Below are 54,588 nucleotides of genomic sequence, written 5' to 3'. Positions count from 1 at the left end.
CTACATCCATTGGTTCCCCTCGGCATCTCGCGGCGTGGCTTCCCGAACGACGGTAGGGCGGCTTCGCGTCAACTCCCAAGAAAGTTGCGCGAGTTTGCGCCAGCCTGATTGACGGGCTCGAACGACTCGCCGACCATCGAGACATCGCGCAAACCTGAGCAAGGATGCGGACGGGAGAACCACCATGAAGCTACGGTTCCTTGGTAAGAACTCCACCCCGGGAGACAGCCCCACCCTGTACGCCACCGACCAGGACAGCTATGTCGTACAGGGCTGGAAGGTCCTCGCGAACGATCTGCTCATGCGGCTCGACGTGCCGGACGGCCACACGGTCGTCGAGGTCCCGACCGAGCTGTTCGAGCATCTGACCAAGGACGGCCTGCCGACCGGCGAGATCAAGACCTACGCGCCCCCGATCATGTTGGTGACCGAACAGGGCACATGCGTCGTCCAGGGGCCGCAGATGCACGACCCAGAGGCCCTGAGCCAGATGCGGACGCCCGACTACGAGACCTGCGTCGAGGTCTCCAAGTCCTCGATCACGGCCCTACTGGAGGAGAACGGTGGAGCTGATCACCAGCGCCCAGCGTGACGAACTGTTCGACAGCTTCGAGCGTGACGCGTTCCATCTGGAGCTGAGGGACGACTACGGCTCACCCATCGAGGACACGCCGTATGCCCGCTGGCAGCGGGGAGAGCCCGACGACTACGCATGGCTCGACCCGTGGATGACGCTCATGAAGCGCGTCACGGGGGAGGGCAAGACCGTGCGCCGGGTCCGCGTCGTCACCGAGCCGCACTCCCGGTACGTCGGGTGGGAGCACTCTCTGACGTGCCTCAACATGGAGGCTGGCGAGGACATCCGATGGCTGCCCCGGCACCGCCTGCCCGAAGACAGCACCTTCCCCGTGGCGGGCAACGACTGGTGGCTGTTCGACGACCGCCTCCTCGCCGTGGGCCACTTCGACGCCGACGGCCGCGTCCTGGGCTCCGAGCTGGTCGAGGACCCCGAGACCGTGGCAGAGTGCGTTCGCGTACGGGATCAGCTCTGGTCCCTCGCCATCCCCCACCCCGAGTACAAGCCCTGACCCATCAGTGAGCACCGAAGCACAGGCACAGCGAGAAGCGTTGGGTGCCCGACTGCGCGGATTCCGCAAGGACGCGGGATACTCCAGCGGTCGGGCATTCGCCGCCGCGACAGGCTGGCAAGAATCGAAGGTCTCCCGGATTGAGAACGGGCGGCAGAACGCCAGCGAGGACGACATCCGCGTCTGGTGCGAGCTGACCCACACCCAGGACCAGATCGGCGACCTGATCGCCACCGTCCGGCACATCGAGGAACTGTGGCTGGAGTGGCGCCGTCAGCTCCAGTCCGGGGCGGAGCCCCGGCAGCGCAAGGCACTTCCGGTCTACGCGAAGACCAAGGTCTTCCGCATCTGGCACCCCACCGTGGTCTGGGGCACCCTCCAGACAGCCGAGTACGCCGCCGAGACGTTCCGCCAGGTCGTCGACTACTACGAGATCCCCGATGACGTGGACGCGGCCGTGGCGAAGCGGATGGAGCGTCAGCAGTATCTCTACAGAGGGGACCGGATGTTCAACGTCCTGCTCGCCGAACAGGTCCTCTACACCAACTTCGGCGGACCGGACGTGATGCGAGGCCAGCTCGACCGTCTCCTCGCCGTCATGTCCCTTCCCCGCATGAGCCTCGGTCTCATCCCAGCGCGGGCGCCGATGCACATCTGGCCCGGCAACTCCTTCTCCATGTTCGACAGCAAGCTCGTCCTCGTGGAGACCTACTCGGCCGAGTTCTCCGTCACGCAGCCCCGTGAGATCGCGCTCTACGCGAAGGCGTTCGACCTGCTGAAGCGGTCCGCCGTGTACGGGCAGCCAGCGAGAGCGCTGATTGCCAAGGCGCTCGCGCGGCTGGACGTCTGACCACGGGCCGTACGGCGTCGCTCAGGCCGCGCCCTCCACTTCCTCGTAGCCGTCTACGTGGTCGTCCCCGTTCAGATGGGCGGCGATCTTCCCCACACCACGCTCGCACCGGTACCGGGTTGCCCTGCCCGTCACTCCTTGCAACGCGCCCGCCTCGTCGTCCGGCAGGTCCGCGCCGTAGCGGAGGACGAGGGCTTGGCGCTCGGCGGGGCGAGCGGGGCGGTCGCCCAGCCCCGCCGGATGTCGGCGAGGTGGGCGAACAGAAAGCCCGCGGCCTTCGGGTCGACGGTGCCCGAGCAGTCCACGACGACCGTCAGCTCGTCGGTGTCCGGGACGAAGCATTCGACGTGCCCGAGCAGCTCGAAGTTGAGCTTCAGCGCGTCGCGTACGAAGTCAGACGTCCTTGGTTTGTACGCGGTCGCCGCACAGTTTCGACCAGTCGTCGCGGTCTGAGGTCAGTACGAGGACGGGTGCCGGGGAGCGGAGCGCCATCGCGGCGACGAGGGCGTCGATGGCGTACTTGTGCCCGTGCAGGCCGCCGGCGTCGCTCAGCAGCTGAACCGCGGTGAGACTGTCCGCCTGGGTGACGTCCTGGACCTGAAGGCGGGAGAGCAGCCAGTGCAGCCGGGCGGTGTCCGTCTTCCCGTAGACGGCCTCCACCACCGTCAGGGCAGATACGAGGACGGGCACGCCCACGCGCCGAGCGGCCTCTATCCGGGTGATCGTCTGGCGGTCGTTGCGCAGCAGCAGCGACAGCGCCTGGGAGTCGAGCACCAGGGACTTGGCCGCGGGCTCTTTCATGCGGCGCTGTCGTTCGACGCGTAGGGGGCCGGTGCGTCACCGAACAGTTCGCTCTGTGCGGCCTGGACTTCGGCCTCGCTCAGCGGCTCGTGCTCGGCTTCGTAGGCGGCCACGATCTCGGCGAGGCCGTCCATGGCGAGCTGATGCCGGACCGCCGCTGTCACGTACGCGGACAGGCCGCGCTTACCGGTACGGGTGCGCAGAGCACCGAGGAGTTCCGAGGGCATCGACACGGAGATGTTCTCCGTGCCGCCGGGGCGGGGTGACTTCATGGCCACAAGTCTAGTACAGGAACTATTACAGCGTCTGGAGTGCCGCGCAGCCTGTATCCAGGCGGGCCTTGGCGCGTAGTCCTGGCGCTTCTGGATTTTCTTTTACTGCGCATGGGGGGCGATCCTGTCCCACGCCGGGCGTCGGCGCTGCCGCCGGAGGGGCTCACGTCCCACGCCATGCTGCCGCCCGTTTCCGACGCCTCGGCGTGGGCGTCCGCGGCGCCGAGTGGTCCGACGCCGACCAGCAGGCCGGCACGGATCACGCGGACGGACGGCTTCGGCGTGGTCGCGACGCCCGTGGGGTGGGTCTGCTCCGGCCGGGCGGCCGTCCGTACGGCGTCGGGTGGCGGGGTGGTGTGTGGGGGCGGTCAGGTGGCCGGTTTCCTCACGGGGAGGGGGGTCGTTCTCGCGGTGGCGGGTCGGCGTCGTCGTACCGGAGGAGGCCGTCACCGAGCAGACGCGCGCCGGGTGTCGGACGGTGCGCGGTGAGGCGGCCGTCGTGCATCAGGTGGTGGGCGCTCATGCCGAGCGCCAGGACGGCGAAGTCGGCGATCAGGCGCCGGTGGCACCGCCACCACACCGCCTCGCCGCACATCACCGCGGTGCGCTGCCGACCCGCTTGCTCCCTGAGGGCGTCCATGGCGGAGAGGAAGTCCGGGCTGCGGGTGTGAGCGGCGTATCCGCGGAAGGAGGCGTTGCGCCATACGGTGTCGGGCGAGTCGGAGGGGGGTTTGCGGAAGCCGCCCAGGCGCGGTTCCCACCGGTAGGCGATGCCTTCTTCGGGCATCCACTGGGCCAGCCGCTGCCGTGACAGGTCCGGGTCGCGTCGGCTGCCGGGGGCGGTCCGGACGTCGATGACGGCGGTGACGCCGGCTCCCCGGAGGAGCCGGGCCAGCTCGGCCCGGCCCGCGGTGCTGTGACCGAAGGTGATCAGCTCCGGTCGGGGCGTCTCGGGCCCGGCTGCGGGGCCGTTCCGGTCGAGGTCCATACCCTGAGTTCAGCATGCCGGGGCCGCTTCGGCCGGTTGCAGGATCTGCGGGGCGCCGGGGCTTCGCCTCGGCGCCCCGCGGACGGGGCGCGCGGTGCCGGTGTGGGGCGCGCCTCAGCGGCATCTCGTCATTCCCGGCGTCTCCGCCCCGGATGCCGGAGGACGGCGGGCCGGTCCGGCGGCACCGCCGGGACCGGTGCGACGGACGGATGGCGATGCGCTGATTCCAGCGTCTTCGCCGCGCCGCGCAGGGCGGCTTGGTGCGGCCCGGGAACCGGTCGCACGGGCGTGCGGAGTTCCTCGGCGAGCTGAGGGGTGAACTCGGGTCGCAGAGCGCCACCGCCGGCCAGGAGGACGCCGTTGCCCAGGGCGTCGAGGGTCTGGGACGTGCGGTCCGACGTGAGCATGTCGCGCACCGTGCCGGTCACGGCCTCGGTGATGTCGTGGTGGGTGGTGACGTGGTCGAGGTCGTCGGTGCCGAGGGCGATGCTGTGGGCATCGGCGACGGCGCCGTCGGTGAGGAGGAAGATCTCGGTGAGGTGGGCGCCGATGTCCACGATGAGCAGGGGGCGGGTCGTGTCCTCGCCCGCGCCCAGTGCGACCGCCGTGGCCCTGGGGATGGTCAGAACCGTATGCGGTCGGAGCACGTCCAGCGCGGTGCGCGCCGCCTTGCGGTAGGCGACGCCGCCGAGGACGGGTGTGGTCAGGACGATCAGTGGACGCGTGGAGCGGGGGATGCGGCCGGCCAGGAGGCGCTCCAGCATGAGGGCGGTGCCCTCCGGATCGACGATGGCGCCGCGCTGGACGGGACGGGAGGCGTCGTCCCGCGGATCGGTCACGGTCGGCGTGTCGAGAATGATCCCCCGGCCCTGTGCCCAGGCCCTGGTGCGGGCGCTGCCCAGGTCGAGCGCGATTCCCGGGCACGGCCCGCACACCGGCCGGGACGTGGGCGGGGCGGGGCGGGAGCACGGGGGATCAGGGCGTACGGCGGTCACCGTCCAGCCTCCTTGACCATCTGGCAGCGGGTGCAGTAACGGGCTTGCGGCACGATCTCCAAGCGGTCCAGCGAGATGGGACGCGTGCACAGCCGGCACCTGCCGTAGCGACCCTGGTCCATGCGTTCCAGGGCTTCTTCCACGTCCGCCAGGACCATGCGGGCGCACGCGGCGAGCGCGGTGTGGACCTCGGTCTGCGAGGCCGCGAGCTGCCCGGGCGCCCGGTCCGCGCGGCTTTGCGCGGCCGCTTTGATCTGCCGTAGCTGCTCCTGGCGGAAGACTCGCTGCTCGTGCAGGCTCACGCGCAGCGCGGCGAGGTCGGCGGGGCGAACGCCGGGGTTGCTGACGTCGGTGACCTGGTTGTTCATTCCTTCACGCTTCCGAGAGCGGAACACCCGGGCGGTCCATGGCGCGGCTGACGTGCCCTTGTCAGCCGGAACGTTGCTGACAGCCGACGCAGCAGTGCGCGTACGGCAGGATCTCCAGCCGTTCGACCGGGATGGACCGGCCGCAGTCCCGGCACGTTCCGTAGGTGCCGTCCTCGATGCGGCCGAATGCGGCGTCGATGTCCTTCAGGACGCGCCGCAGGGAGTCCCGCTGCGCCACCGCGAGGTGATCGTCCGCCTCACCCCCGGCCTCTTCGATCGCCTTGAGCTGCTCCAGCCGCGCGTGGCGCTCGTGCTCAAGTCGCTGACGCGCCTCGCCTCCAGCGAGGCGTTCCGGACGGCTTTCGGGTCGGGCGGTATCGGGGGGCATGGGATGCGGTCCTTGTCGACGAGGGTGGTGTCCGTGGGACGGTTCCGTGGCCGGGCGGTCGTACCGGCGGGGCGTGTGCCACGGCCGGGCACGGCCGTGGCGCCGGAGCGGTCGCGGGCTGCACGGCCTACTCTGGTCGGCACGCCTGTCGGGGGCCATCGGTCGTGGTACCCATTCGCGTGGGACAGGAGGATGTATTCGGCGCCGGGTGACGCCCCTGGTCGCCGGCCTCAGATGGCTGCCGCGTCCTCTCGACCCGGGTCCCGTACCGCGGGCAGGCTGGTGCCCGGGAGGCGGCAGGAGGCCGCCTGCCTTCAGCGGCTCGGGGTGAGGCCACGACGAGCCGCGACCGGCGAGGGTGGGAAACGGTGTGGAAGAGGAGGCTCGACCGGCGGTGTCCCTGTTCTGGCGGATCTTCGGACTCAACGCCCTGGTCCTGGGTGCGGCGACGGCGCTGTTGCTGTGGGCGCCGGTGACCGTCTCGGTTCCGGTGCTGCTCACCGAGGCCGTGATCCTGGTCGGGGGCCTGGGCGTCATGCTGGTCGCCAACGCCGCGCTCCTGCGGATCGGGCTCACCCCGCTGGACCGGCTCACCCGGCTGATGACCAGTGTGGACCTGTTGCGTCCGGGGCAGCGGTTGCCGGTGACCGGACACGGTGGGGTGGCCGAGCTGATCCGGACCTTCAACGACATGCTGGACCGGCTGGAGACCGAGCGGGCCACGAGCAGCGCACGCGCTCTGTCGGCCCAGGAGGCCGAGCGACGGCGCATCGCCCGGGAACTGCATGACGAGGTCGGGCAGAGCATGACCGCCGTCCTGCTCGGCCTGAAGCGGACAGCGGACCGAGCCCCCGAGGCGCTGCGCCTGGAGTTGCAGCAGGCGCAGGAGATCACGCGCGAGAGCCTGGACGAAGTACGCCGGCTCGCGCGCAGGCTGCGCCCCGGAGTCCTTGAGGACCTCGGCCTGGTCAGCGCACTGACGGCCCTGGCCACGGACTTCACGACCCACACCGGGCTGGCGGTCACCCGTCGCTTCGACGCAAAGCTGCCGCCGCTGGACCCGCAGGCCGAGTTGGTGCTCTACCGGGTCGCGCAGGAGGGGCTGACGAACGTCGCCCGGCACGCCGAGGCCGGACGGGTCGACCTGAGCCTGCGGAGCGGCGCCAGGTCGGTGACGCTGCGCATCCGTGACGACGGACACGGCGGCGCGACCTTCCGCGAGGGCGCCGGAATCCGGGGCATGCGCGAACGCGCCCTGTTCGTCGGCGCCACACTCGACATCGTCTCGGGTCCCGGGGAGGGCACCAGCGTGGCCCTGTCCGTGCCCGCCATCGCGACGAAGGACGCAGACCATGCCTGAGGAGAAGGCACCGACCCGGATCCTGCTCGCCGACGACCACGCCCTGGTCCGACGCGGGGTGCGGCTCATCCTCGACGGCGAACCCGACCTGGAGGTCGTCGCCGAGGCGGGCGACGGCGCGGAGGCCATCGCCATGGCCCGCGACCACACCGTCGACCTGGCCGTCCTCGACGTCGCCATGCCCCGCCTGACGGGGTTGCAGGCCGCGCGGGAGCTGTCGGCTCTCCAGCCGCACCTGCGCATCCTCATGCTGACGATGTACGACAACGAGCAGTACTTCTTCGAGGCGCTGAAGGCCGGAGCCTGTGGCTACGTCCTGAAGTCCGTCGCCGACCGTGACCTGCTCGACGCGTGCCGCGCGGCGATGCGCGGGGAGTCGTTCCTCTACCCCGGCGCCGTCACCGCCCTCATCCGCAACTACCTCGACCGCACCCGCAGCGGCGAGGAGATCCCGGGGCGGATCCTCACGGCCCGCGAGGAGGAGGTCCTCAAGCTCGTCGCGGAGGGCCACTCCTCGAAGGAGATCGCCGAAACGCTCTTCATCAGCGTCAAGACCGTCCAGCGCCACCGGGCCAACCTGTTGCACAAGCTCGGCCTCAAAGACCGGCTGGAACTGACGCGCTACGCCATCCGGGCCGGTCTCATCGAACCCTGACGCTGCCCCCGTCCCCTGCCCCCGTAACCGTCCCCTGCTCCTGGCCCCTGGGCCCTGCCCCTGGCCGCTGTCCCGCCCCCTCCCCGCCCGCTGGCCGGGCGGGGAGGGGCACGCGCCGCTCGCCCCCGGGGATACGGGCACCGCCGCCCTCCCACCGGCCGGTGGCGCCCGGGCGCCACCGGGGTGAGCGTGCAGTGGCCCGTGCAGCCGCAGGACACGGCCTCAGCGAAGGGCCCTGGAGGGGGATCAGGTCCCGGGTGGAGGGCGGGCCCGGTCAGGGTGAGGGCTTCCGCGGCGGGCGCGTACGCGGTGGGCCCGGGCCGACCCGGGCCCACCGCGTACGCACCGGGTCCTCCGGCGCGCTTTCGCCCTTGTTTGCCGGTCGGCACGGCCGCGGTGACGGTGCGTAGGCGCACGGCGCCGGACCACTGCGCACGGTGCGCCCACGGGGCTGATGTTGCCGATCCCTTGCGAGCCGGTGCCGCCTCGGTTGTCCGGCTGCTCCGGCCCCTGCCACGGTCCTGCCCAGCACCGACCGGGTGATCGGTCGGTGACCGGCACTGTCCACAGGCGAGGGCGGTCTCATGCGAAAACATGGCTTGATCGGTGTTGTTGTCGCGCTGACGGTGCTCCTGGGGGGCGCCGCACCGGGTTCCGCGAGCGCGGCGTCGGAGCGCGCGCCGCGGGAGGATCCCGCGTCAGCCTACGTGCAGCGGGCGGAGGCCGAGCGGGGCGGGGAGGAGTACGTCCGCGTCGGGGTCACGGCGGGGGCGAACGGGATCTCCTACCACGCCTACGAGCGCGACTACCGGGGGCTGCGCGTGGTGGGAGGTGACTTCGTCGTGGTCACCGACGCCTCCGGCGCCCTGCTGAGCACCCCGCTGGCCGGCCAGGAGCCCCTGGAGGTCGACGTGCGTGCCCGGGTGTCCGCGCAGCGGGCCGCCCGGGTCGCCCGGGCGCGGCTCGACGAGGTCAGGGAGGCGGGGAAGCCGGAGAAGGTGGTGTTCTCCCCCGAGGGCCAGCAGGCGCTCGCCTACGAGGTGGTGGTCGAGGGGCGGTCGGCGGAGGGGCGTCCGAGCACGCTGCACGTCGTCGTGGACGCCCGGACCGGCGGCGTGCTGGCCGAGTGGGACGAGGTCATGGCGGGCAGCGTGGACGGCTACTACTACGACGACGTCTCCATCGACACCAGGAGGACGTCGTCGGGTTACGCGCTGTCGGACCCCGAACGCAGCGGTATGTTCTGCGGGATCCGGGGCAACGGCGCCGTGTCCGGTCCGGACGACCGCTGGGGCAACGGCAGTGGGACCGACCTGGAGACCGCCTGCGCGGAGGCCTACTGGGCCGCGCAGCAGCAGTGGGACATGATGCGTGACTGGCTGGGCCGCGACGGCTTCGACGGCAACGGCCGTGGCTTCCCCGTGTTCGTCGGTCTCAACGCCGTCAACGCGTACTGGAACGGGCACACGGTCAACATCGGCCGCACCAAGGACAGCCGCCGGCAGCTCTCGACGCTGGACATCGTCGCGCACGAGCACGGGCACGCGGTGTTCCAGTACACGCCGGGCGGGTTCGACGGCTATACCGAGACGTACGCGCTCAACGAGGCGAACGGGGACATCTTCGGCGCGCTGACCGAGCACTACGCCAACCACCCCGACGACCGGCCGGACTACCTGTTCGCGGAGGAGGCCGACGCTCTCGGGCGCGGGGCGGAGCGCGTGATGTACGACCCCTCGGCCGGGCCCCGCGACGAGCCGAACTGCTGGTCTCCGAAGATCCCGGAGACGGAGGTCCATGACGCCGCAGGGCCCGCCAACCACTGGTTCTACCTGATCGCCGAGGGCTCCGAGCCGGGGGGCGGCAAGCCGTCGAGCCCGATCTGCGCGGGCGGGCCCGAGTCGGTGACCGGCCTGGGCATCGAGAACGCGGGCCGGATCTGGATGACCGCGCTGCTGCAGAAGACGTCCTTCTGGGAGTACGCGGACGCGCGCGTGGCCACCATGAACGCCGCGTTGCAGCTCCACCCGGAGGACTGCGCGGTCTTCGACACGGTCAGGGGCGCCTGGGACGCGGTCTCGGTACCTGCGCAGCCGGGGGAACCCCGTCGTCCCGCCCCGTGCGGGGAGCCCGAGCAGGGCTTCTCGATCTCCCTCTCACCCTCCTCCGACGGGGTCGACGCGGGGGAGTCGGTGACGGCGACGGTGTCGACGTCCACCACCTCGGGCAGCCCCCAGCGGCTGTCCCTGGCCGCCGGCGGGCTGCCCAGCGGCGCCGACGCCGCGCTCGGCCCGCGGTCGCTGACCTCGGGGGAGTCCGCCACGCTGACCGTGACCACCGCGGAGTCGACCCCCGCGGGTACCTACCCGATCGCGGTCACCGCCACCGGCGCGGAGGTGACGCGCCGGGCCGTCCTCGAACTGACCGTGCGTGCCACGACGCCCCCGGACCGGTGCGAGGACCTGGAGAACGTCGGCACCGGTCGGCTGGACCCGGGCGGTTCCGCCTACCAGCCGGACGGGAGCTACTTCCACACGGGCGCGTCCGGCACCCACGAGGCGTGCCTGACCGCACCCGAGGGCGCCGACTTCGACGTCCACCTCCTCAAGTGGAACGGCAGAGCCTGGGAGCAGGTCGCCGCGGGCGACCCGGACGCTTCCCCGGAGCAGCTGAGCTACGCGGGGACGGCCGGCCTCTACCGCTACCGCGTCCACGCGGCGAGCGGCTCCGGCGACTACACCCTCGGCTACGCCATCCCGTAGCCGGCGGCACTGTGCCCTGCCTCCGAGGTCCGCGTCCGCGGACCGCACGAGGGGCAGTTCAGGCCGTGCGCCGCCCCCGGCCCCCGTCAGGCGGGTGGGCGGCGCACGGAACACATCGAAACCGAGGGAGACACGCATGCACCTCCAATCACGGTGGTGGCGTCTGGGAACCGCCGGTGTGGCATCCGCCGCCCTGGCCTTCGCCCTGACGCCCGCCGTCTCCGCCGCCGAGCCCCGGGCCGGCGTGATCCAGGCCGAGGGCGGCGCCACCGCGATCGACGACTCCTACATCGTCGTCCTCAAGGACAGCCAGGTGTCGGCCGCCGGTGTGCAGGCCCGGGCCGCGTCCCTGGCCGAAACGTACGGCGGCACGGTCGGACACACCTACAGCGACGCCATCCGCGGCTTCGCCGCCACCCTGTCCAAGGCCGACGCCCGCCGCCTGGCGGCCGACCCCTCCGTCGCCTACGTGGAGCAGGACCACACCGTGCGCGCGGTGGGCACCCAGTCGCCGACCGCATCGTGGGGCCTGGACCGGGTCGACCAGCGGAACCTGCCGCTGGACGACTCCTACACCTACCCCAACGACGGAGCCGGGGTGCGGGCCTACGTCCTGGACACCGGTGTGCGCACCACGCACCAGGACTTCGGGGGACGGGCGGTCTCCGGGCGTGACACCGTGGACAACGACAACGACGCCTCCGACTGCAACGGCCACGGCACGCACGTGGCCGGCACCATCGGCGGGGACACCTACGGCATCGCCAAGGGCGTGACCGTCGTCGGCGTGCGGATCATGAACTGCGCGGGCACCGGCTCCTGGAGCGATGTCATCGAGGGCATCGACTGGGTGGCGTCCGACCACGACCCCGGTGAGCCCGCCGTGGCGAACATGAGCATCGGTGGCGGCCGCTCGCAGGCCGTCAACGGAGCCGTCGAAGGGGCCATCGCGGACGGTGTGAGCTTCGCCGTGGCCGCGGGCAACGAGAACGCCGACGCCTGCGGGGTCTCGCCCGCCAGCGTCCCGGACGCGATCACCGCCGGCGCCACCGACAGTGGCGACCGGCGCGCCTCCTTCTCCAACCACGGCAGGTGCCTGGACCTCTTCGCCCCCGGGGTCTCGATCACCTCGGCGTGGTACAACAGCGACACGGCCACCAGGACCGCGAGCGGCACGTCGATGGCCTCACCGCACGTGGCGGGCGTCGCGGCCCTCATCACCGCGGCCAACCCCGCCTTCACGCCGAAGCAGGTCCACGACAAGCTGGTCGCCGACGCCACCCCCGGGGTGGTCACCGACCCGCGCACCGGCTCGCCGAACAAGCTCCTCTACGTCAGCAACGAGGACCCGGCCGAGAACGACTTCTCGGTGTCGGTGACGCCGTCGTCCGGTTCGGTGGAGCCGGGTGAGAAGGTGACGACGACGGTGGCCACGCGGACGACGGCGGGTGAGGACCAGGAGGTGTCGCTGTCGGCGGAGGGTCTGCCCGCGGGTGCGTCGGCCGTGTTCTCCCCGGAGTCGGTGGTGTCGGGCGAGTCGGCGTCGTTGACGGTCCGTGCGGGTGCGGACACGGCGCCGGGTACGTATCCGGTGACGGTCAGGGGCGTGGGTGAGGAGGTCACCCGGTCGGCGACGTACACGTTGACGGTCAAGGGTGAGGTGCCCGAGGAGTGTGGCACGTTCGAGGTCAGGAAGTCCGGTTCGCTGCGGGCGGGTGGCAGTGCGTACCAGCCGGACGGCGCGTTCTTCCTGGCGCTGCGGCCGGGTGTGCACGAGGCGTGCCTGGAGGCGCCGCAGGGTGCCACCTTCGGGCTGGAGTTGCAGAAGTGGGCCGGCTCCGGTTGGGCCACGGTCGCCAGTGGCGAGCCGGGGGCGCGTGCGGAGCTGACGTACTCGGGTGAGAGCGGCTACTACCGCTACCGCGTCGAGGCCGCCGGCGGCTCCGGCACCTACACCCTCGGATACGACATCCCCTGACACCACCCCAGGGGCTGAGCGCTCTCGCGCTCCGTCCACCGCCGGTCCGGTCGCCGCCGCGGCCGGACCGGCGGCCACCGGCGTGGCTCGCGTCGGCGGCACGCGGGGGCCTTCCCGCGCGCGCCGCCGCGCGCCACGCCACTCACGTACTCATCACAGGAGGTGTCCGTGCGACGAAGAGTCGCGTTGTTCTCCGCCCTGGCCATCGCGGCGACGAGCCTGGTCGGGATCACCGGCGGTGCCGCCGCCGACCCCAGCCCCGTCGTGCTCGGCCAGTCCGGCCAGTCCGGCCAGTATCAAGTCTCCGGCCCCCGGACGCAGGAGGACAAGACCGCCATCGCGCGTACCGGCGCGGTCGTGGACCACGTCGAACACGGCAGGGTCTACGTCACCGCCACCGGCGCCGAAGCCGAGCGCATCCGGGAACTGGGCTTCACCGTCGAGGTGATGCCCGATCCCCCGAAGCGCGGAGGGAACCCCCAGGTGTCGGGCTTCCCTCCGCAGGACTCCGGGTACCACGACTACGCCGAGACGCTCGCGGAGCTCGACCGCATCGCCGAGAAGTTCCCCGAACTGGCGCAGAAGACGGTCATCGGCAAGTCCTACGAGGGCCGCGACATCGCGGCACTCAAGATCTCCGACAACGTCACCGCCGACGAGGACGAACCGGAGGTCCTGTTCAACGCGAACATCCACGCCCGCGAACACCTCACCACCGAACAGGCGTTGTACCTGGCCAACCTGTTCACCGGTGACTACGGCAGCAACAGCCGCGTCACCGAGGTGGTCGACTCCCGGGAGATCTGGATCATCCCGATGCTCAACCCGGACGGCAGCGAGTACGACCACGCCACCGGGTCCTACCGCTCCTGGCGCAAGAACCGTCAGCCCAACGCGGGTTCCTCGTACGTGGGGACCGACCTGAACCGCAACTTCGGCTACAAGTGGGGTTGCTGCGGCGGCTCCAGCGGGTCCCCCTCCAGCGACACCTACCGCGGCACCGGACCGTTCTCCGCGACCGAGCTCGACGTCCTGCGGGACTTCGTGCTCTCCCGCCGCGTGGACGGGGAGCAGCAGATCAAGGCGCACATCGACATCCATTCCTATTCGGAACTCATTCTGTGGCCCTACGGCTACACCTATTCCGATCTCGACACCGGCCTGTCGGCCGACCAGGAGGCCACCTTCCGCACCATCGGCCGCGAAATGGCGGCCACCAACGGCTACACGCCGCAGCAGAGCAGCGACCTGTACATCACCGACGGCGCTTCCCTGGACTGGATGTGGGGGGACCAGGGAATCTGGTCCTACGTCTTCGAGCTGTACCCCGACTCGCCCTATCCGGGTTTCTACCCGCCGGACGAGGTGATTCCCACTGAAACGGCCCGCAACAAGGAGGCCGCACTCATCCTGGCCGAGTACGCCGACTGTCCGTACCGGGCTATCGGTAAACAGCAGCAGTACTGCTCGCAGGACCCGGCCGAGGACGACTTCTCGGTGTCGGTGTCGCCGTCGGCCGGTTCGGTGGAGCCGGGTGAGAAGGTGACGGCGACGGTGGCCACGCGGACGACGGCGGGTGAGGACCAGGAGGTGTCGCTGTCGGCGGAGGGTCTGCCCGCGGGTGCGTCGGCCGTGTTCTCCCCGGAGTCGGTGGTGTCGGGTGAGTCGGCGTCGTTGACGGTCCGTGCGGGTGCGGACACGGCGCCGGGTACGTACCCGGTGACGGTCAAGGGCGCGGGTGAGGAGGTCACCCGGTCGGCGACGTACACGTTGACGGTCAAGGGCGAGGTGCCAAAGGAGTGTGGCACGTTCGAGGTGTCGAGGTCCGGTTCGCTGCGGGCGGGTGGCAGTGCGTACCAGCCGGACGGCGCGTTCTTCCTGGCGCTGCGGCCGGGTGTGCACGAGGCGTGCCTGGAGGCGCCGCAGGGTGCCACCTTCGGGCTGGAGTTGCAGAAGTGGGCCGGCTCCGGTTGGGCCACGGTCGCCAGTGGCGAGCCGGGGGCGCGTGCGGAGCTGACGTACTCGGGTGAGAGCGGCTACTACCGCTACCGCGTCGAGGCCGCCGGCGGCTCCGGCACCTACACCCTCGGATACGACGTCCCCTGACGCTCACTGACATCCCCTGACCCGCACGTCTCACATGGGGGTGGGACTGCGGAGGCGGGGTGGCCCGGCAAGCTGCCGGCCGGGCCACCCCGCGCTCGCGTCTGTACCGGAGGTGCACGTGACGGCACACTGACAACGCCGAGAATTCCCTCCCCGCCACAGACACCGCATGGGAGCAACGGGTGAGTGCTGGAGCCGACGACGCGGGCACACCGACCGCGCGGGACCAATTCCGCGTCTCCCTGAAGTACTGGCGCAGACACGCCGGGATGACGCAGACCCGGTTAGCCGAGCGACTCGGCTACCACAACAGCGTGGTCAGCCGGTGGGAGTCGGGGGACCGGCTCCCCGCCCCGGACCACGTCCGTCGTCTCGACGCGATCCTGAACACCGGCGGGCAGCTCACCCAGCTCCGCTCGGAGGCCGCCGCCGCCACGTCCGGACTCGGCACGCTGCCCGGTCTCGGCCCGCAGACCCCCCTGCCCAGCGTCCCCGCTCCCGCGCACGAGGCCACGGTGGGGTGGGACCCGGCCCACTGGCCCGCGGTGCTGCCGCACCAGGGCGTCAGGTGTCCGCTCCACCCGGAGAGCCAGTGCACGACACCCTCCGCCGACCACGCTGCCGCACTCTACGCGGCCTTCGCCCAGCAGCCCGGCCGGCGGGTCGACGAGGACACCCTGCACGTGCTCACGGCACAGCACGCGCTCTACGCCGGTATGGCCGAGACACACGGGCCCAGCGGGCTCCAGAACGCGGTCGAGCACGCCCTGCACCTGATCGCGCGGTCCCTGTGTCCGGCCAACGCACGCCTCACCCAGCCGCTCCTGCACCTGGCCGCGGCCCACGCCAGCCTCGCCGGGCAGCTCCGCACGCTGCGGGGCCAGCGGGCCGCCGCGATGGCGCTGTACGGCAGGGCGCTCCACTGGGCGATGCTCTGCGACGACGTGTCCCTGCGCGCCTCGCTCATGTGCGACATGAGCAGTCTGGCCAGGCTGGAGGACGACGCGGGCAGCGCGCGCGCCTATGCCCAGGCCCTCTCCGCCATCGGCCCCGGACGGACGTGGACCACCGCGCTCTCCCACCTCTACCTGGCGCGCAGCAACAGCATCGTGGGCGATCTGGGGGAGACCACACGGCAGATCGCCGGGGCCCGGGACGCGCTGGAGCGCCTGGACGAGCACGACGCGCGGGAGGCTCCCTGGCTGGCGGGAGTGCGGGGACAGATACTCGTCGAGGCGGGTATAGGCGGTGCCCTGCGGGACGCGGCGGCGGCCACCGCCGACCGCGCGCTCGCGCAGCGCGCGGTCCACGCGACCCAGCACTCCCTCACCTTCGTACCCGCCAGGGAACGCCCGGCCGTCGTCCTGCTCGCGCTGCGGCTGGCGGACTGCTACGCGTGCGACGGCCAGCCGGACGCCGCGATCGCCATCGCCAGCCCCGTGCTGACCGACGCCAGGGCCCTGCCCATGGCGACCGTCGCCCGTGAGCTGCACGGCCTGCGCACGCGCCTCGCCGCGCGTTGGCCCACGCTGGCGCCCGTGCGGGAGTTCCTGGACAGAGCCCGCTGAGGCGGGTGCGCGTTCTCGACGTTCGGCACCGCCGGTGCTCGCCGGCGGCACCGCCGCGGCCCGGGCCGCCCCGCTCCGCCGAGCGGGCGGTGCCGTGACCTGTGACCTGTGGTCTGTGGTCTGTGGCCGGGAGCCCGGTGAGGCCGGTGCCGTCCGTGTTTCCGTGCCGTCCGTGCCTCCGTGCCCGTCGGCCTTCCGGGGCCGCTCGCACGAGCAGCACGCCTTGCTGCGCGCTGCCGGGGTGAGCCCTGCCGTGTCCACCCGCCATGCGCGGTAGGCCCGCCGTGCGGGTGTGCACCGCGGAAGTGAGCGTCCACTCCCCTTACTCCCCTTTTCCGGGATGAACAATGGGGCGCGGTACACCGTGCAAGAAACGGCAAATGCGTCGCTCGACAGCTCACCCCGGGTAGCCTCCCCCGCTTATCCGGCCAACGCACGGTCATCGCAGTGGCGGAGTTCCGGAAAGACCCGCGTCTTGACTCGGTGTCGCCGCCCGTGCTGACCCGGGCCGTTTCTCTCCGACAGGTAAATCGCCCGTCGCGCGGCGGACATGAGAACGACGCGGTGCAAGGGTTTTCCCTCTTCCCGTTCCTTTGGCCTTCCCCCATTCTCTGGGCGGGGCCACGGCGGTCCGCCTTCTGCCGACGGTCCGGTGCAGGAAGACGGAAGGGAGGACGGACCGGCACACCCGGACGCATGGTCGCAGCCTTCGCGGTCGCCGCTCTCCCGGCATCCGGCACGGCGTATGCCGGGACCTCCGCGCCACCCCACCCCCCACGGGGCCGCGCCACCCCGGCGGCCCCATGAGTCGAGGAGCCCACACGTGAGTACCGTCTCTCCACGCCGCGTCGGCAGACGCGTCCGCACCGCCGCCGCCCTGGCGGCCACCGCGGCCCTGGTGGCCGTGGGCCTCCAGGCGGGCACGGCCACCGCCGTTGCCGCCGACGACGGCCGGCTCGATCCCGGAGCCCTGACAGCCGAGGTCAGCCCCGCCGAACGCGCCGAACTGATAGCCCACGCCGAGAGCCGCGAGGCGGAGACGGCCCGGGCCCTCGAACTCGGCGACCGCGTCGAGCTCAGGGTGAAGGACGTCGTCAAGAACCGCGACGGCTCCACGCACACCCGCTACGAGCGCACCTACGCCGGACTGCCCGTCCTCGGCGGGCAGATCATCGTGCACCGGGGCCCCGACGGCGCCATCGAGGTCGTCGACAAGGCCACCGACGCACGGATCACGGTACCGACCACCAAGGCGCCCGAGAGCCGGAAGCCCGCCAGGGCCGAGGCGAAGGGCAGCACCGCCCCGCGCAAGGTGGTCTGGGCCGCCGAGGGAGACCCCACGCTCGCCTGGGAGCGGGTGATCGGCGGTGTGCAGAAGGACGGCACCCCCAACGAACTGCACGTCATCACCGACGCGGAGACCGGCGAGAAGCTGTACGAGTACCAGGGCGTGCATACCGGCAGCGGCCACAGCATGTACGCCGGCGAGGTGACCATCGACACCAGCGGCTCCCGTGGCAACTACCGCATGGAGGACACCCGGCGCGGCGGCCACACCACCCGTGACGCCGACAACGGCAACCGGGTCCTCACCGACGCCGACGACGTCTGGGGCAACGGCTCACCGACCCACACCCAGACCGCGGCCGTCGACGCCCACTACGGCGCCGCTCTCACCTGGGACTACTTCCTGGACGTGCACGGCCGTGAGGGCATCCGCGGCGACGGCGTCGCCGCCTCCAGCCGCGTCCACTACGGCAACGCCTACTCCAACGCCTTCTGGCAGGACTCCTGCTTCTGCATGACCTACGGCGACGGCGCGGGCGACCGCAAGCCGCTGACCTCCATCGACGTCGCCGCCCACGAGATGACGCACGGCGTCACCTCGCACACGGCGGGCCTGGTCTACAGCAACGAGTCCGGCGGGCTGAACGAGGCCACCTCCGACATCTTCGCCGCCGCCGTCGAGTTCCACGCCGACAACCCCGAGGACGTGGCCGACTACCTGGTCGGCGAGAAGATCGACATCCGCGGGAACGGCACGCCGCTGCGCTACATGGACCGGCCCAGCAAGGACGGCAGGTCGCTGGACTACTGGTACCCCGGCGCCGGCAACGTGGACGTGCACCACAGCTCGGGCATCGCCAACCACTTCTTCTACCTGCTGGCCGAGGGCAGCGGCGAGAAGGTCGTCAACGGCGTCACCTACGACAGCCCGACCTACGACGACGAACCGGTGACCGGCATCGGCATCGGCAAGGCCGAGCAGATCTGGTTCAAGGCGCTGGTCGAGAAGATGCTGCCGAACGAGACGTTCGCGCAGGCCCGCGCCCACACCCTGCAGGCGGCCGGCGAGCTGTACGGCGCCGGCAGCCCCGAGCAGCTCGCGGTCGCACACGCCTGGGCGGCGGTCAACGTCGGCGAGCGCCCCGGCGACACGGACCCCGACCCCGACAACTGCACCGAGTTCGAGCACACCGTGAGCGGTTCGCTGCGCGGTGGTGGCAGTGACGTCCAGCCCGGTGGCAGCTGGTTCCAGTCGGGTGCGGGTGCGCACCGGGCCTGTCTGGACGGCCCGGACGGCGCGGACTTCGACCTCTACCTGCAGAAGTGGGGCGGCGCGGGCTGGAGTGAGGTGGCGCGTGCCACGACCAGCGGGCCGGACGAGGAGCTGTCCTACGACGGGACGGCCGGCTACTACCGCTACCGCGTCCACGCCTACTCCGGCAGCGGCGACTACACCCTGGGCTACACCACACCCTGACCGCTGACCCGAGCGCCGTCCGACGCGGGGCGCCGGCCCGCGGGCACCACCGCGGGCCGACGCCCCGCCCCTCCCGACCACCTGTGCGCCACCGGAGAACCGGAAGGGACGCCCCATGCGTCTGCGCCACACCCGACAACCCACCCGACGGCGGCGGCGAGCCGCCGCGACCGCGCTGCTCGCCGCACTCACCGCCACGCTGCCCCCGCTGCTCGGCGCCCCCGCGCACGCGGACACCGACGCGGCCCAGGCGGTCCAGGAGCGGGTCTACGTCGAGACCGGGACCGACACCGACCACGACGGCCGACCCGACCGCGTGGCCCTCGACATCGCCCGCCCGGCCGGCGGCGGCCCGGTGCCCGTCGTCTTCGAGCAGAGCCCGTACCGGTACGGCACCAACCCCGCCGAGTTCCACGGCGTGGACGTCGACCACCTGCCGCAGGAGGACATCTTCGACGGCGCCGGCCACGGGCCGAGCGCGTCCGCCGACGGCCCCGCCCGGACCAAGCGGATGCCCGGGCTCCCCGGCTGGTACGACGACTACTTCCTCCCCCGCGGCTACGCCGTCGTCCTCGGCCACAGCATCGGCACGGGCGACTCCACCGGCTGCCCGACCACCGGGGACATGAACGAGACGCTCGGCACCACCGCCGTCGTCGACTGGCTGAACGGCCGCGCCACCGCGTACGACGAGAGCGGCCGGCCGGTGCAGGCGGACTGGAGCACGGGAGACGTCGGCATGCTGGGCGTCTCCTACAACGGCACGCTCGCCAACATGGCGGCCACCACGGGTGTGGCGGGCCTCAAGGCCATCGTGCCGATCGCCGCGATATCCGACTGGTACGACTACTACCGGGCGAACGGGCTGGTCGTCGCGCCCGGTGGGTACCAGGGCGAGGACGCCGACGTGCTCGCCGAGGCCGTGGTCGGCAACAGCGGCTGCGCCGACGAGATCGACGACCTGACCGCGCGCCAGGACCGCGCCACCGGCGACTACACGGACTTCTGGCAGGCGCGCGACTACGTGCGACGGGTGAGCGAGGCGACCCCGGCCGTCCTGGTGATGCACGGCCACTCCGACTGGAACGTCAAGGGGGAGCACTACGCCCGCTGGTGGGAGGCGCTGCGCGCGCACGACGTGCCGCGCAAGATCTGGCTGCACCGGGGCGGCCACGCGACGCCGAGCCGCCCCGACTACCGGGAGACGGTCGGGCGCTGGTTCGACGAGCACGTCAAGGGCCTGGACACCGGCATCATGGACGAGCCGACGGCCGACGTCCAACTGGCCGACGGCTCCTGGCACCAGTACGCGGACTGGCCCGACCCGCAGGCGCAGCGGGCCGTCTACCACCTCTCGGCGGACTCCGCGACCGCACCCGGGACGCTCGGCGCCGAGCCGACCGGCAGCCAGGTGCGGCAGTCCTTCACCGACCAGGGCCGCACCCGGGACGCGGCCTCCCTCGTGGCCCGTCCGGACGGCGCGGACGGCGCCCGGCTGGTGTACCGCACCCCGCCGCTGGAGACGGACCTGCGGCTCTCCGGCGTCCCCGAGGTGACGCTGCGCGCGGCGGTGGACAACCGTGACGCGGCCAACCTGACGGCACTGCTGGTCGACTACGGCCCGCCCGGCGGCTCCGCGGACCCGACCGTCGTCACCCGGGGCTGGATCGACCCGCACAACCGCGACGGCCGCGCGACGGGCCGACCGATCGTCCGCGGCCGGGAGTACGACCTCACCTTCCGCATGCAGCCCAAGGACCACCTCTTCGAGGAGGGTCGCCGGATCGGTCTCGTCGTCATCTCCACCGACCGCGACTTCACCCTGCGACCGCGCCCCGGCACCACGCTGCACCTCGCCCCCGCGGGGAGCACCCTCGCCCTTCCGCTGGTCGCGGGGGACGGCGACGGCGGGGAGGGCTGTGACGGGCTGGAGCACACCGTGAGCGGTTCGCTGCGCGGTGGTGGCAGTGACGTCCAGCCCGGTGGCAGCTGGTTCCGCTCGGGTGCGGGTGCGCACCGGGCCTGTCTGGACGGCCCGGACGGCGCGGACTTCGACCTCTACCTGCAGAAGTGGGGCGGCGCGGGCTGGAGCGAGGTGGCGCGTGCCACGACCAGCGGGCCGGACGAGGAGCTGTCCTACGACGGGACGGCCGGCTACTACCGCTACCGCGTCCACGCCTACTCCGGCAGCGGCGACTACACCCTCGGCTACACCACACCCTGACAACCCACACAGGAGCAGAACCCATGAGACGACGACCCCTGTCCATACTCGTCGGAGCGCTGACGCTCTCGGTGGGCCTCCTGGGCGCCGCCCCGGCGACCGCCGACACCGCGGCGCCCACGGCGGCACTCCACAGCGCCCACACCACCGCCGCGGCGCCGGGTTCCGCGGCCACCACCGCCGACCCCCCGCACATCCCGGCCGCGGACGCGATGGCCCACCTGGAGAAGTTCCAGGACATCGCGGACGCGCACGGCGGCAACCGCGCCCACGGGACGCCCGGCTACCGCGCGTCGGCCGACTACGTGCGAAGCACCCTGGACGCCGCCGGTTTCGACACCACGCTCCAGTCGTTCACCTACCGTGGCGCGACCGGCTACAACGTGATCGCCGAGTGGCCGCACGGCGACCCCGACCAGGTGGTGATGGCCGGGGCGCACCTGGACAGCGTGACCCGCGGGCCCGGCATCAACGACAACGGCAGCGGTTCCGCGGCCGTCCTGGAGGTGGCGCTGGAGGTGTCCAGCGCCGACCTGCGACCGGAGAAGCGGCTGCGGTTCGGCTGGTGGGGGGCCGAGGAGCTCGGCCTCGTCGGCTCCCAGCACTACGCGCAGAACCTCGGAAGCGGCCAGCGCGCGAAGATCGACGCGTACCTCAACTTCGACATGGTCGGCCAGAAGGACGTGCGGCGCTGGGGCGTCTACTCCCACGACGCGACCATCAGCGGGCTGTTCAAGGAGTACTTCGCCGACCAGTCCATCCCCACGTTCGACATCCGCTGGGACGGAAGCTCCGACCACTCCTCCTTCTCCCGGTACGGCATCACCGTCGGCGGCATCGGCAACTCCGACGACCCCTGCTACCACAGCGGGTGCGACGACCTCTCGAACGTCGGCGCCTACGCGATGGGCCAGAGCACCAACGCCATCGCGCACACCGTCTGGGCGCTGGCGGGCACCGACAACGCCGCGAACGACTTCTCGGTGTCGGTGTCGCCGTCCTCCGGCACGCTGGAGGCCGGGGAGTCGGTGACGACGACCGTCTCGACCGCCACCACGAGGGGCGACGCGCAGACGGTGCGGTTCTCCGCGCAGGGGCTGCCGTCCGGGGTGAGCGCGCGTTTCGACCCGGTGTCGGTGACCTCCGGCGAGTCCTCGACCCTGACCCTGACCGCGGACGCGGGCGCGCCGTCGTCGAACACCTCGGTGACCGTCACCGGCGAGGGCACCGAGACCACCAACTCGGCGGCCTACGCCCTCACCGTCAACGGCACGTCGTCCTGTGACGGGCTGGAGCACACCGTGAGCGGTTCGCTGCGCGGTGGTGGCAGTGACGTCCAGCCCGGTGGCAGCTGGTTCCAGTCGGGTGCGGGTGCGCACCGGGCCTGTCTGGACGGCCCGGACGGCGCGGACTTCGACCTCTACCTGCAGAAGTGGGGCGGCGCGGGCTGGAGTGAGGTGGCGCGTGCCACGAGCAGCGGGCCGGACGAGGAGCTGTCCTACGACGGGACGGCCGGCTACTACCGCTACCGCGTCCACGCCTACTCCGGCAGCGGCGACTACACCCTGGGCTACACCACACCCTGACCGCTGACCGCTGACCCGAGCACCCCGCCGACGGCCCGCGGTTCCGGTGGTCGCCGCGACACGCCCGCACACAGGGCGGCCGAAGCGATCCCACGGGCCGTCGGCGGGCCCGGTCGGCCGTGAGGGGGAGACGCGCGCGGCGCGCACGTACTTCTCCGCACGTCTCCGGGAGGCCGTCGACGCGGGGAAGTGGGCGCTTCCGGAGGTGTTTACGACGGTGCCCCGCGCCGGACGGCTCCGGCGCGGGGCGGTGCGTGTGGTCAGGCCTGGGCGGCGTACGTGACGAAGTCGTTCCACGCGGCGGGGGAGACGGCGAGTTCGGGGCTCCGCTGGTCCTTGGAGTCCCGGACGTGGACCGCCCGCGCGTCCATCGCCACCTCGACGCAGGCGTCACCGTCGGAACCGCTGTAGCTGCTCTTGAACCAGGCCAGTTCACCGATGCTGCTCATAGCGCTCCTCGTAGTCGCTTCAGCAGGCTCCTTGAGTCTTCGGAGGTGAGAGCCTGCGAGCGCAGTCTTGCATACCGCTGGAGCGTGATGCTGACCTCCTTCGGGTCTGAGATCAACATGCCGCCACGCTGGCCTTCCGCGTACCCGGACCACTTGTGGTTCGGAGACTCCAAGAGCATCAGCGGGCCGTCGAATCCAGCGTGGTCCGGCTGGTAGCGGGGCATGATCTGCAACTCGACGTTGAACTGTAGGGACCGGTCCAAGAGGCTGTCGAGCAACTCCCTCGTCACGTCGGGGCTTCCCGTGCCGCGCTCCACCAGAGCCTGCTCGATGATGAAACTGAACGCGATCGGCGGCCTGCGGTCGAACAGCCGCTGGCGTTCCAGTCGAGCGGTGACCTGCTTGGCCACCTGCTCCTCGTCCTTCACCGGCGGGACGCTCTCCGTGACCGCACGCGCGTACCGCTCGGTCTGGAGCAGTCCGGGGATCACCCGGCACTCGTAGGTCCACAGGCTGATCGCCGTCGCCTCCAGCCGTGCCCACTGGCGGAACCAGCTCGCCAGTCCCGCCTGGCGCGACAGGTGCGGTGCCGCCTTCCGCAAGGCGCCCGTGTTGCCGAGCACCGGTTCGGCGCGGTCCACGAAGTCCTGGTCGGGCATCCGCCGGCCCTGCTCGACCGAGGCGACCGTGTGCTTGGAGTAGCCGACCAGGGCCGCGAACTCCTCGCGGCTGAGGCCCTTGTGCTCGCGTAAGGCCTGGACGACCGCGCCGAAGGTGCGCAGGCTGTCCGACGTACCCGGCTCCGTGCCGCCCGTCGCCCCCGTACCGCCGTCCGTGTTCTCGTAGGCCACCGCCGGACACCTCCCGTGCCACCCGCTGCCGTACCGCTTCCGACTGCCACCCATGGTCACGCACGGTGACGCGTACTGTCCACCGAACGTGCGCGTACGCTGACCCGGCGTACGCGCGGCGGCGCTGGTCAACCCCTCCCGCCCGGCGGCACCTTGGGCCCATGACAGCACCGTCCACCCCCGCCGCGGGCGCGGCGCCCGTCACCGTACGTGTGTTCGCCCAGCGCTTCAGCTCCACCCCGCGCGGTGCCCGGCTCGCCCGTCGGCTCGCGCTGCACCAGCTCGACACCTGGGGCGTTCCGCACGGCACCCCGGCGTCCGAGACCGCCGCCCTGCTCGTCGCCGAACTGGCGAGCAACGCCGTCACGCACGGCCGGGTTCCCGGCCGGGACTTCGAGCTCGTCGTCAGGCTCCTCGGCCCGACCCTGCGGATCGAGGTCTCCGACGTCCGGGGCGAGCGCCGCCCTCCCGGCCCCGGCGTGCCCTGCCCGCCGCCCCTCGCCGAGAGCGGCCGGGGCCTGCTCGTGGTGGAGGCGCTCGCCGACCGGTGGAGCGTCCTCGACCGCGTCCCCGTCGGCAAGACCGTCGCCGCCGAGCTGGACCTGCCGTGCTGACCGGCGGCTCCGCGGTCCACCGGCGGGAACCGCACCGGGCGCGGTCGCTGCTGTTCGTCGCGGCGACCCGGGCCAGGGACGCGCTCGCCCTCACCCGGCACGGCGAGCCGAGCCGCTTCCTCGCGCCGCTGCTCCCGCGCCCGTGAGTTCGCCCCGGCGGAAGGGGCGAGGGGGCCCTCCCTCACCCCTTCCGCCGGCATGACCCCCGCCGCCGTCGTCGTGGCGGTGCGGGGGCGGGGCCGGGGCGTCCGGCGGCCCCGCCCCCTGGGGATCTCCGGTCAGGAGGCGGTCAGTTCGCCGCGGACGGTGCGGGCGGCGGCGACCAGGTTCTCCAGGGACGCCCGGGTCTCGGGCCAGCCGCGGGTCTTCAGGCCGCAGTCGGGGTTGACCCACAGCCGTTCGGCGGGGATGGCCCGCAGCCCGGTCCGCAGGAGGTCCGCGGCCTCGGCGGCGCTCGGCACGCGCGGGGAGTGGATGTCGTACACCCCCGGTCCGGCCTCGCGCGGGTAGCCGTGCGAGGCGAGTTCGCGGGCGACCTGCATGTGGGAGCGGGCGGCCTCCAGGCTGATGACGTCGGCGTCGAGGTCGTCGATGGCCTGGACGATGTCGCCGAACTCGGCGTAGCACATGTGGGTGTGGACCTGGGTGTCCGGCCGTACGCCCGCGGTGGTGAGCCGGAACGCCTCGGTCGCCCACGCCAGGTACGCGGCGCGGTCGGCGGCCCGCAGCGGCAGGGTCTCGCGCAGCGCGGGTTCGTCGACCTGGATGACCGAGGTCCCGGCCGCCTCCAGATCGCCCACCTCGTCGCGCAGGGCGAGCGCGACCTGGCGTGCGGTCTCGCCCAGCGGCTGGTCGTCGCGGACGAAGGACCAGGCGAGCATGGTGACGGGGCCGGTGAGCATGCCCTTGACGGGCCGGTCGCTCAGCGACTGCGCGTAGGAGGTCCAGCGCACGGTCATCGGCTCGGGCCGGGAGACGTCGCCGACCAGGATCGGCGGACGCACGTACCGGGTGCCGTACGACTGCACCCAGCCGTGCCGCGTCGCCAGGTAGCCGGTGAGCTGCTCGGCGAAGTACTGCACCATGTCGTTGCGCTCGGCCTCGCCGTGCACCAGGACGTCGACACCGGTCCGCTCCTGGAAGGAGACGACCTCCCGGATCTCCGCCCTGACGCGCTCCTCGTACCCGGCCGTGTCGATGCGGCCGGCGCGCAGATCGGCGCGGGCGGCGCGCAGGTCGGCGGTCTGCGGGAACGAGCCGACGGTCGTCGTGGGCAGCAGCGGCAGGCCGAGGTGGGCGCGCTGGGCCGCGGCCCGCTCGGCGTACGGCTGGGAGCGGCGGGTGTCGGCGTCCGTCACGCCCGCGCAGCGGGCCCGCACGGCCGGATCACGGGTGACCGGCGAGCCCGCCCGGGAGTCGAGGTCGGCGCGGTTGGTGAGGAGTGCGGCGCCGATGGCGCCGGTGCCGTGGGCGAGGCCGTGGGCGAGGGTGACGATCTCGGCGGTCTTCTGCCGGGCGAAGGCCAGCCAGCGCAGGACCTCCGGTTCGATGTCCGGCTCCACGGCGGCGTCCAGCGGCACGTGCAGCAGGGAGCAGGAGGCGGCGACGTCGACGCGGTCGGCGAGCCCGAGCAGGGTGCCGAGCGTGGACAGCGACCTCTGCATGTCGTTGATCCAGATGTTGCGGCCGTTGACGACGCCGGCGACCAGCCGCTTGCCGGGCAGGCCGCCGACGGCGGCGAGCGCCTCCAGGTTGGCGGCGGCGGCCTCGGTGAAGTCCAGCGCGAGGCCCTCGACCGGGGCCTTGGCCAGTACGGGCAGGGCGTCGCCGAGCCGGTCGAAGTAGGAGGCGACGAGCAGCTTCGGCCGGTCGGTGAGGGTACCCAGCTCGCGGTAGGCGCGCTCGGCGGCGTTCAGCACGGCGGGGGTGCGGTCCTGCACCAGCGCGGGCTCGTCGAGCTGCACCCACGCGGCGCCGGCCGCCCGCAGGTCGGCGAGGACCTCGGCGTACACGGGCAGCAGCCGGTCCAGGAGGGTCAGCGGCTCGAAGTCGGCGGGCACGCCGGGGGCGGGCTTGGCGAGCAGGAGGTACGTGACGGGGCCGACCAGCACGGGCCGCGCCGCGAGGCCCAGGGCGAGGGCTTCCCCCAGTTCGGCGACCTGTTGGGTGGAGTCGGCCGCGAAGGCGGTGTCGGGACCCAGCTCGGGGACCAGGTAGTGGTAGTTGGTGTCGAACCACTTGGTCATCTCCAGCGGAGCGACGTCCTGGGTGCCGCGGGCCATCGCGAAGTAGCCGTCGGTCGGGACGGCTTCGAAGGCGGCGCGGTGGCGCTCGGAGACCGCGCCCACCATGACGGTCGTGTCCAGGACGTGGTCGTAGTACGAGAAGTCACCGGTGGGCACCTCGTGGACGCCGGCGTCGGCGAGCTGCCGCCAGTTGCTCCGCCGGAGTTCGGCGCCGGCCGCCCGGAGGGCCTCGGCGGTGACCCGGCCCTTCCAGTAACCCTCGACGGCCTTCTTGAGTTCCCGGTTCGGACCCTGGCGGGGGTAGCCGTACACGGTGGCCTGTGCTGCCGCGGCTGCGGACTTCGCTGTCACGGAGATCTCCTTCGCGAGACGATTCCCTGAGATCCCGGCGACGGGACGAGAGCGCGAAGGGGTGACGGACCGGACGGCCACGACCCCGCACGGCACAGGCACGGTCGTTCCGTCTGGTGTGTACGCCGACCCGCCCTCGAGGTCACCGGGATGTCCGCGCGCGGAGGGGTCCGCACGCGGGCAGGTGGCAGGTCTTCGGACTCGCGGGCGCGCCCTCCCGGACGGAGGACACCTACTGGCCGTCGCTTCCCAGGCCCAAACCTCGGACCCAGTGCGTGTGACGGCGGTCGTTCCCGCTCACCGCTGCGGGGCAGTCCCGGATTCCCACCGGGTTCCCTCTTGCGACGCCCCGCTCTTCCGCCGCGCCCGGGGGCGTGGCGGAAGAGCGGGGCGAACCAGCTGCTGGGGTTCAGCTTACGGGGCGGCGCCGCGAAGGGAAGTGTGACGTCCGGCATCCGCGGGCCGGGGCGGGCCGGGGCCGTCGGCCCGGCCGCGCCGCGCCGACCCGCCCGCGCGGCGGCGCGCACCGGCCCGGGGCCCGTTCCGCAGCGATCGGCTAGCCTCGTGCCCGTGGCCGCCGCCGAGGAGAGCGCTTACCGGTACCGCGTCGCCGGTCCCGGGGACATCGAGGCCGTCGAGGCGCTGGACGGCTCCTTCACCACCGACACGGTGTTCCGGGTGACCGTCACCGACGAGGGGTTCGCCCTGCGCGAGATCGCGGTGGACCCGCCGCTGACCAAGGTGTTCCCCGAGGACGACGCGCACCAGGACGGCGGGGACGACGCGGACTGCCGTACCTTCCTCGCCCACGCGCCCACCGGCGAGCTGGCCGGTTTCGCCCTCGTCGCGTACTCCGGCTGGAACCGCAGGCTGACCGTCGAGGACATCGAGATCGCCCCGGAGCACCGGGGGCGGGGGATCGGCAGGGCGCTGACGGGGCTCGCGGCGGAGTTCGCCCGGGAGCGAGGTGCCGGGCACCTCTGGCTGGAGGTCAGCAGCGTCAACGCGCCGGCGATCCGGGCGTACCGGCGGATGGGCTTCGCCTTCTGCGGGCTGGACACCACCCTCTACGACGGCACGCCGTCGGAGGGTGAGCACGCCCTCTACATGAGCATGCCCTGCCGCTGAGCCGTCGGCAGGCGCGCGCACGGGCAGGGGGGCCGGGTCGCGGCGGTGCGGGTGCCGTCGCCCGGCGCTCCGGGGCCGTGGGCGCCGCTCCGGGTGGTGTGGGAGGCGCGCGGGGGCGCCCGGTGTGCGGCGCCTGTTCTGCGGCGGTCGCGCGTACGGGTACCTTTCGTGGGGGATCAGGGCGAGTCCGCATGCACCGAGGAGGGCCATGGACGTCACCGGCACCGGCACGGGGGGCATACCCGTGTCCGGTCACCAGACGCCTCCTGAAGCCCTACAGCTCGGCACCACGCTGGAGGACGTGCAGGCGGCGGCCGTGGTCGTCGACGAGGACGGTGTCGTCGTCTCGGCCAACGGCGCGGCCGAGCGGGTGCTGGGCCGCAGCCGCGGGGAACTCGTGGGGCGGGACTCCCACGACCTGCTGCACCGCGACAGCCACGGGGACCCCGTGCCCCGCACGCGCTGCCGGCTGCGGAAGGCGCTGCTCGCCGGGAGGACCGAGCACGGCGCCGCGGAGTGGTTCGCCCGCGGGGACGGGACGCTCGTCCGGTCGTCCTGGCTCGTCGTGCCCTACGCACCGGCGGCGCGGAGGGCGGGCGCGCTGGTGCTGCTGTACGGGACGGACGGGGGCGTGCCCGCCCAGGGCTCGGCCGGGGCTCCGGCACCCCTGTCGGAGCTGGACCGCCTGGCCCTGCTGGCGGAGACGACCACCCAGCTCACGTCCACCCTGGACACGGATGAGGCGCTGCGCCGGCTGGCGGCGCTGACGGTGCCCCGGCTCGCGGACTGGGCGGTGATCGACCTGCTCACCGAGCGGGACGAGGTGCGCCGGGCTCTGGTGACGGAGCACAAGGACGGTGTCCTGGTCGAGCGGGAGGACCTCCAGGGGCCCATGCCCCCGGTGCCGGAGGAGTCCCCGATGCCGCTGTCGCGCGCGCTGCGCGGTGCCGCGTCCTCGCTCGCCGGTCCGTCCACCTACCAGGGCCCGCCCGACTCGGGCATCGCGGTCGAGCAGCGGCGCCTGTTCGCCGAGACGGGCATGCACTCCGCGGCCATCGCGCCCATCCGGGGCCTGCGCGACGTGCTCGGTGCCCTGACCCTGGGCCGCTCGGGGCGCTCCGTCGCCTTCGCCACCGGTGACCTCCCGCTGCTGGAGGACATCACCCGCCGGGCCGGCCTGGCGCTGGACAACGCGCGCCTGTACCAGCGCCAGCGCAAGGTCGCCGAGACCATGCAGCGCCACCTGCTGCCCCAGCTCCCCACCGTGCCCGGGCTGGAGATGACGGTGCGCTACGTGCCCGCGCCGCGCTCCTCCTCCGTCGGCGGCGACTGGTACGACGCCTTCCCCCTGACCGGCAGCGACCACGCCCTGGTCATCGGCGACGTCGTCGGGCACGATCTCGACGCCGCGGCCGGCATGGCGCAGGTCCGCAACATGCTGCGGGCCTTCGCGTGGTCCCAGCCCAAGGCCACGCCCAGCGCCGTCGTCACCCAGCTCGACGAAGCCGTGAAGCACATCGCCGAGGTCCCCATGGCGACCATGATCCTGGCCACCCTCGGCCTCGGCGACGACGGGCTGTGGCGGCTGTGCTGGACGAACGCCGGACACCCTCCGCCGCTGCTGGTCGGCCACGACGGCCGGGCCCGCTACCTCACCGACGCGCACGGCATCCTGCTCGGGACCGGGATCGCCAGACCCCGCCCCGACGTCGTCACCGTCCTGCCGCCGCGCGCCACCGTCCTGCTGTACACCGACGGCCTGGTCGAGTCCCCGCACCGCCCCATCGACGACGGACTGGAGCGGCTGCGTCGGCACGCGGCCTCCCTCGCCCACCGTCCGCTGGACTCCTTCTGCGACTCCCTGCTGGAGCAGGTGCGCCCCGGCGACAACGACGACGACGTCGCGTTGCTGGCGCTGCGCACGCCCCCCGGCGCGTAGCCCGGCGGCCACCGGCGTCCCGGCCGGTACGGCTCGCCCTGGTTCCCGTGCGGACGCCTACGGCCGGTGACCGGCGTCGCGGACGCCCGGCCGGGCTCGCGGCGCCGGTGGGTCAGACCACGTCGTAGTCGACGCTGAGGGTGGCGGTGGTGGGGACGGCCTGGCAGGTCAGGACGTAGTCGTCGGCCCGCTCCTCGGCGGTGAGGGTGAAGCCGTCGGGCATGGTGGCGCCGCCCGAGACGACCCTGGCGCGGCAGGTGGCGCAGACGCCGGCGCGGCAGGAGTAGGGGAGTTCGGGACGCGCGGAAAGGGCGGCGTCGAGGATCGTCTGGCCCGGTGCCGTGCGGACCGTCGAGGTGCGGCCCTCCAGCCGCACCTCCAGGCTGGCGCCCTCGGCGGCTCCTCCGGCGTCCGCTCCGGCGTCCGCGGGGGCGGACGGGGCGGCGGGCGGGGCCGCCTGGAACAGTTCGGTGTGCACCGTGGAGGGGGCGACGCCCGCTTGCTCCAGGGCCCGCCTGGCGCCGTGCGCCATGGTGTAGGGGCCGCAGACGAACCACTCGTCCACGCGCCACGGCGGCAGGAGGGTGCCGAGGACGCCCGCCAGGGTGGCGGCGTCCAGACGCCGGCCGGCCGGGCCGGTCTGCTGGGCCTCGCGGGAGAGGAAGTGCAGCAGCCGGAGCCGGGGGCCGTGGCGGTCCTTCAGGTCGGCCAGCTCGTCCAGGAACATCGCCGAGGCCGCGGAGCGGTTGCCGTACAGCACGGTGAAGGTGCTCTCCGCCTCCACGGCCAGGGCGTGCGTCACCAGGGAGAGCACGGGAGTGATGCCGGAGCCGGCGACCACCGCCGCGTACCGGCGGCGCCGCGCCGGGTGGACGTCGGTGGTGAAGCGGCCGTCGGGCGGCGCGGCCTCCAGCACGTCGCCGGGGGAGAGCCGCTCGCGCACGTGGGTCGAGAACAGCCCGCCGGTCACCGCGCGCACGCCCACCCGCAGCACCCCGTCGCGGCGCAGCTCGTCGGGGGTCGAGCACAGGGAGTACGAACGCCGGACCTCGGTGCCACAGAGCTCGGCGCGCACGGTGATGTACTGGCCGGGGCCGAAGGCGAAGCGTTCGCGCAGCTCCCCGGGGACCCGCAGGGTGACGGCGAGCGCGCTCCCGTCGTCCGCCGCGGCCGTGGTCCGCACGACCTCCAGGGCGTGGAAGCCGGTGCGCGCGGCCGGCGGCCCGGCCGTGGCGGCGGAGCCGGACAGGGCGGCCGTGGGCGCGGTCATCAGTGCTCCTTGAGGTGGTCGAAGGGTTCGAGGCAGGACCGGCAGCGCCACAGCGCCTTGCACGCGGTGGAGCCGAACCGGGTGACCTCCTCGGTGTCCGCGGCGGCGCACCGGGGGCAGGGGGGCGCCGCCACCGACAGCGGCAGCAGGCGGCGGCCGTCGGGCCCGGCGCCGGACGGACGCGCGCCGGGCGGACGCGGGCCGGGCGGGGCGATGCCCGCGGCGGCGAGTTTCGCGCGGGCCCGCGGGCCGATCCAGTCGGTCGTCCAGGCCGGCGACCACACCGTCTCGATCCGGACGTCCGCGTACCCGGCGGCCAGCACGGCGGTGCGGACGTCCGCACGGATGACGTCCATGGCCGGGCAGCCCACGTAGGTGGGGGTGATCGTGACCACCGGCGTGCCGTCCGCGCCGATCCGCGCCGCCCGCAGGACGCCCAGCTCCGCCAGGTTCAGCACGCGGATCTCCGGGTCGTGCACGCGGGCGAGGGCCGCGTACAGCCGGGCCTCCCCGCCCGCGCCTCCCCGCTCGGGCGGGGGCGGCGGCCCGCTCCCGGCTCCGGTCCCTCCCGCCGTCCCGGTCGCACCGGTCTCCCCGGACGCGGGGGCCGCCGGGACGGGGGGCGGGTCCTGCGGGTGCCGGGGCGAGGTGGTGGGGGGTGCGGCGGGGGTCACCAGGTCACCCCCGGGTGGGCGCGGTGGAGGGACTGCATCTCCATCAGCAGCAGGCTGAAGTGCTCGGTGTGCACGCCGTGGCGGCCGCCGGTGGGGGCCCAGTCGCCCGCGGGCACGGCCAGGCCCGAGCGGGTGAGCACCTCCTCGACCGTGGCCAGCCACTCGGGCCGCAGCTCCGCCGGGTCGACGCCGACGCCCTCGGCGGCCAGCCGGGCCGCCAGGGGGTCGGCGGCGAAGAGGTCGTGGGTGTACGGCCACACCGCGGCGACGCCCGCCCGCATCCGGCGGTGGGACTCCTCGGTGCCGTCGCCCAGCCGCTCGGTCCAGGTCGCGGCGTGGTCGAGGTGGTAGGTGCTCTCCTTGACGGCCTTGGCGGCGATCGCGGCCAGCTCCGGGTCCCGCGCGGCGGCGGTGCGCTCGTACCACAGCCGTTGGTAGGCGGCGAAGAACAGCAGCTTGGCGATGGAGTGCGCGAAGTCGCCGTTGGGCAGCTCCACGAGCTGGACGTTGGTGAACTCCGGCTCGTCCCGCAGGAAGGCCAGCGCGTCCTCGTCGCGGCCCCGGCCCTCCAGGCCGCCCGCGTGGGTCAGCAGCGCGCGCGCCTGTCCGAGCAGGTCCAGCGCGATGTTGGCCAGCGCCACGTCCTCTTCGAGCTGGGGCGCGTTGGTGCACCACTGCGCCATGCGCTGGGCGGCGATCAGGGCGTCGTCGGCCGGGCGCAGCACGTAGGCGACGGGCGGGCCGGCCGGGGCGGGTGACGGACCCGGTGCGGTGGGCGGCGCGGTGGTCACAGGTGTTCGACCCCCTCGGGCAGTGCGAAGAAGGTGGGGTGCCGGTAGGGCTTGTCGGCGGCCGGGTCGAAGAAGGGGTCCTTCTCGTCGGGGCTGGAGGCGGTGACGGCGTCGGCGGGGACCACCCACAGGGAGACGCCCTCGCCGCGCCGGGTGAACAGGTCGCGCGCGTTGCGCAGCGCGAGGTGGGCGTCCGGCGCGTGCAGGCTGCCGGCGTGGAGGTGCGCCAGCCCGCGGCGGGCGCGGACGAAGACCTCCCACAAGGGCCAGTCGTGTTCGCTCATGCCGGCATCCCCTCCGCGTCGGCCCGGGCGCCGCCCGGACGGTCCGTCCCGGCCGCGGCTCCGCCGGAGCCCGCGGCATCCCCCGCGTCCGCACCCGAGCCCGAGCCCGAGCCCGAGCCCGAGTCCGCTTCCGCGTCCGCGCTCCGCGCCGCCCGCCGCCGGGCGTGAGCCGCCGCGGCCTCGCGCACCCAGGCGCCCTCCTCGTGCGCCGCGCGCCGATGGGCCACCCGCTCGCGGTTGCAGGGGCCGTCGCCCCGGATCACCCGGCGCAGCTCCGCGAAGTCCGGCGGGGTGAAGTCGTAGTGGCCCCGCTCGGCGTTCCAGCGCAGCTCCGGGTCGGGGAGCGTCACCCCCAGCGCCTCGGCCTGGGGCACGCAGACGTCCACGAAGCGCTGGCGCAGTTCGTCGTTGGTGAACCGTTTGATGCGCCAGGCCATGGACCGCTCGGAGTGGGTGGACGCCGAGTGCGGCGGGCCGAACATGGCCAGCGCCGGGTACCACCAGCGGTCCACCGCGGCCTGCGCCATCTCGCGCTGCCGCGGCGAGCCGTGGGTGAGCGCCCACAGCGAGTCGAAGCCCTGCCGGTGGTGGAAGGACTCCTCCTTGCACACCCGCACCATGGCCCGCGCGTAGGGGCCGTAGGAGGTGCGGCACAGCGGGACCTGGTTGACGATGGCCGCGCCGTCGGTGAGCCAGGCCAGCGCACCGGTGTCCGCCCAGGTCAGCGTCGGGTAGTTGATGAAGGACAGGTAGCCCTGGCGGCCCTCGTGCAGCGCGTCCAGCAGGTCGGCGCGCCGCACGCCCAGGGTCTCGGCCGCGGCGTACAGGTACAGGCCGTGCCCGGCCTCGTCCTGCACCTTGGCCAGCAGGACGGCCTTGCGGTACAGGGAGGGCGCCCGGCCGATCCAGTGCGCCTCGGGCTGCATGCCGACGATCTCGGAGTGGGCGTGCTGGGCGAGCTGGCGCACCAGGGAGGCGCGGTAGCCCCCGGGCATCCAGTCGCGCGGCTCGATCTTGCCGTCGGCCGCGACGATCTCCTTGAAGCGGGCGGCCAGGGCCTCCTCGTCCGCCTCGGCCGGGCCGTCGTGCGCACCGGAGTGCGTCCGGGCCAGTTCCTCCCCGGCCTGGGTCACCTCCGCCAGCAGTCGATCGCTACCCGGCATCGGGGGCGTCTGGGTCGGTCGTTCGGCCACCACCGGTCTCCTTCCTCCAGTGGGGGCACCGTACGGCGGGTTCCGGTCCGCGCCCGTGCGGCCGTCCACTAACTGCCAGCCGCGGCGGAACGGGGGGCAGCAACGGGTCAGCGCCGGGCCCGGGGCCGCGGCCCGCACCCAGGATCTGAGCGCCACAGCAGACGACGAGGGGAGTCGACGTGCCCAGCGCCAAGGGCTTCTACATAGGGCTGATGTTCGACCGCGCGGCCGCCAGGCACCCCGCGGCGCCGGTCGTGCTCGACACCCCGCTCCAACTGTCGCCCGAGGACGGGACCACCGTGACGGCGGACCGGCTCGCCGAGCTCGTCCGCCAGACGGCGGGGCGGCTGGTGAGCGCGGGGGTGCGGCGCGGCGACCGGGTGGCCGTGTACAAGACCAACAACTTCGACATCGCCCTGGTGTCCGCCGCGGTGCAGCGCATCGGCGCCGTCCCCGCGCTGTTCTCCCCGATGCTCCCCGGCGAGACGGCCTCGGGGCTGCTGAAGCGCCTGGAGTCCCCGTGGCTGCTGACCGACGCCGAGCACTACACCACCTCCGGCGTGGACGGCACGGTGGCCCACCGGACCCTGCTGGTGGCCGGTGACGAGCTGCCCGGCACCGAGGCCCTGAGCCGCCACCCGGACGCCGGCCTGCGCGGCACCTCGGTCCCCGCGGTGCACGCCCCCGCCTTCATCAGCCACACCTCCGGCACGACCGGGCTGCCCAAGCTGGTGGTGCAGACGCCGGACGCCCTCCACGAGCGGCTGCGGCTGCAGAAGCAGGTGGCCTCCTGGGTGTGGCGGCGCGAGACCGTCGCCCTGTGCGTCAGCTTCGTGCACGCCCGCTTCTACAGCGCGCTGGACCTGGGCATGTCCTTCGGCAACCCGCTGCTGGTCGCCGTGGACGGGAGCCCGGAGACCATCGGCCCGCTGTTCGCCCGCTACCGGCCCGGCGCGGTGGAGACGCAGCCGAACACCTTCATCGACTGGGAGACGCTGGCCGGTGCCGCGGGCCGGCCGCTGTCCAGCGTGCGCTGCTACAGCGCCACCTTCGACGCGGTGCACCCGCGCACCATCCAGACGCTCCTGGGCGCCTCGGCGCGCCGTTCGCCCAAGTTCATCCAGTTGTACGGGCAGACCGAGACCGGGCCGGTCGCCGGCCGCTTCTACACCGTGCGCGGCGCGGCCGCCATGGACGGCCGGTGCGTGGGCTGGCCGCTGCCCGGGGTCATCCGCATGCGCGTCACCGACGACGAGGGCCGCCGCGTGAAGCCCGGCACGGTGGGCCACATCGAGATCAGAAGCCGCACCCGTGCCGTCACCTATCTCCAGGAGGACGCGCGCTTCGCCCGGCAGCGCAACGGCGCGTGGTGGCGGATGGGCGACCTCGGCTACCTGGACCGGCTGGGCCGGCTGCACATGCTCGACCGGGAGATCGACGCGTCCGAGGGCGTCGGGTCCAACCTGGAGATCGAGGACACCCTGATGGACCGGCTGCCTGAGCTGCGCGAGGTCGTCGTGCTCGGCGGCCTGGGCGCGCGGCCCGTGCCGGTGGTGTGCACCCGCGACGACGCGCCGCTGGACGCCGGGCGCTGGCAGCTCGCCGTCTCCGGCCTCCCGGCGCTGGCCGAGGTCGTGCAGATGCCCTTCGACGAGGTGCCGCGCACCTCCACCTGGAAGGTGCAGCGGCCGGACCTGATCGCGATGTTGCAGAGGGACGGGGCCCGTGGCTGAGCCCGCGACCACCGAGCCGCGTCCCCCGGCCCCGGTGGGCGCGGGGGAGCTGGGGGAGCGCCTGGGCATCGAGCTGGTCTCCGCCGAGCCGCACCGGGTGGTCGGCACGCTGCCCGTGCGCGGCAACACCCAGCCCTTCGGAGTCCTGCACGGGGGCGCCTCCTGCGTGCTCGCCGAGTCCCTGGCCTCGATCGGCGCCTGCCTGCACTTCGGTGCCGACGGCGGGGTCGGCGTCGGCACCGAGATCAGCGCCAGCCACCACCGGCCCGTCTCCGGCGGCCGGGTCACGGGCGTGGCCACCGCCGTCCGGCTGGGCCGCACCCACGCCACGTACGAGATCGCCGTCGAGGACGAGCAGGGCCGCCGGGTGTGCAGCGCCCGGATGACCTGCGTACGCGCCCGGGCCTCCAGAGACCGAGGAGACGACCGCCCATGAGACCGCTGTCACCCTCCGCCCACCAGGACACCTTCGCCCGGGACGGGCTGCCCCCCGCCGAGCTGTGGCCCACCCTCACCACCGACCTGCCCGAACTGCGCTACCCCGAGCGCCTCAACTGCGCCGAGGAGCTGCTCGACGCCACCATCGCCCGGTTCGGGGCCGACCGCACCGCCCTGGTCGACCAGGACGGACGGCGCTGGAGCTACGGCCTGCTGCGCGAGCGCGTGAACCGCCTCGCCCGGGTGCTGGTGGAGGAGCTCGGGCTCGTCCCCGGCAACCGGGTGCTGCTGCGCGGCCACAACTCCCCCTGGCTGGCGGCCTGCTGGCTGGCCGCACTGAAGGCGGGCGCCGTGGTGGTGGCCACCATGCCGCTGCTGCGGGCGGCGGAGCTGCGGCAGATCACCGCCCGCGCCGAGGTGCGGTTCGCGCTCTGCGAGGAGGGCCTCGCGGACGAGCTGGCCGCCGCCGGGTTCCCCGCCCGCGGCACCCTCACCTACACCACAGGGGAGGGCGCGGGCAGCGAGCTGCTGCGGCTGGCCGAGACCCGCTCCGCCGCCTTCGACGCCGTGCCGACGGCCGCCGACGACGTGGCGCTGATCGCCTTCACCTCCGGCACCAGCGGCGAGCCCAAGGCCACCCTGCACTTCCACCGGGACGTGCTCGCCATCGCCGACACCTTCAGCCGGCACGTGCTGCGTCCGCGTCCCGACGACCTGTTCATCGGCAGCCCCCCGCTGGCGTTCACGTTCGGGCTGGGCGGCCTGCTGGTCTTCCCGCTGCGGGCCGGGGCCGCCTCGGTGCTCCTGGAGCGCGCGGCGCCCGAGGCGCTGTTCCGGGCCGTCGAGGAGCACCGCGCCACCGTGCTGTTCACCTCGCCCACCGCCTACCGGGCGGCCCTGGAGTCGGTGGGCGGGCGCGAGCTGTCCTCGCTGCGCCGCTGCGTCTCGGCGGGGGAGCCGCTGCCCGCCTGGGTGTGGCGCGCCTTCCACGAGGCCACCGGGCTGCGGGTGATCGACGGCATCGGCTCCACCGAGATGCTGCACGTCTTCATCTCCGCCGCGGACGACGACATCCGGGTGGGCGCCACCGGCCGGCCCGTCCCCGGCTACCGCGCCCGGGTCCTGGGGGACGACGGCGCCGAGGTGCCCGACGGCACCCCCGGGCGGCTGGCCGTGCAGGGCCCGACGGGCTGCCGCTACCTGGCCGACGAGCGGCAGCGGCGGCACGTCGAGGACGGCTGGAACCTCACCGGCGACATCTACGTCCGCGACGAGGACGGGTACTTCTGGTACCAGGCCCGCGCCGACGACATGATCATCACCTCCGGCTACAACGTGGCCGCCCCCGAGGTGGAGCAGGCCGTCGTCCAGCACCCGGCCGTGGCCGAGTGCGGGGTCGTCGGCGTGCCCGACAGCGCCCGCGGCGCGCTGGTGAAGGCGTACGTGGTGCTCGCTCCCGGCCACCACCCCTCGGACGAACTGGCCGCCGACATCCAGCGGTTCGTCAAGCAGGTCATCGCCCCCTACAAGTACCCCCGGCTGGTGGAGTTCACCACCTCCCTCCCCTCCAGCGCCACCGGCAAGCTCCAGCGCCACTTCCTGCGCGAGCGCCCGCTGGCCACGACCGCCTGAGCGGCGCGCAGGCCGGGACGCCCGCCCACCGCTTCCCTCACCACCCGCGTACGGAGGCTCGCTCACATGTCCCTGTTGGAGACGGCAGCAACACCCGCCGACGCGCCGGTGCCCCGGCGGTGGACCACCCCCGCCGGGGTGCGGGTCCACCGCAGCAGCGAACCGGCCGGTGACGCCGACCGGGTGCGCCACGCCCTGGAGAGGGCCATGGACGAGCGGCGCGGGATGCTGCTCTTCCGCGGCCACGACCGGGCGGTCGGCTACGTCGATCCACCGCTGGAGGTCGCCCTGCGCGGCGACCGCATCCGCGTCCAGGCGCTCAACTCCCGCGGCCGGGTGCTGCTGCGCGCCCTGGGGCCGCTGCTGGCCGGCGCGGTGCCCGTCACCGCCGACGGCCCCGACGCCGTCCACGGCCGGGTGCCCGCCGCCGCCGGGGTCTTCGCCGAGGAGGAGCGCACCCGCCACGCGGGCCCCTTCGCCGCGGTGCGCGCCCTGCTCGCGGCCATGGCGGGCGAGGACCCGCTGCTCGGCCTGTACGGGGCGTTCGGCTACGACCTGATCTTCCAGCTCGACACCGTCCCGCTGCACCAGCTCCGCGACGAGCGGGACCGCGACCTCGTGCTCCACCTGCCCGACGAGATCCACGAACTGGAGCCCGGCGGCCGGGCGGTGCGCCACCGCTACGAGTTCGCGGTGGACGGCACCTCCACCGAGGGCCTGCCCCGCGCCACCCCCGCCCGGCCGTTCGCGCCCGGCACGCCCGACGCGGAGCGCGACCACGCGCCCGGCGCGTACGCCGAGGTGGTGCGGCGGGCCAAGGAGCTCTTCCGCTCCGGGGACCTGTTCGAAGTGGTGCCCGGACAGGTGTTCCGCCGCCGCTGCGCCCAGCCGCCGTCCGTGCTCTTCCGCAGGCTGCGCGCGGCCAACCCGGCCCCGTACAGCCTGCTGGCCCACCTGGGCGACGGCGAGTACCTCGTCGGCGCCTCCCCGGAGACGTTTGTCCGGGTGCGCCGGGAGGGACGGGGCCCTGACACCCGCCTGGTCGTGGAGTCGTCCCCGATCAGCGGCACCATCGCCCGGGGCACCGACGCCCTGGAGGACGCCGACCGGGTGAGGGAACTGCTCGACTCCCGCAAGGAGGAGTCGGAGCTGACCATGTGCACCGACGTGGACCGCAACGACAAGGCCCGGGTCTGCGTGCCCGGCACGGTCCGCGTCACCGCACGGCGCCGCATCGAGATGTACTCCACCCTCATCCACACCGTGGACCGGGTCGAGGGCGTCCTCGGGCCGGGCCGGGACGCGCTGGACGGCTTCCTCGCCCACCTGTGGGCGGTCACCGTCACCGGGGCGCCCAAGCTGGCGGCCGTGGAGTTCATCGAGCGCGAGGAGCGCTCGGCGCGGCGCTGGTACGGCGGCGCGGCCGGTGTGCTGGGCTTCGACGGGACGCTGGACACGGTGCTGACGCTGCGCACCATCCAGATCCGCGACGGGGTGGCCACGGTGCGCGCCGGGGCGACCCTGCTCCACGACTCCTCGCCGCGGGCGGAGGAGGCCGAGACCGAGCTGAAGGCGCTGGCGCTCCTGCGGGTCCTGGACGGGCCGGACGCCGCCGGAGCCGCGCGCCGCCCGGACGCCGCCGGGACCGGCCGCCGGCCGGCCGCCGCCCGTCCCGCCGAGGGCGTGCGGGTGCTGATGGTCGACCACCGCGACTCCTTCGCCCACACGCTCGCTGACTACCTGCGCCAGACCGGCGCGCAGGTCGTCACCTACCGCGCCGGCAGCCACCTGCCGGTGCTGCGGCGCGAACGCGTCGACCTGCTGGTGCTGTCCCCGGGGCCCGGCCGCCCCGCCGACTTCGACGTGCGCGGCACGCTCGCCGAGGCCGACGCGCGGGACCTGCCCGTCTTCGGGGTGTGCCTGGGGCTCCAGGGGCTGGTGGAGTACTGCGGCGGCAGCCTGTCGGTGCTGGAGCGGCCCGTGCACGGCAAACCGTCCACGGTCCACGTCACCGACCCGGGCAGCCCGCTGCTCGCGGGGCTCCCGGAGAGCTTCCCCGTGGGCCGCTACCACTCGCTCTACGTCCCCGCCCACGCGGTGCCCGCGGACCTGCGGGTGACCGCGCGGACCGACGACGGCGCGGCCATGGTCGTCGAGCACCGCGAACGTCGCATGGCGGCCGTGCAGTTCCACCCGGAGTCGATCATGACGACGCGGGGCGGGGCCGGGCACCGGCTCCTCGCCAACGCGGTGACCGCGCTGACCCGCCGCGGCGCCCGGGCGGGCCGGGCATGAGCGCCGAGCGCACCACCGTGACCGTGCCCCGGCCGAAGCCGCGGCCACAGCCGGTGACCTGGGGGCCGGTGCCCGGGCACGGGGCCGGCGGCCACCTGCGCACCGCACTCGTCGGCCTGGGGCCGCGCGGGCTGTCCGTGCTGGAGCGGCTGTGCGCGAACGAGCGCAAGTCGGCCTCCCACGACGCCGTCACCGTCCACCTGGTGGACCCCTACCCGCCCGGCGCGGGACGGGTCTGGCGCACCGCCCAGTCGCCCCACCTGCTGATGAACACCGTCGCCGCGCAGATCACGCTCTTCACCGACGACAGCGTCCGCATCGAGGGACCGGTGGAGACGGGCCCGAGCCTGTACGACTGGGCCCGCTCGCTGGCCCTGACGGCGGGGGACGGCGGGTACGGGGCGGGGGACGGGGACGGGGCCACTCCCGCCGACCCCGAGGTCCTGGCCGCCGCCCGCGCCCTGGGCCCCGACGACTACCCCACCCGCGCCTTCTACGGCCACTACCTGGAGGCCGTCTTCCGGCAGGTGGTCTCCGGCGCCCCGGGGCACCTGACCGTGGTCGAGCACCGCACCCGCGCCCTCGCCCTGGACGACGACGCCGCCGACGGGGGCCTGCAGGTGCTCACCCTGGAGGACGGCACCCGCCTGACGGGGCTGCACGCCGTGGTGCTCGCCCAGGGGCACGTCGCGGCCCGGCCCACCGCCGCCGAGCGCGAACTCGCCGCACGCGCCGAGGCGGCCGGGCTGGCGCACATCGCCCCGGCCAACCCCGCCGACCTGGACCTGTCCGGCATCGGGGCCGGGGAGCCGGTCCTGCTGCGCGGCCTCGGCCTGAACTTCTTCGACCACCTGGCGCTGCTCACCGCCGGGCGCGGCGGGGCCTTCGCACGGGACGGCGACCGCCTGGTCTACCGGCCCTCCGGACGCGAGCCCGTGCTGTACGCGGGGTCGCGGCGCGGCGTGCCCTACCACGCGCGGGGCGAGAACGAGAAGGGGCCGCACGGCCGGTACGACCCGGTGCTGCTGACCGTGGACCGCGCGCGGCGGCTGCGCGCCCGCGGCGGCGCCCGTCCCACGTTCCGCACGGCCCTGTGGCCGCTGGTCGTCGCCGAGGTCGAGAGCGTCTACTACGGCACCCTGCTCACCTCCAGGGGCCGGGCCGCCGAGGGGGCCGAACTGCTCCGGCGCTACCCGCACGCCCCGCCCGGGCCCGCCCGCGTGGAGCTGCTGGACGCCTACGGCGTCCCGGCGGCCGACCGCTGGGACTGGCGGCGGGTGTCCCACCCCTGCGCGGACCGGGACTTCGCGGGGCCGGGGGAGTTCCGCGCCTGGCTGCTGGAGCGGCTGCGCCGGGACGTGCGCGAGGCCCGGGAGGGCAACGTCAGCGGCCCGGTGAAGGCCGCCCTGGACGTCCTGCGCGACCTGCGCAACGAGATCCGGCTGGCGGTCGACCACGGCGGCATCGACGGCGACTCCTACCGCACCGAGCTGCAGGGCTGGTACACGCCGCTCAACGCCTTCCTGTCCATCGGCCCGCCGGCCTCCCGCATCGAGGAGATGACGGCGCTGATCGAGGCGGGCCTGCTCACCGTGGTGGGTCCGGGCCTGCGGGTGCGGGTGGAGGACGGCGACGCCCCCGCCTTCGTCGCGGAGTCCGACGTCCCCGGCGCCCGCGTCCGGGCCCGGGTGCTGGTGGAGGCCCGGCTGCCCGAGCCCGACCTGCGCCGCACCGAGGACCCGCTCATGCGGCACCTGCTGGCGACCGGCCAGTGCCGCCCGTACACCATCCCCGCCGACTCCGGCACCCCCTACGAGACCGGCGGCCTGGCCGTCACCGCCCGCCCCTACCGGCTGCTGGACGCCGCGGGCCGGGCGCACCCGCGCCGGTACGCGTACGGCGTCCCCACCGAGGCCGTCCACTGGGTCACCGCCGCCGGCATCCGCCCCGGCGTGGACTCCGTCACCCTCGGCGACTCCGACGCCATCGCCCGGGCCGTGCTCGGCGGTGACGCCCCCCACGGCGGCGACGACGACGGCCTGGTGGACCACCACATGATCGGAGTACAGGCATGAGCGGAGCGACGGTGCCCCGCACACCGGCCGGACCCGGGGCCGCGCCGGACGCCGGAGGGGCCCCCGAGCCGGGCGCCGAACGGGTCGCCGAACGGGCCGCCGAACGGGCCGCCGAACGGGCCGCCGAGCCGGGCGCCCTGCTCGACGCCGGCCTCTTCGCGCCGGTGCGGGCCGGGACGCCCGTCGAGGCGGCCACCAGTGACACCGCCTGGCTGCGGGCGATGCTGGAGGCCGAGGCGGCGCTGGCCCGGGCGCAGGCCGGGCTCGGGACCGTGCCGGAGGCGGCGGCCCGGGCGATCGGCGAGGTCGCGCTCGGCGGCGGGCTGGACGTGCGGGCGATCGCCCTGTCCGCGCGGGAGACCGCCAACCCGGTGGTGGGCCTGGTCCGGGAGCTCACCCGGGCCGTCGCCGCCCACACCCCGCAGGCCGCCGAGTACGTGCACCGCGGCTCCACCAGCCAGGACGTCCTGGACACCGGGGCCATGCTGGTCACCGCGCGGGCGCTGCGCCTGATCCGCGCCGACCTGGAGCGGGCGGCGAACGCGCTGGCCCGGCTCGCCGCGCGGCACCGCGACACCCCGATGGCGGGCCGCACCCTCGCCCTGCACGCGGTGCCCACGACCTTCGGCCTGAAGGCGGCGGGCTGGCGGGCACAGGTGGAGGAGGCGCGGGCCCGCGTCGACCGGCTGCTGGCCGGCGGGCTGCCCGTCTCCCTCGGCGGCGCCGCCGGGACCTGCGCGGGCTACCTGGAGTACGCCGACCTGGAGCACGCCGGGCACGGCGGGCCGGGCCCCCGGGCGGACGCCGGCGACTACCTCGACCGGCTCACCGACGCCTACGCCCGCGAGACGGGCCTGGCCCGCCCCGCCCTGCCCTGGCACGCGCGGCGCACCCCGCTCGCCGACCTGGGCGCCGCGCTGTCCTGCGCCACCGGCGCGCTGGGCAAGATCGCGGTGGACGTGCAGACCCTGGCCCGCACCGAGGTCGGGGAGCTCGCCGAGCCGGGGCCGACCGGACGCGGCGCCTCCTCGGCGATGCCGCACAAGCGCAACCCCGTCCTGGCCACGCTGATCCGCAGCGCCGCGCTCCAGGTGCCCGCCTACGCGCTGGTGCTGACGCAGTCCCTGCTCACCGAGGACGAGCGCTCCGGCGGCGTCTGGCACGCCGAGTGGCAGCCGCTGCGCGAGTGCCTGCGGCTGACCGGCGGCGCGGCGCACACCGCGGTGGAGCTCCTGGAGGGGCTGGAGGTGCGCGCCGGGCGGATGCGCGAGAACCTCGCCGCCACCGGCGGCCAGGTGGTCGCCGAACGGCTCGCGGCCCGCCTCACCCCGCTGCTCGGCCGCCGGCCCGCCCGGGAGCTGCTCGCCCGCGCCTCCGCCGAGGCCGCCCGGGACGGGCGCCCGCTCGGCGAGGTGCTCGCCGGGGCCCCGGAACTGGCGGGCCTGCTTCCGCCCGCCGAGCTCGACGCCCTCCTCGACCCGTCCGGCTACACCGGGGCGGCCGGACCCCTGGTGGACCGCTCGCTGCGGAGCTGAGCGCGGGGCGCCCCGGGGCCACCGCCGTCCCCGGCCGCCCCGCCCGGCCGTGCCCTCGGCACGCCACCGCCCGGGCGCCCGCGCCCGGCCGTCCCACCCGACCCGCTCGTGTCCCAGTGACGTCCCGCGAAGCCGTGCTCCACGGCGGCTCTCTCCGGCCACCCCGAACGCATGGAAGGAACGCGATGGCAGGCCGGACATCGCCCACGATGCCATGAGCGCCACGGAACTGGACCACCCCCGCCAGGACTTCGCCGCCTCCCCGCCCGCCCAGCAGCCCGTGTGGCCGGACCCGGACGCGCTGCGCCGCGTCCTCGCCCACCTGTCGGCCGCCCCGCCCCTGACCCGGCCCGCCGAGAGCGACGCGCTGCGCGAGCGCCTGGCCGCCGTCGCCAGGGGCCAGGCGTTCCTGGTGCAGGGCGGCGACTGCGCCGAGACCTTCGCCGACAGCGGCAGGCCCGAGCGCGTGCGCGGGAAGCTCGACACCCTGGCCCGGATGGCCGGAGTGCTCACCGCCGCCGGAGCACCCCCGGTGGTCACGGTGGGCCGCATCGCCGGCCAGTACGCCAAGCCCCGCTCCCAGCCCACCGAGACCCGCGACGGAGTCTCCCTCCCGTCCTACCGGGGGGACGCCGTCAACGGCCTCGACTTCACCGCCGAGGCCCGCACCCCCGACCCGGAGCGGCTGAAGAGCGCCTACCACGCCGCGGCGGCCACCCTGCGCCTCATCCGCTCCCTGACCTCGGCGGACGGCGGCGCGCCGGCGGACGGGGGGCACCGCCCGGCGGCCGGGCCCCGGGAGTTCTTCACCAGCCACGAGGCCCTGCTCCTCGGCTACGAGGAGGCCCTGACCCGGCCGGACCCGCGCACCGGCCGCCCCTACGGACACTCCGGCCACCTGCTGTGGATCGGCGAGCGCACGCGCGACCCCGACGGCGCCCACGTGGCCTTCGCCGCGCGCGTCGGCAACCCGGTCGGCGTCAAGCTCGGTCCCACCGCCACCGCGGACGAGGTGCTCGCGCTGATCGACCGGCTCGACCCGGACCGCACGCCGGGCCGGCTCACCCTCATCACCCGCATGGGGGCCGAGCGGATACGCGACGCGCTGCCGGTGCTGGTGGAGAAGGTGACCGCCAGCGGCGCCCAGGTCGCCTGGGTGTGCGACCCGATGCACGGCAACACCTTCCCGGCGCCCACCGGCCACAAGACCCGGGCCTACGAGACCGTGCTGGAGGAGATACGGGGCTTCGTCGAGGTGCACCGGGCCCTGGGCACCCACCCCGGGGGCGTGCACCTGGAGTTCACCGGCGAGGAGGTCACCGAGTGCGTCGGCGGCCCGGGCGGCCCGGGCCTCGCGGACGTGCCCCGCCGCTACGAGAGCGCCTGCGACCCCCGGCTCAACCGCGCCCAGGCCGTGGAACTCTCCCGGGAGGTCGCCGGCCTCCTGCGCTCCTGACCGCCCCGCGCCCCGGCCCCGCCCGCCACCGCCCGGCGCCGCACCGCGCCGGGCGGTCCGGGTGGTGCGGTGCCGGGCGGTCCGGGTGGCGCGGTGCCGGGCGGTCCGGGTGGCGCGTCCGCCCGGGCCCGCCGCGTGCGGACTCAGCCCTGCTCGGCGAAGCCGGTGCGCCAGCTCGGGAACCGGGGCCGCCACCCCAGCTCGCGCGCCCGGGAGTTGGTCGCGCCGCGCTCCCAGCCGGCGCCGCCCTCCGTGGGTTCGGGCGCGGCCACGCCCAGCGCGGCGGCCAGCGCCGGCACCCACTCCCGGGCCGCCGCCGGCTCGTCGTCCACCACGTTGACCGCGCCGCTCGGCCACTGGAGCGCCTGCACCGCGGCCCGGGCGGCGTCCTCCACGTGCACGAAGGAGGAGACGCCGAAGTGGGCGGGCAGTGCGCCGTCGGCCAGCTTGCCGGCCATCAGGCCGCCCGGCGCGTACCAGGTACCGGGCCCGTAGAAGGTGCCGTACCGCAGCACGACGTGCTCGTCGAGCTCCGCCACGGCTTCCTCCAGGGCGACCACGCCGGAGACGGAGGTGGCGCGCGGCTCGGGCGCGGCGGTGTCCAGGGGCGTGGACTCGTCGGCGGGCGCGTCACCCGGCTCGTAGGCCCAGGAGATCGACTGGGCGACGACGCGCCGCACGCCGGACCGCTTCGCCGCGTCCACGAGGTTGCGGGTGCCCTCGCGGCGGACCCGCGCGTTGTCCGCGGGGCTGCCGCCGGACAACGCCGTCACCTGGTGGATCACCGCCTCCGGGGCGGCGGCGGCCACGGCCTCGGCCACCGCGTCGCGGTCGAGGACGTCGAGCCGCACCGGCTCGGCGCCCTGGGCGCGCAGCCGCTCCACCCCCTCGGCGGTGCGGGTGGCAGCCGTCACCCGGTGTCCGGCCGCGACGAGCAGCGGGACCAGGCGCCGCCCCACGGCTCCGGTGGCTCCGGCGAGAAAGATGCGGGTCATCGGTGAGTTCTCCAGTCGACGTCGGTGCACGGGCGGATCGAAAGACGGATCGGAAGACGGATCGGAAGACGGATCGGAAGACGGATCGGAAGGCGGGTCGGGTGGTGGAGCGCGGGCGCGGGTCAGGCGGGGCGCGGCCGGGGCGACGGGCCGGGGCGTGGGTCCGCGCGGTGCGCGGGCCCGCCCCGTCAGTCGTGCACGACCGGGCGTTCGCCCGGCCCGGGGCGGTCGTGCCCCGGGGCCGGAGCGGCGGCCGGGACCGGGGGAGTGGTGCGGTCGGTGACCCACAGGATGAGGGCCAGCACGGTGAGGACGCCACCCGCCGCGCACACGGCCGACCAGCCCCACTGCGGATAGAGCAGCACGGCCAGCGCGCCGCCCGCCGAGCCGCCCAGGAAGTAGGCGGTCACGTAGGCGGTGGTGATCCGCGACCTGACCTGCGGGGGGTAGCCGTAGATCCGCGCCTGGTTGAGCACGTGCACCCCCTGCACCCCGATGTCGAGCAGGAGGATGCCCACGATCACCAGGGCCAGTACGGTGTAGCCGCTCATCAGTGCCCAGGACAGGCCGATGACGGCCAGCAGCAGTCCGCTCGCCTGGTGCGCCACGCCCCGGTCCTGGAGGCGTCCGGCGGGCCGGGCGCAGGCGGCCCCGGCGGCCCCGAGCAGGCCGAACAGGCCGATGAGGGCGGGCTCGTAGCCGTAGGGCTCGTCGGAGAGCATCAGCGGCAGCGCGGTCCACAGGAGCTGGAAGGCCGCGAAGCCCAGCGCGCCGGTGGCCATCCGGCGGCGCAGGAACGGTTCGGCGGCGATCAGCCTCCCCACCGAGGCCAGCAGTCGGGGGTAGGTCGAGCCGGGGCTGGGGGGCAGGCTCGGCAGCAGGAACCGCATCGCGACGGCGAGCGCGGCCATGAGGATGGCGGCCACCGCGTACACCAGCCGCCAGCTCTGCAGCGTCTCCAGCGCCCCGGCCACCGTGCGCGCCAGCAGGATGCCGAACAGCAGGCCGGTCATGAGGGTGCCCACGACCTGGCCGCGCTGGTCCTCCCGGGCGAGCGTGGTGGCCAGGGGTATGAGGATGTTGATGACGGTGCCGGTCACGCCGACCACGGTCAGCAGCACCACCAGCGTCCAGGCGTCGGGCGCGGCCGCGGCGAAGGCCAGCGCCACCGCGTCCAAGGCCAGCATCGTGACCATCAGCGGCCGCCGGGCCAGGAGGTCGCCCAGCGGCACCAGGAGCACCAGCCCGAGCGCGTAGCCGAGCTGGTTGAGCGTCACGCTCAGGCCCACCAGGCCCGAGGAGGCGTTCAGGTCCGTGCTCAACTCCCCCAGCAGGGGCTGGGCGTAGTAGTTGTTGGCGACGATCAGTCCGATGGAGATCGACATGAAGAGCACCAGCGGACGGGACACCCCCGACCCCGGCACCACGGGGCCCGGGGCCGAGCCGGAAACAGGTCGGCGAGTGATCATATGGTCACACTAAGAAGGGCGGGGGACGTGCGCATGGGCCGAGAACGCCACGGGAGGGTGGGCCAAAGATGACCGCTGTCGCCGCCGGACTCGACCTCCTCCTGGAGCTGCCCGCCCGGGGCGGGCGCGGCCGCGCGCTGGAGGAGGCGCTGCGCACGGCGATCCGCGAGGGACGGCTGACCGCCGGAACCAGGCTGCCCCCCAGCCGCAGCCTGGCCGCCGAACTCGGCCTGGCCCGCGGCACGGTGAGCCAGGCCTACACGCAACTCGCCCACGAGGGCTGGCTGATCACCTCCTCCGGGCGCGCGGGAACCCGGGTGGCCCGGCAGCTACACCCGGAGGCCGGCGCACCGCCCCGGGGCGCCCCGGGCCCGTTCGGACCGCCCCGGGTCCGGCACGACCTCGGGCCCGGACGCCCGGACGTCTCCCTCTTCCCCCGGGCCGCGTGGCTCAGGGCCACCCGCCAGGCGCTGCGGGACGCCCCCGCCGAGGCCCTCGGCTACGGCGACCCGCGCGGGCGCCCGGAGCTGCGCGCGGCGCTCGCCGCCTACCTGGGCCGGGCCCGCAGCGTGCGGGTGGACCCGGCCCACCTCGTCGTGTGCTCCGGCTACACCCAGGCGTTCGGGCTGCTCACCTCCGTCCTGGCCGAGCAGGGGGTGGAGTGCGTCGCCATGGAGGACCCGGCCCTGGGCGACCACGTCGCCGTGGCCCGCGGGCGGCTGCGGGTGGTCGACACCGAGGTCGACGCGGAGGGGATGCGGGTGGCCGACCTGGCCCGCACCGACGCCCGGGCCGCCGCCTGCACCCCCGCCCACCAGTTCCCGCTCGGGGTGAGCCTCTCGCCCGCCCGCAGGGCCGGCCTGCTGTCCTGGGCGCGGGAGCGCGACGGCTGGATCGTCGAGGACGACTACGACGGGGAGTTCCGCTACGACCGCCGTCCGGTCGGCGCCCTCCAGGCCCACAGCCCGGCCCGGGTGTGCTACGTGGGCTCGACCAGCAAGGCGCTGGGGCCCGGGGTGCGGATCGGCTGGATCGCCTGCCCGCCGCGGCTGCTGGAGGCCGTGGTGGCGGCCAAGGTCCTCGCGGACCGGGTCACCGGTCCGCTGGACCAGCTCGCGCTCGCCGAGCTGATCGCCTCCGGCGGCTACGACCGGCACCTGCGCGCGATGCGCCAGCACTACCGGCGCCGCCGGGACGCCCTGATCGAGACGACCGCCGCCCGGCTGCCCGGCGCCCGGGTCACCGGTATCGCGGCCGGTCTGCACGCGATACTCGAACTGCCCCGCGGCTTCCCGCCGGAGGAGGAGGTCGTGGCCGCCCTGGCCGCCGCCTCGGTGCGGGCGCACCCGCTGAGCGCCTACCGCCGGGGCCCGGCCCGTCCGGCCGGGGCCGCCCTGGTCATCGGCTACGCCACCCCGGCCGCGCACGCCCACGGCCTGGCGCTGGACGCGCTGTTCACGACGCTGGAGCGGACGGCGGCGCGCCGGGCCGGCCGGGGCGGCGCGCCGCGCGGGGTGGCCCCCGGGCCGCCCGCCGCCCGGGGCCCGGCCCCGTCCGGGCGTGTCCTGCCCGCCCCGGCCCCGGCGGCCCGGGAGCTGCGTACCCCGGCCGGGGCGCGGCGCGCGCGCTGAGCGGGCGGCTCCGCGGCGCCCACGGGGCCAAGGCGGTGGTCGGTCGGGCGTCACAGTGGCGGGCCGGGGCCGGGCCCCGGGGTCGTGCCTGAGGAGGGGGCCGGGCCCGGGCTCGGGGACGGGCCCGGGGCGTCACGCCGTCACGCCGTCACGCTTCGTGGTGTTCCAGCCGCAACTGGGCCGCGCGCATCCCGGCCTCGAAGCGGGAGCGGGCCCGCAGCCGGCTCTTGAGGTCCGCGACACGCCGCCGGTAGGTGCGCACCGACCAGCCCAGTTCCCGGGCGGCCGCCGCGTCCGTCCAGCCCGCTCGGAGCAGCGCGAGCACCTTGGCCAGCGGTCCGTCCTCCTCGACCGCGCGCACCAGTTCGCCGTCCACCCCGGCCAGCACGTCGAAATCCACGGCGCCCTCCCAGGCCGTGTCGAAGAGCGACTCCAGGGCCCGGACGGTCCGGCGGTCCCGTACGACGGTGAGCCGGGCCGTCGAGGAGCCCAGCAGCGCCACCGTGCCGTCGATCAGGGTCATGCCGTGGATCTGCGGGCCCGCCACGCGCACCGCCGCGGCCGCGTGGGTCTGCGTGGGGGGCCGTCCGGTGTCCTCGTCCCAGGCCGAGCGGGAGACCAGCAGGCGGGTCTCCCGGGGGTTCTCCAGTAACAGGCGGTGCAACACGTCCAGCAGGCCGGACGCCGTCCCCGAGGGGAGGACGTCCAGGCTGATCCGGGAGGCGACGGGACGTCTGGGCACCTGTTCCAGCAGTTGTCTGACGGTGGTGAGCGCGCTGTCCGCGAGGGGCTTCGGGCGCCCCTGTGCGCCGGGGCCGTTGAGAAGTCTGGCGATCTCGCCCACTTGGCCCGCGTGGTACTGCAGCGCCTGGACGCAGGTGTTCGCGGCCGTGAGCTGACGGGGATGCCCGCTCGTGGTCATGGTGCCTCCTGACTCGCCGCCACCGTTGCCACGGCGTGGTCGACCGGTTGATGGATGCACTCGCGCAGGAAGGGACACGCGGCGGCCGCCCGGGCAGGGGCGGGCCGTGGGGAGCGGAGGGGTCTGCGCGCGTAGAGCCCGCCCCCGGCAGGGCGTTCACCGGCGGGCAGGGCGCGACGCGCCACCGTCGGCGGAACGGGCGGCCGACGGTGCGCGGGCAGCGGCAGAGCGGAGGGGAAGGGTGGGGACGGCTACGGCGCGGGGTCCGCGCCACTGTGGCCGGGATTGTCGTTGTCCGGAACCCTGCGCCTGCCCGGCGTGGCGGGAGTGGCTCCCGCGGTGGCCGAAGACCGGCGGGCGCCCCGGCCCGGTGCGGTGCCCGGAGCGCTGGTCCCCACGCCGGTCACCTGCCTGATCGTCAACGCATCCCCCATGATCCCTTTCCTCTGTGAGGTGAAAGAGTCCGCGTCCCAGTGTCCGGTTCCCCAGTCTGCGGGGCGACCCGCGGGGGGAACAATCCAAGAGCGACAAGAGGCGAGATTTGATTGAGCGGGCGGCTGATACTGGCCCCCGGGCATCGGACCTTTCGGGCATCGCGTCGCATACGCGCCCCGGGCGAGCGCGCACTTCGGACACCTCCGGCACCCCGCCCCGGCACGGGCAAGTGCCGCCTGGCCGAAACAGCCCCGCGCGCCCCCGGCCCCCCGTGCGGGCGGGGCCGGGGCGGGGAGCGCAGGGTGCCGCGCCGTCAGACGAGGGCGGTGACGGTGACGGTGACGGCGATGTCGGCGTCGGCGTCGGCGTCGGCGGGGTGGGCGGCGCGCAGGGCGGTGGTCACGGCGGCGCGGGCGGCCCGGGTGACGTCGAGCGCGCGGTGGGTGCGGTGGACGGCCAGGCGCAGCTCGGCGTGCAGCCGCCAGCCCCCGGGCGTGCGGGTGCGGCGGACGCGGACCCCGCCGCCCGCGCCGCGCGGGGCCGCGGTGGGGCGGGGACGCAGGGAGGCGACGCCGGGGGTGTCCTCGGCGGCCCGGGCGGCGGCCGCGGTGAGCCGGGCGTCCAGGTCCTCCGGTGCGGTGTGCGGGTCGGTCATGGTCACTCGCCCTCCGGGGAGTCGTCGAGGAGGTCCAGGACGCGCACGTCGACGGCGCGGAGGTCCAGGCCCAGGCGGTCGGCGGCCGCCGACCGCACGCGTTCGCGCACGGCGTCGGCGATCTTCGGCACGGGCCGCTCCGCGTCCAGCGGCGCGGCCACGTCCAGCCGGACGCGGACCGGGCCGCGCGGCAGCCTGCCTCCCCGGCGGGCCGGGGTGCGCTCGGGGGCGGCGTCCAGGGGCAGGACGCGGCAGCTCTCCGCCCGCACGCCCGGCACCGACTCGGCCGCCGCCCGGCAGGCGTGGGCCACGGCCGTCTCCACGATCCACGTGTCCTCCCCGGCGTCGCCCAGCGGCACGGACGCGCCGGGACGCAGTTCGGTGCGGACGACGTCCATGACGCGCTCGGTGACGCCCGCCGCCACCGGTTCCGCGGTCCCCGCGGCGCGCTCGGCGTCCCGGGCCGCCCCGCGGCGCACCAGGTCGTCCAGGGAGCGCAGGTCCGCCAGGGCGGCGGTGCAGTGGGGGCACCGGGCGGTGTGCGGGTCGGCCGCCGCGTGCGCCGGGTCGGCCTCCCAGGCGTCCCACACCTCCTCCAGCGGGCGCCCGCAGGGCAGGGTGTGGGCCACGTCGCGGGGGGAACCGGGCGACCCGGACTCCGGACTCATCGCCATGCGCTCATCGCCTCCATGAGATATCGCCGTGCCCGGAAGGTCCGGCCACGCACGGCCTGCCGGCCGATGCCGAGGACGTCCGCGATCTCGCCGTAGCCCAGGCCGTACAGGTCGTGCGGCACCCGGCAGGCCCGCCGCTGCGGACTGAGGCCCGCGAGCGCGTCGGAGAGGTCCCGCACCGCCGCAGTCGACTCCGCCGCGCGCACCGGTGAGGACCGGTGCTCCGGGGCGCTCGGCTCGCGGGCCGGGTCGAGCCGCCCGGTGGGGCGGCGTGCCCGCAGCAGGGCGAGGCAGCGCCTGGTGACGATGCGGTACCTCCAACCGGGGAACGCCGCGTCGCCGCGGAACTCCGGCAGCCGCCGCCACGCGCTGACCAGCGCCTCCCGGACGGCTCCCCGGTGTACGCCCCGCTGCCGGGCACACGGTCGGCCAGGCCGGGCAGCACCGGGGCGTGGCGGCGCACCAGCGTCTCGAACGCCTCCTCGCCACCCTCGCCCGCGCGGGCGGCGGGCAGCGCGTCGTCCCCCGGCGGCCGGTGCCCGGCCGGGGCCGCGCGCCGTCCACCGGGCGCGTCCCGCCGACCGCCCCGCGGGGCGGGGGCGGCCCTCACCTCGTCCTCCGGCACCCGCCGGCTCCTCTCCCGTCCGTGGGGTCCGCCGGGCAGGACACGACGGGACGGCGTGCGTCACGCATGACCGGGGGCGAACCCGTGCAGAAGTCTGACGAACCTTTCCCGCGGTTTCCCGGATTCCCGCGCGACGATGCGCCGCGCGTCGGGTCCCACGCCGTGACGACACCTTCCCGCGAGTCGGGCGAGCGACGCAGAGGAGTCAGCGCACATGGCTGCCACCACGAACGCCACCACCGCTCAGCAGGCCCCCACCGAGCGGCCGGAGCCCTCCGGTCCCCACCCGCTCGGCACGGCCGCCACCGAGGGCCCGCGCCCGGCCACCGCGTCGGACGGCGAGCGCGGCAGGACCACCATCGCGGACGGCGTGGTGGAGAAGATCGCCGGAATGGCGGCACGCGAGGTGCCGGGCGTGCACGCGCTGGGCGGCGGCTTCGCCCGGACGTTCGGCGCGGTGCGCGACCGGGTGCCCGGTGGTCGCCGTAACGTCGCGCGCGGGGTGAGGGCCGAGGTCGGCGAGCGGCAGACGGCGCTGGACCTGAACATCGTCGTGGAGTACGGCGTCCGCATACCCGAGGTCGCGCACGAGGTGCGGGAGAGCGTCATCACCGCGGTGGAGCGCATGACGGGGCTGGAGGTCGTCGAGGTGAACATCGCGGTGGGCGACGTGCACCTGCCGGACGAGGAGCCGCGAGACGACGCGGAGCGCACCCCGCGCGTCTCCTGAGAGCGCCCCGCGGCACGGGCGTCCTCCGGACGCGACCTCCGTCCGTACGTGAGGCGCGTTTCGTCGACGCCGTCCCCGGCCGCTCCGGGGGCCGCCACGCCGGGGAGGCGTAGCGGAGCTACTCGTTCCGGATGCGCGGGCGTGGGACGCGGTCCGGGGTGAGCGGAGCGTCGGCCCCGGGGCGGGGCCGACGCTGACAGAGCGTCAACAAGGCCACGTCGGCGCGGGTTTCGCGAGCGACGCCGCCGCGCTCCGGGCCCGGGGTGCGGCGCGTCGCACACCGCTCACCTGTCGGTGTTCGTCCTGGTTATCCGGATTGAGCACGCCTTGGCGTGACCTCCGTGTGACAGATGCATGAAGTAGCCGCACGCCTCTTGTGTGTTTCCTATGGTTCGGCAAACCTTTCACTGGTGGCTGTGGATGACATGTCCGCGTCGCTATCCCCACACTCGCGCACCACCAACGAGAAGGATCTCTCAATGGCAGTGATGCGTTCCCCCAAGCGCAGATGGTCGGCCGTGGCCGTGGCGTCCGCCGCGGCGGTCGCCCTGGGTGTCGGTACCGGGCTCCCCGCGGCAGCGGCCGAGGAGCCGGAAGGCGTGATCGCCAACGCCGGTGCTCCGGGCACGATCAAGGACCGCTACATCGTCACCCTCAAGGACGGTGCGCCGGACGCCGAGACGGCGGCCGGCAAGGCGCTGGCCGAGAAGTACGGTGCCGAGATCGACATCGTCTACGAGGAGGC

Annotated in this window: 43 protein-coding genes, 3 pseudogenes and 1 riboswitch; of the genes and pseudogenes, 26 read left to right on the top strand and 20 right to left on the bottom strand. The window is 74.4% G+C overall.

All coding sequences use genetic code 11. From position 1 onward, the window contains the following. Positions 1–184: 184 nt before the first annotated feature. Genes OSB71_RS21610 through OSB71_RS21600 form a run of 3 tightly spaced genes read left to right on the top strand, consistent with a single transcriptional unit; the run spans position 185 to position 1,938 of the window. A complete protein-coding gene (locus tag OSB71_RS21610; protein WP_265950457.1) occupies positions 185–592 on the top strand; it encodes a hypothetical protein in 408 nt (135 codons plus the stop codon). After that, on the top strand, positions 564–1,088 hold the full coding sequence (locus OSB71_RS21605) for a DUF6879 family protein (protein WP_265950456.1): 525 nt from the start codon (positions 564–566) through the stop codon (positions 1,086–1,088). The genes OSB71_RS21610 and OSB71_RS21605 overlap by 29 nt, the downstream gene beginning before the upstream one ends. Before the next feature lie 7 nt (positions 1,089–1,095). Beyond that, positions 1,096–1,938 (top strand): helix-turn-helix domain-containing protein, encoded by an 843-nt coding sequence (locus tag OSB71_RS21600; protein ID WP_265950455.1) that lies wholly within the window; start codon positions 1,096–1,098, stop codon positions 1,936–1,938. Positions 1,939–2,331: 393 nt separating this feature from the next. Here OSB71_RS21600 and OSB71_RS21595 read toward each other — a convergent pair whose 3' ends face one another. From OSB71_RS21595 to OSB71_RS21570, 6 genes are all read right to left on the bottom strand, one after another. Beyond that, the gene (locus tag OSB71_RS21595; protein WP_265950454.1) at positions 2,332–2,739 is read right to left on the bottom strand and encodes a PIN domain-containing protein; all 408 of its coding nucleotides are present in this window, start codon (positions 2,737–2,739) and stop codon (positions 2,332–2,334) included. Next, positions 2,736–3,011 carry a hypothetical protein gene (locus tag OSB71_RS21590; RefSeq protein WP_265950453.1) on the bottom strand — a complete coding sequence of 92 codons (276 nt, stop codon included), beginning with the start codon at positions 3,009–3,011 and terminating at the stop codon, positions 2,736–2,738. The genes OSB71_RS21595 and OSB71_RS21590 overlap by 4 nt, the downstream gene beginning before the upstream one ends. Positions 3,012–3,396: 385 nt before the next feature. Further along, on the bottom strand, positions 3,397–3,999 hold the full coding sequence (locus OSB71_RS21585) for a DUF488 domain-containing protein (protein ID WP_265950452.1): 603 nt from the start codon (positions 3,997–3,999) through the stop codon (positions 3,397–3,399). A 128-nt stretch (positions 4,000–4,127) separates the two neighbouring features. After that, positions 4,128–4,994, bottom strand: coding sequence for a rod shape-determining protein (locus tag OSB71_RS21580; RefSeq protein ID WP_265950451.1), 867 nt, complete (start codon positions 4,992–4,994; stop codon positions 4,128–4,130). Then, entirely contained in the window at positions 4,991–5,362 is a 372-nt protein-coding gene (locus OSB71_RS21575) for a TraR/DksA family transcriptional regulator (protein WP_265950461.1), read from the bottom strand. Before OSB71_RS21575 ends, OSB71_RS21580 begins: the two co-directional genes overlap by 4 nt. Positions 5,363–5,423: 61 nt before the next feature. Then, complete coding sequence (locus OSB71_RS21570; RefSeq protein ID WP_265950450.1) at positions 5,424–5,750, bottom strand: TraR/DksA family transcriptional regulator; 327 nt, start codon at positions 5,748–5,750, stop codon at positions 5,424–5,426. Between the two features lie 394 nt (positions 5,751–6,144). On the opposite strand from OSB71_RS21570, the gene OSB71_RS21565 reads away from it, so the two are divergent. The 9 genes and pseudogenes from OSB71_RS21565 (at position 6,145) to OSB71_RS21525 (ending at position 22,753) form a co-directional block, all read left to right on the top strand. Further along, positions 6,145–7,110 (top strand): HAMP domain-containing sensor histidine kinase, encoded by a 966-nt coding sequence (locus tag OSB71_RS21565; RefSeq protein ID WP_265950460.1) that lies wholly within the window; start codon positions 6,145–6,147, stop codon positions 7,108–7,110. Further along, positions 7,103–7,765 (top strand): response regulator, encoded by a 663-nt coding sequence (locus tag OSB71_RS21560; RefSeq protein WP_265950449.1) that lies wholly within the window; start codon positions 7,103–7,105, stop codon positions 7,763–7,765. The genes OSB71_RS21565 and OSB71_RS21560 overlap by 8 nt, the downstream gene beginning before the upstream one ends. 599 nt (positions 7,766–8,364) lie before the next feature. Then, positions 8,365–10,527 carry a M4 family metallopeptidase gene (locus OSB71_RS21555; RefSeq protein WP_265950448.1) on the top strand — a complete coding sequence of 721 codons (2,163 nt, stop codon included), beginning with the start codon at positions 8,365–8,367 and terminating at the stop codon, positions 10,525–10,527. A gap of 178 nt (positions 10,528–10,705) precedes the next feature. After that, complete coding sequence (locus OSB71_RS21550) at positions 10,706–12,505, top strand: S8 family serine peptidase (RefSeq protein ID WP_265950447.1); 1,800 nt, start codon at positions 10,706–10,708, stop codon at positions 12,503–12,505. A 168-nt stretch (positions 12,506–12,673) separates the two neighbouring features. After that, positions 12,674–13,975, top strand: a pseudogene (locus OSB71_RS21545) (M14 family metallopeptidase); the annotation flags it as partial. 818 nt (positions 13,976–14,793) lie between these two features. After that, positions 14,794–16,179, top strand: coding sequence for a helix-turn-helix domain-containing protein (locus OSB71_RS21540; RefSeq protein WP_265950446.1), 1,386 nt, complete (start codon positions 14,794–14,796; stop codon positions 16,177–16,179). 823 nt (positions 16,180–17,002) lie between these two features. Then, positions 17,003–18,943: a M4 family metallopeptidase gene (locus OSB71_RS21535; RefSeq protein WP_416237308.1), complete on the top strand. Its 1,941-nt coding sequence runs from the start codon at positions 17,003–17,005 to the stop codon at positions 18,941–18,943. A 115-nt stretch (positions 18,944–19,058) separates the two neighbouring features. Beyond that, positions 19,059–21,167 (top strand): Xaa-Pro dipeptidyl-peptidase, encoded by a 2,109-nt coding sequence (locus OSB71_RS21530; protein ID WP_265950444.1) that lies wholly within the window; start codon positions 19,059–19,061, stop codon positions 21,165–21,167. Between the two features lie 23 nt (positions 21,168–21,190). Then, positions 21,191–22,753 carry a M28 family peptidase gene (locus OSB71_RS21525; protein ID WP_265950443.1) on the top strand — a complete coding sequence of 521 codons (1,563 nt, stop codon included), beginning with the start codon at positions 21,191–21,193 and terminating at the stop codon, positions 22,751–22,753. A gap of 260 nt (positions 22,754–23,013) precedes the next feature. Here OSB71_RS21525 and OSB71_RS21520 read toward each other — a convergent pair whose 3' ends face one another. Further along, complete coding sequence (locus tag OSB71_RS21520; protein ID WP_265950442.1) at positions 23,014–23,202, bottom strand: DUF397 domain-containing protein; 189 nt, start codon at positions 23,200–23,202, stop codon at positions 23,014–23,016. Next, complete coding sequence (locus OSB71_RS21515) at positions 23,199–24,053, bottom strand: helix-turn-helix domain-containing protein (RefSeq protein WP_265950459.1); 855 nt, start codon at positions 24,051–24,053, stop codon at positions 23,199–23,201. Before OSB71_RS21515 ends, OSB71_RS21520 begins: the two co-directional genes overlap by 4 nt. Before the next feature lie 161 nt (positions 24,054–24,214). Here OSB71_RS21515 and OSB71_RS21510 point away from each other — a divergent pair, with 161 nt between their 5' ends. Continuing rightward, on the top strand, positions 24,215–24,667 hold the full coding sequence (locus tag OSB71_RS21510) for an ATP-binding protein (RefSeq protein ID WP_265950441.1): 453 nt from the start codon (positions 24,215–24,217) through the stop codon (positions 24,665–24,667). Beyond that, a complete protein-coding gene (locus OSB71_RS21505; protein WP_265950440.1) occupies positions 24,661–24,813 on the top strand; it encodes a hypothetical protein in 153 nt (50 codons plus the stop codon). The genes OSB71_RS21510 and OSB71_RS21505 overlap by 7 nt, the downstream gene beginning before the upstream one ends. A 132-nt stretch (positions 24,814–24,945) precedes the next feature. On the opposite strand, the gene metE is transcribed toward OSB71_RS21505, so the two are convergent. Beyond that, positions 24,946–27,264, bottom strand: a complete 2,319-nt coding sequence (gene metE / locus OSB71_RS21500) for a 5-methyltetrahydropteroyltriglutamate--homocysteine S-methyltransferase (RefSeq protein ID WP_265950439.1) — start codon at positions 27,262–27,264, stop codon at positions 24,946–24,948. A 189-nt stretch (positions 27,265–27,453) separates the two neighbouring features. After that, a riboswitch (cobalamin riboswitch) is annotated at positions 27,454–27,602 on the bottom strand. 232 nt (positions 27,603–27,834) lie between these two features. On the opposite strand from metE, the gene OSB71_RS21495 reads away from it, so the two are divergent. Together OSB71_RS21495 and OSB71_RS21490 are read left to right on the top strand one after the other, a co-directional pair. Continuing rightward, the gene (locus tag OSB71_RS21495) at positions 27,835–28,392 is read left to right on the top strand and encodes a GNAT family N-acetyltransferase (protein WP_265950438.1); all 558 of its coding nucleotides are present in this window, start codon (positions 27,835–27,837) and stop codon (positions 28,390–28,392) included. A gap of 208 nt (positions 28,393–28,600) precedes the next feature. Beyond that, the gene (locus OSB71_RS21490) at positions 28,601–30,331 is read left to right on the top strand and encodes a SpoIIE family protein phosphatase (RefSeq protein WP_265950437.1); all 1,731 of its coding nucleotides are present in this window, start codon (positions 28,601–28,603) and stop codon (positions 30,329–30,331) included. 112 nt (positions 30,332–30,443) lie between these two features. On the opposite strand, the gene OSB71_RS21485 is transcribed toward OSB71_RS21490, so the two are convergent. The 5 genes from OSB71_RS21485 to paaA are packed head-to-tail and all read right to left on the bottom strand — an operon-like array spanning position 30,444 to position 34,513. Then, on the bottom strand, positions 30,444–31,601 hold the full coding sequence (locus OSB71_RS21485) for a 2Fe-2S iron-sulfur cluster-binding protein (RefSeq protein ID WP_265950436.1): 1,158 nt from the start codon (positions 31,599–31,601) through the stop codon (positions 30,444–30,446). Continuing rightward, the gene (paaD, locus tag OSB71_RS21480; protein ID WP_323055327.1) at positions 31,601–32,275 is read right to left on the bottom strand and encodes a 1,2-phenylacetyl-CoA epoxidase subunit PaaD; all 675 of its coding nucleotides are present in this window, start codon (positions 32,273–32,275) and stop codon (positions 31,601–31,603) included. The genes OSB71_RS21485 and paaD overlap by 1 nt, the downstream gene beginning before the upstream one ends. Continuing rightward, a complete protein-coding gene (gene paaC, locus OSB71_RS21475; RefSeq protein ID WP_265950435.1) occupies positions 32,272–33,066 on the bottom strand; it encodes a 1,2-phenylacetyl-CoA epoxidase subunit PaaC in 795 nt (264 codons plus the stop codon). The genes paaD and paaC overlap by 4 nt, the downstream gene beginning before the upstream one ends. Beyond that, positions 33,063–33,350 carry a 1,2-phenylacetyl-CoA epoxidase subunit PaaB gene (gene paaB, locus OSB71_RS21470; RefSeq protein ID WP_265950434.1) on the bottom strand — a complete coding sequence of 96 codons (288 nt, stop codon included), beginning with the start codon at positions 33,348–33,350 and terminating at the stop codon, positions 33,063–33,065. The genes paaC and paaB overlap by 4 nt, the downstream gene beginning before the upstream one ends. After that, complete coding sequence (gene paaA, locus OSB71_RS21465) at positions 33,347–34,513, bottom strand: 1,2-phenylacetyl-CoA epoxidase subunit PaaA (protein ID WP_416237309.1); 1,167 nt, start codon at positions 34,511–34,513, stop codon at positions 33,347–33,349. Before paaA ends, paaB begins: the two co-directional genes overlap by 4 nt. Before the next feature lie 209 nt (positions 34,514–34,722). Here paaA and OSB71_RS21460 point away from each other — a divergent pair, with 209 nt between their 5' ends. The 7 genes from OSB71_RS21460 (at position 34,723) to OSB71_RS21430 (ending at position 45,707) form a co-directional block, all read left to right on the top strand. Then, positions 34,723–36,276: a class I adenylate-forming enzyme family protein gene (locus OSB71_RS21460; protein WP_265950432.1), complete on the top strand. Its 1,554-nt coding sequence runs from the start codon at positions 34,723–34,725 to the stop codon at positions 36,274–36,276. Continuing rightward, positions 36,269–36,712, top strand: coding sequence for a PaaI family thioesterase (locus OSB71_RS21455; RefSeq protein ID WP_265950431.1), 444 nt, complete (start codon positions 36,269–36,271; stop codon positions 36,710–36,712). Before OSB71_RS21460 ends, OSB71_RS21455 begins: the two co-directional genes overlap by 8 nt. Then, positions 36,709–38,346 (top strand): benzoate-CoA ligase family protein, encoded by a 1,638-nt coding sequence (locus OSB71_RS21450; RefSeq protein WP_265950430.1) that lies wholly within the window; start codon positions 36,709–36,711, stop codon positions 38,344–38,346. The genes OSB71_RS21455 and OSB71_RS21450 overlap by 4 nt, the downstream gene beginning before the upstream one ends. Before the next feature lie 66 nt (positions 38,347–38,412). After that, positions 38,413–40,641, top strand: coding sequence for an anthranilate synthase component I (locus OSB71_RS21445; RefSeq protein WP_265950429.1), 2,229 nt, complete (start codon positions 38,413–38,415; stop codon positions 40,639–40,641). Further along, positions 40,638–42,716 carry an FAD/NAD(P)-binding protein gene (locus OSB71_RS21440; RefSeq protein WP_265950428.1) on the top strand — a complete coding sequence of 693 codons (2,079 nt, stop codon included), beginning with the start codon at positions 40,638–40,640 and terminating at the stop codon, positions 42,714–42,716. Before OSB71_RS21445 ends, OSB71_RS21440 begins: the two co-directional genes overlap by 4 nt. Next, positions 42,713–44,251 carry a nitrosuccinate lyase gene (locus OSB71_RS21435; RefSeq protein WP_265950427.1) on the top strand — a complete coding sequence of 513 codons (1,539 nt, stop codon included), beginning with the start codon at positions 42,713–42,715 and terminating at the stop codon, positions 44,249–44,251. The genes OSB71_RS21440 and OSB71_RS21435 overlap by 4 nt, the downstream gene beginning before the upstream one ends. Before the next feature lie 214 nt (positions 44,252–44,465). Continuing rightward, positions 44,466–45,707, top strand: a complete 1,242-nt coding sequence (locus OSB71_RS21430; protein ID WP_265950426.1) for a 3-deoxy-7-phosphoheptulonate synthase — start codon at positions 44,466–44,468, stop codon at positions 45,705–45,707. Between the two features lie 143 nt (positions 45,708–45,850). Here the strand turns inward: OSB71_RS21430 and OSB71_RS21425 are convergent, their stop codons facing one another. Continuing rightward, positions 45,851–46,702 (bottom strand): NAD-dependent epimerase/dehydratase family protein, encoded by an 852-nt coding sequence (locus OSB71_RS21425; RefSeq protein ID WP_265950424.1) that lies wholly within the window; start codon positions 46,700–46,702, stop codon positions 45,851–45,853. A gap of 188 nt (positions 46,703–46,890) precedes the next feature. Beyond that, a complete protein-coding gene (locus tag OSB71_RS21420; RefSeq protein WP_265950423.1) occupies positions 46,891–48,087 on the bottom strand; it encodes an MFS transporter in 1,197 nt (398 codons plus the stop codon). Positions 48,088–48,239: 152 nt separating this feature from the next. Between OSB71_RS21420 and pdxR the strand changes: the two genes are divergently transcribed. Beyond that, the gene (gene pdxR, locus OSB71_RS21415) at positions 48,240–49,802 is read left to right on the top strand and encodes a MocR-like pyridoxine biosynthesis transcription factor PdxR (protein WP_265950421.1); all 1,563 of its coding nucleotides are present in this window, start codon (positions 48,240–48,242) and stop codon (positions 49,800–49,802) included. A 148-nt stretch (positions 49,803–49,950) separates the two neighbouring features. On the opposite strand, the gene OSB71_RS21410 is transcribed toward pdxR, so the two are convergent. The 4 genes and pseudogenes from OSB71_RS21410 to OSB71_RS21395 form a co-directional block, all read right to left on the bottom strand. After that, positions 49,951–50,724: a helix-turn-helix transcriptional regulator gene (locus tag OSB71_RS21410; protein ID WP_265950419.1), complete on the bottom strand. Its 774-nt coding sequence runs from the start codon at positions 50,722–50,724 to the stop codon at positions 49,951–49,953. Between the two features lie 748 nt (positions 50,725–51,472). Next, a complete protein-coding gene (locus tag OSB71_RS21405; protein WP_265950418.1) occupies positions 51,473–51,814 on the bottom strand; it encodes an Asp23/Gls24 family envelope stress response protein in 342 nt (113 codons plus the stop codon). 2 nt (positions 51,815–51,816) lie between these two features. Further along, positions 51,817–52,488 (bottom strand): Asp23/Gls24 family envelope stress response protein, encoded by a 672-nt coding sequence (locus OSB71_RS21400; protein ID WP_265950416.1) that lies wholly within the window; start codon positions 52,486–52,488, stop codon positions 51,817–51,819. Further along, positions 52,479–53,002, bottom strand: a pseudogene (locus tag OSB71_RS21395) (RNA polymerase sigma factor). Before OSB71_RS21395 ends, OSB71_RS21400 begins: the two are co-directional and overlap by 10 nt. A gap of 325 nt (positions 53,003–53,327) precedes the next feature. Between OSB71_RS21395 and OSB71_RS21390 the strand changes: the two are divergent. After that, on the top strand, positions 53,328–53,843 hold the full coding sequence (locus OSB71_RS21390; RefSeq protein WP_265950414.1) for an Asp23/Gls24 family envelope stress response protein: 516 nt from the start codon (positions 53,328–53,330) through the stop codon (positions 53,841–53,843). Positions 53,844–54,322: 479 nt separating this feature from the next. Then, positions 54,323–54,588 (top strand): annotated as a pseudogene (locus OSB71_RS21385) (S8 family peptidase); the annotation flags it as partial.

The sequence above is a fragment of the Streptomyces marinisediminis genome (genome assembly GCF_026262575.1).
Taxonomy (GTDB): Bacteria; Actinomycetota; Actinomycetes; order Streptomycetales; family Streptomycetaceae; genus Streptomyces; species Streptomyces marinisediminis.
The sequence above is the reverse complement of the archived record's forward strand: the minus strand, read 5'-3'. Positions and strand labels throughout refer to the sequence as shown.

Coding starts and splice junctions, on each gene's coding strand:
- OSB71_RS21510 (WP_265950441.1), top strand. CDS start 24,215: ATGACAGCACCGTCCACCCCCGCCGCGGGCGCGGCGCCCGTCACCGTA.
- OSB71_RS21430 (WP_265950426.1), top strand. CDS start 44,466: ATGAGCGCCACGGAACTGGACCACCCCCGCCAGGACTTCGCCGCCTCC.
- OSB71_RS21585 (WP_265950452.1), bottom strand. CDS start 3,999: ATGGACCTCGACCGGAACGGCCCCGCAGCCGGGCCCGAGACGCCCCGA.
- OSB71_RS21435 (WP_265950427.1), top strand. CDS start 42,713: ATGAGCGGAGCGACGGTGCCCCGCACACCGGCCGGACCCGGGGCCGCG.
- OSB71_RS21590 (WP_265950453.1), bottom strand. CDS start 3,011: ATGAAGTCACCCCGCCCCGGCGGCACGGAGAACATCTCCGTGTCGATG.
- OSB71_RS21450 (WP_265950430.1), top strand. CDS start 36,709: ATGAGACCGCTGTCACCCTCCGCCCACCAGGACACCTTCGCCCGGGAC.
- OSB71_RS21570 (WP_265950450.1), bottom strand. CDS start 5,750: ATGCCCCCCGATACCGCCCGACCCGAAAGCCGTCCGGAACGCCTCGCT.
- OSB71_RS21560 (WP_265950449.1), top strand. CDS start 7,103: ATGCCTGAGGAGAAGGCACCGACCCGGATCCTGCTCGCCGACGACCAC.
- paaB (WP_265950434.1), bottom strand. CDS start 33,350: ATGAGCGAACACGACTGGCCCTTGTGGGAGGTCTTCGTCCGCGCCCGC.
- OSB71_RS21520 (WP_265950442.1), bottom strand. CDS start 23,202: ATGAGCAGCATCGGTGAACTGGCCTGGTTCAAGAGCAGCTACAGCGGT.
- OSB71_RS21485 (WP_265950436.1), bottom strand. CDS start 31,601: ATGACCGCGCCCACGGCCGCCCTGTCCGGCTCCGCCGCCACGGCCGGG.
- OSB71_RS21610 (WP_265950457.1), top strand. CDS start 185: ATGAAGCTACGGTTCCTTGGTAAGAACTCCACCCCGGGAGACAGCCCC.
- OSB71_RS21410 (WP_265950419.1), bottom strand. CDS start 50,724: ATGACCACGAGCGGGCATCCCCGTCAGCTCACGGCCGCGAACACCTGC.
- OSB71_RS21445 (WP_265950429.1), top strand. CDS start 38,413: ATGTCCCTGTTGGAGACGGCAGCAACACCCGCCGACGCGCCGGTGCCC.
- OSB71_RS21525 (WP_265950443.1), top strand. CDS start 21,191: ATGAGACGACGACCCCTGTCCATACTCGTCGGAGCGCTGACGCTCTCG.
- OSB71_RS21595 (WP_265950454.1), bottom strand. CDS start 2,739: ATGAAAGAGCCCGCGGCCAAGTCCCTGGTGCTCGACTCCCAGGCGCTG.
- OSB71_RS21420 (WP_265950423.1), bottom strand. CDS start 48,087: ATGTCGATCTCCATCGGACTGATCGTCGCCAACAACTACTACGCCCAG.
- OSB71_RS21490 (WP_265950437.1), top strand. CDS start 28,601: ATGGACGTCACCGGCACCGGCACGGGGGGCATACCCGTGTCCGGTCAC.
- OSB71_RS21440 (WP_265950428.1), top strand. CDS start 40,638: ATGAGCGCCGAGCGCACCACCGTGACCGTGCCCCGGCCGAAGCCGCGG.
- paaA (WP_416237309.1), bottom strand. CDS start 34,513: ATGCCGGGTAGCGATCGACTGCTGGCGGAGGTGACCCAGGCCGGGGAG.
- OSB71_RS21425 (WP_265950424.1), bottom strand. CDS start 46,702: ATGACCCGCATCTTTCTCGCCGGAGCCACCGGAGCCGTGGGGCGGCGC.
- OSB71_RS21400 (WP_265950416.1), bottom strand. CDS start 52,488: ATGGCGATGAGTCCGGAGTCCGGGTCGCCCGGTTCCCCCCGCGACGTG.
- OSB71_RS21390 (WP_265950414.1), top strand. CDS start 53,328: ATGGCTGCCACCACGAACGCCACCACCGCTCAGCAGGCCCCCACCGAG.
- OSB71_RS21405 (WP_265950418.1), bottom strand. CDS start 51,814: ATGACCGACCCGCACACCGCACCGGAGGACCTGGACGCCCGGCTCACC.
- OSB71_RS21575 (WP_265950461.1), bottom strand. CDS start 5,362: ATGAACAACCAGGTCACCGACGTCAGCAACCCCGGCGTTCGCCCCGCC.
- pdxR (WP_265950421.1), top strand. CDS start 48,240: ATGACCGCTGTCGCCGCCGGACTCGACCTCCTCCTGGAGCTGCCCGCC.
- OSB71_RS21530 (WP_265950444.1), top strand. CDS start 19,059: ATGCGTCTGCGCCACACCCGACAACCCACCCGACGGCGGCGGCGAGCC.